Source organism: Amycolatopsis sp. GM8, from assembly GCF_021653975.1.
Classification (GTDB): Bacteria; Actinomycetota; Actinomycetes; order Mycobacteriales; family Pseudonocardiaceae; genus Amycolatopsis_E.
The window spans coordinates 280,939-338,491 of the sequence record NZ_JAJKFK010000006.1; the positions used below are offsets into that span (position 1 = coordinate 280,939).

Annotated in this window: 52 protein-coding genes (2 of these 52 running past the window's edge); 25 read left to right on the top strand and 27 right to left on the bottom strand. The window is 69.6% G+C overall.

Annotation, left to right across the window (positions count from 1 at the left end; all coding sequences use genetic code 11):
* The 9 genes in view from LOZ83_RS27705 to LOZ83_RS27745 are tightly spaced (at most 15 nt apart) and all read right to left on the bottom strand, a layout consistent with a single transcriptional unit that may run on beyond the window.
* A protein-coding gene (locus LOZ83_RS27705) for an alpha/beta fold hydrolase (protein WP_236794632.1) crosses the window boundary here: on the bottom strand, positions 1-202 show its 5' end (the start). The gene continues 602 nt to the left of window position 1, outside the view; only the first 202 of its 804 coding nucleotides appear in the window; its start codon is at positions 200-202; the stop codon falls past the left edge of the window.
* 2 nt (positions 203-204) lie between these two features.
* Positions 205-1,398 carry a cytochrome P450 gene (locus tag LOZ83_RS27710; protein WP_236794633.1) on the bottom strand — a complete coding sequence of 398 codons (1,194 nt, stop codon included), beginning with the start codon at positions 1,396-1,398 and terminating at the stop codon, positions 205-207.
* Between the two features lies 1 nt (position 1,399).
* A complete protein-coding gene (locus LOZ83_RS27715) occupies positions 1,400-1,828 on the bottom strand; it encodes a PaaI family thioesterase (protein WP_236794634.1) in 429 nt (142 codons plus the stop codon).
* Between the two features lie 2 nt (positions 1,829-1,830).
* Positions 1,831-3,432: a fatty acyl-AMP ligase gene (locus tag LOZ83_RS27720; RefSeq protein WP_236794635.1), complete on the bottom strand. Its 1,602-nt coding sequence runs from the start codon at positions 3,430-3,432 to the stop codon at positions 1,831-1,833.
* A 2-nt stretch (positions 3,433-3,434) separates the two neighbouring features.
* Positions 3,435-4,145, bottom strand: a complete 711-nt coding sequence (locus LOZ83_RS27725; protein WP_236794636.1) for a thioesterase II family protein — start codon at positions 4,143-4,145, stop codon at positions 3,435-3,437.
* Entirely contained in the window at positions 4,142-5,377 is a 1,236-nt protein-coding gene (locus LOZ83_RS40560) for a cytochrome P450 (protein WP_236794637.1), read from the bottom strand. The genes LOZ83_RS27725 and LOZ83_RS40560 overlap by 4 nt, the downstream gene beginning before the upstream one ends.
* Entirely contained in the window at positions 5,374-6,222 is an 849-nt protein-coding gene (locus LOZ83_RS27735) for a cyclopropane-fatty-acyl-phospholipid synthase family protein (protein ID WP_236794638.1), read from the bottom strand. Before LOZ83_RS27735 ends, LOZ83_RS40560 begins: the two co-directional genes overlap by 4 nt.
* Positions 6,219-6,482: an acyl carrier protein gene (locus LOZ83_RS27740; RefSeq protein ID WP_236794639.1), complete on the bottom strand. Its 264-nt coding sequence runs from the start codon at positions 6,480-6,482 to the stop codon at positions 6,219-6,221. Before LOZ83_RS27740 ends, LOZ83_RS27735 begins: the two co-directional genes overlap by 4 nt.
* A 15-nt stretch (positions 6,483-6,497) precedes the next feature.
* On the bottom strand, positions 6,498-7,445 hold the full coding sequence (locus tag LOZ83_RS27745; RefSeq protein WP_236794640.1) for a fatty acid desaturase: 948 nt from the start codon (positions 7,443-7,445) through the stop codon (positions 6,498-6,500).
* A 152-nt stretch (positions 7,446-7,597) separates the two neighbouring features.
* Between LOZ83_RS27745 and LOZ83_RS27750 the strand changes: the two genes are divergently transcribed.
* The 8 genes from LOZ83_RS27750 to LOZ83_RS27785 all read left to right on the top strand — a co-directional run bounded on the left by LOZ83_RS27750 (position 7,598) and on the right by LOZ83_RS27785 (position 16,786).
* A complete protein-coding gene (locus tag LOZ83_RS27750) occupies positions 7,598-8,119 on the top strand; it encodes a DUF4442 domain-containing protein (protein WP_236794641.1) in 522 nt (173 codons plus the stop codon).
* Positions 8,119-8,991 (top strand): alpha/beta fold hydrolase, encoded by an 873-nt coding sequence (locus tag LOZ83_RS27755; protein ID WP_236794642.1) that lies wholly within the window; start codon positions 8,119-8,121, stop codon positions 8,989-8,991. Before LOZ83_RS27750 ends, LOZ83_RS27755 begins: the two co-directional genes overlap by 1 nt.
* A gap of 66 nt (positions 8,992-9,057) precedes the next feature.
* On the top strand, positions 9,058-10,017 hold the full coding sequence (locus LOZ83_RS27760) for a LysR family transcriptional regulator (protein ID WP_236794643.1): 960 nt from the start codon (positions 9,058-9,060) through the stop codon (positions 10,015-10,017).
* A gap of 52 nt (positions 10,018-10,069) precedes the next feature.
* The gene (locus LOZ83_RS27765; protein ID WP_236794644.1) at positions 10,070-11,647 is read left to right on the top strand and encodes a PfaD family polyunsaturated fatty acid/polyketide biosynthesis protein; all 1,578 of its coding nucleotides are present in this window, start codon (positions 10,070-10,072) and stop codon (positions 11,645-11,647) included.
* On the top strand, positions 11,644-13,365 hold the full coding sequence (accD, locus tag LOZ83_RS27770) for an acetyl-CoA carboxylase, carboxyltransferase subunit beta (RefSeq protein ID WP_236794645.1): 1,722 nt from the start codon (positions 11,644-11,646) through the stop codon (positions 13,363-13,365). Before LOZ83_RS27765 ends, accD begins: the two co-directional genes overlap by 4 nt.
* The gene (locus LOZ83_RS27775; protein WP_236794646.1) at positions 13,362-13,874 is read left to right on the top strand and encodes a biotin/lipoyl-containing protein; all 513 of its coding nucleotides are present in this window, start codon (positions 13,362-13,364) and stop codon (positions 13,872-13,874) included. Before accD ends, LOZ83_RS27775 begins: the two co-directional genes overlap by 4 nt.
* Complete coding sequence (locus tag LOZ83_RS27780) at positions 13,871-15,211, top strand: acetyl/propionyl/methylcrotonyl-CoA carboxylase subunit alpha (protein ID WP_236794647.1); 1,341 nt, start codon at positions 13,871-13,873, stop codon at positions 15,209-15,211. Before LOZ83_RS27775 ends, LOZ83_RS27780 begins: the two co-directional genes overlap by 4 nt.
* 15 nt (positions 15,212-15,226) lie before the next feature.
* Complete coding sequence (locus LOZ83_RS27785; protein WP_236794648.1) at positions 15,227-16,786, top strand: long-chain fatty acid--CoA ligase; 1,560 nt, start codon at positions 15,227-15,229, stop codon at positions 16,784-16,786.
* A gap of 48 nt (positions 16,787-16,834) precedes the next feature.
* Here LOZ83_RS27785 and LOZ83_RS27790 read toward each other — a convergent pair whose 3' ends face one another.
* Complete coding sequence (locus tag LOZ83_RS27790) at positions 16,835-17,365, bottom strand: PaaI family thioesterase (protein WP_236794649.1); 531 nt, start codon at positions 17,363-17,365, stop codon at positions 16,835-16,837.
* 160 nt (positions 17,366-17,525) lie between these two features.
* Between LOZ83_RS27790 and LOZ83_RS27795 the strand changes: the two genes are divergently transcribed.
* Genes LOZ83_RS27795 through LOZ83_RS27810 form a run of 4 tightly spaced genes read left to right on the top strand, consistent with a single transcriptional unit; the run spans position 17,526 to position 28,719 of the window.
* Positions 17,526-18,746 carry an NAD(P)/FAD-dependent oxidoreductase gene (locus LOZ83_RS27795; protein ID WP_236794650.1) on the top strand — a complete coding sequence of 407 codons (1,221 nt, stop codon included), beginning with the start codon at positions 17,526-17,528 and terminating at the stop codon, positions 18,744-18,746.
* A 5-nt stretch (positions 18,747-18,751) separates the two neighbouring features.
* Positions 18,752-19,354 (top strand): GDSL-type esterase/lipase family protein, encoded by a 603-nt coding sequence (locus LOZ83_RS27800; RefSeq protein ID WP_236794651.1) that lies wholly within the window; start codon positions 18,752-18,754, stop codon positions 19,352-19,354.
* Between the two features lie 51 nt (positions 19,355-19,405).
* Positions 19,406-26,533 carry a type I polyketide synthase gene (locus LOZ83_RS27805; protein WP_236794652.1) on the top strand — a complete coding sequence of 2,376 codons (7,128 nt, stop codon included), beginning with the start codon at positions 19,406-19,408 and terminating at the stop codon, positions 26,531-26,533.
* Complete coding sequence (locus tag LOZ83_RS27810) at positions 26,530-28,719, top strand: beta-ketoacyl synthase (protein ID WP_236794653.1); 2,190 nt, start codon at positions 26,530-26,532, stop codon at positions 28,717-28,719. The genes LOZ83_RS27805 and LOZ83_RS27810 overlap by 4 nt, the downstream gene beginning before the upstream one ends.
* A gap of 244 nt (positions 28,720-28,963) precedes the next feature.
* Here the strand turns inward: LOZ83_RS27810 and LOZ83_RS27815 are convergent, their stop codons facing one another.
* Genes LOZ83_RS27815 through LOZ83_RS27835 form a run of 5 tightly spaced genes read right to left on the bottom strand, consistent with a single transcriptional unit; the run spans position 28,964 to position 34,111 of the window.
* A complete protein-coding gene (locus LOZ83_RS27815; RefSeq protein WP_236794654.1) occupies positions 28,964-29,809 on the bottom strand; it encodes a carbohydrate ABC transporter permease in 846 nt (281 codons plus the stop codon).
* 2 nt (positions 29,810-29,811) lie between these two features.
* Entirely contained in the window at positions 29,812-30,750 is a 939-nt protein-coding gene (locus LOZ83_RS27820; protein ID WP_236794655.1) for a carbohydrate ABC transporter permease, read from the bottom strand.
* A 3-nt stretch (positions 30,751-30,753) separates the two neighbouring features.
* Entirely contained in the window at positions 30,754-31,602 is an 849-nt protein-coding gene (locus LOZ83_RS27825) for a metallophosphoesterase (protein WP_236794656.1), read from the bottom strand.
* Complete coding sequence (locus LOZ83_RS27830; RefSeq protein ID WP_236794657.1) at positions 31,599-32,981, bottom strand: ABC transporter substrate-binding protein; 1,383 nt, start codon at positions 32,979-32,981, stop codon at positions 31,599-31,601. Before LOZ83_RS27830 ends, LOZ83_RS27825 begins: the two co-directional genes overlap by 4 nt.
* Complete coding sequence (locus LOZ83_RS27835) at positions 32,978-34,111, bottom strand: ABC transporter ATP-binding protein (protein WP_236794658.1); 1,134 nt, start codon at positions 34,109-34,111, stop codon at positions 32,978-32,980. Before LOZ83_RS27835 ends, LOZ83_RS27830 begins: the two co-directional genes overlap by 4 nt.
* Positions 34,112-34,411: 300 nt before the next feature.
* Here LOZ83_RS27835 and LOZ83_RS27840 point away from each other — a divergent pair, with 300 nt between their 5' ends.
* Positions 34,412-35,323: a PDR/VanB family oxidoreductase gene (locus LOZ83_RS27840; RefSeq protein WP_236794659.1), complete on the top strand. Its 912-nt coding sequence runs from the start codon at positions 34,412-34,414 to the stop codon at positions 35,321-35,323.
* Between the two features lie 183 nt (positions 35,324-35,506).
* The gene (locus LOZ83_RS27845) at positions 35,507-36,283 is read left to right on the top strand and encodes an MBL fold metallo-hydrolase (protein WP_236794660.1); all 777 of its coding nucleotides are present in this window, start codon (positions 35,507-35,509) and stop codon (positions 36,281-36,283) included.
* Positions 36,284-36,807: 524 nt separating this feature from the next.
* Here LOZ83_RS27845 and LOZ83_RS27850 read toward each other — a convergent pair.
* The 9 genes from LOZ83_RS27850 to LOZ83_RS27890 form a co-directional block, all read right to left on the bottom strand.
* Positions 36,808-37,548, bottom strand: coding sequence for a hypothetical protein (locus LOZ83_RS27850; protein ID WP_236794661.1), 741 nt, complete (start codon positions 37,546-37,548; stop codon positions 36,808-36,810).
* Positions 37,549-38,050: 502 nt separating this feature from the next.
* Positions 38,051-39,265, bottom strand: a complete 1,215-nt coding sequence (locus LOZ83_RS27855) for an NAD(P)-binding domain-containing protein (protein WP_236794662.1) — start codon at positions 39,263-39,265, stop codon at positions 38,051-38,053.
* A gap of 5 nt (positions 39,266-39,270) precedes the next feature.
* Positions 39,271-39,831 carry an OsmC family protein gene (locus LOZ83_RS27860; protein ID WP_236794663.1) on the bottom strand — a complete coding sequence of 187 codons (561 nt, stop codon included), beginning with the start codon at positions 39,829-39,831 and terminating at the stop codon, positions 39,271-39,273.
* Between the two features lie 85 nt (positions 39,832-39,916).
* The gene (locus tag LOZ83_RS27865) at positions 39,917-40,441 is read right to left on the bottom strand and encodes a PASTA domain-containing protein (protein WP_236794664.1); all 525 of its coding nucleotides are present in this window, start codon (positions 40,439-40,441) and stop codon (positions 39,917-39,919) included.
* Positions 40,442-40,712: 271 nt separating this feature from the next.
* Entirely contained in the window at positions 40,713-42,332 is a 1,620-nt protein-coding gene (locus tag LOZ83_RS27870) for an ABC transporter ATP-binding protein (RefSeq protein WP_236794665.1), read from the bottom strand.
* Between the two features lie 4 nt (positions 42,333-42,336).
* A complete protein-coding gene (locus LOZ83_RS27875; RefSeq protein WP_236794666.1) occupies positions 42,337-44,028 on the bottom strand; it encodes an ABC transporter substrate-binding protein in 1,692 nt (563 codons plus the stop codon).
* Between the two features lie 13 nt (positions 44,029-44,041).
* Positions 44,042-45,040 carry an ABC transporter permease gene (locus LOZ83_RS27880; protein WP_236794667.1) on the bottom strand — a complete coding sequence of 333 codons (999 nt, stop codon included), beginning with the start codon at positions 45,038-45,040 and terminating at the stop codon, positions 44,042-44,044.
* Complete coding sequence (locus LOZ83_RS27885; RefSeq protein ID WP_236794668.1) at positions 45,037-45,981, bottom strand: ABC transporter permease; 945 nt, start codon at positions 45,979-45,981, stop codon at positions 45,037-45,039. Before LOZ83_RS27885 ends, LOZ83_RS27880 begins: the two co-directional genes overlap by 4 nt.
* Before the next feature lie 112 nt (positions 45,982-46,093).
* Entirely contained in the window at positions 46,094-46,714 is a 621-nt protein-coding gene (locus tag LOZ83_RS27890) for a hypothetical protein (protein ID WP_236794669.1), read from the bottom strand.
* 48 nt (positions 46,715-46,762) lie between these two features.
* Here LOZ83_RS27890 and LOZ83_RS27895 point away from each other — a divergent pair, with 48 nt between their 5' ends.
* Complete coding sequence (locus LOZ83_RS27895) at positions 46,763-47,122, top strand: DUF488 domain-containing protein (protein WP_236794670.1); 360 nt, start codon at positions 46,763-46,765, stop codon at positions 47,120-47,122.
* A gap of 7 nt (positions 47,123-47,129) precedes the next feature.
* Here the strand turns inward: LOZ83_RS27895 and LOZ83_RS27900 are convergent, their stop codons facing one another.
* The gene (locus tag LOZ83_RS27900) at positions 47,130-47,654 is read right to left on the bottom strand and encodes an HtaA domain-containing protein (protein ID WP_236794671.1); all 525 of its coding nucleotides are present in this window, start codon (positions 47,652-47,654) and stop codon (positions 47,130-47,132) included.
* A 51-nt stretch (positions 47,655-47,705) separates the two neighbouring features.
* Complete coding sequence (locus LOZ83_RS27905; RefSeq protein WP_236794672.1) at positions 47,706-48,581, bottom strand: NAD(P)H-binding protein; 876 nt, start codon at positions 48,579-48,581, stop codon at positions 47,706-47,708.
* A 59-nt stretch (positions 48,582-48,640) separates the two neighbouring features.
* Here LOZ83_RS27905 and LOZ83_RS27910 point away from each other — a divergent pair, with 59 nt between their 5' ends.
* The gene (locus tag LOZ83_RS27910) at positions 48,641-48,937 is read left to right on the top strand and encodes a helix-turn-helix transcriptional regulator (protein ID WP_236794673.1); all 297 of its coding nucleotides are present in this window, start codon (positions 48,641-48,643) and stop codon (positions 48,935-48,937) included.
* Between the two features lie 27 nt (positions 48,938-48,964).
* Here the strand turns inward: LOZ83_RS27910 and LOZ83_RS27915 are convergent, their stop codons facing one another.
* Positions 48,965-49,873 carry an aldo/keto reductase gene (locus LOZ83_RS27915; protein WP_236794842.1) on the bottom strand — a complete coding sequence of 303 codons (909 nt, stop codon included), beginning with the start codon at positions 49,871-49,873 and terminating at the stop codon, positions 48,965-48,967.
* A 121-nt stretch (positions 49,874-49,994) separates the two neighbouring features.
* Here LOZ83_RS27915 and LOZ83_RS27920 point away from each other — a divergent pair, with 121 nt between their 5' ends.
* The 9 genes from LOZ83_RS27920 to LOZ83_RS27960 all read left to right on the top strand — a co-directional run.
* Positions 49,995-50,633 carry a TetR/AcrR family transcriptional regulator gene (locus LOZ83_RS27920; RefSeq protein ID WP_236794674.1) on the top strand — a complete coding sequence of 213 codons (639 nt, stop codon included), beginning with the start codon at positions 49,995-49,997 and terminating at the stop codon, positions 50,631-50,633.
* Between the two features lie 60 nt (positions 50,634-50,693).
* Entirely contained in the window at positions 50,694-51,959 is a 1,266-nt protein-coding gene (locus tag LOZ83_RS27925; RefSeq protein WP_236794675.1) for an aromatic ring-hydroxylating dioxygenase subunit alpha, read from the top strand.
* The gene (locus LOZ83_RS27930; protein WP_236794676.1) at positions 51,956-52,312 is read left to right on the top strand and encodes a hypothetical protein; all 357 of its coding nucleotides are present in this window, start codon (positions 51,956-51,958) and stop codon (positions 52,310-52,312) included. The genes LOZ83_RS27925 and LOZ83_RS27930 overlap by 4 nt, the downstream gene beginning before the upstream one ends.
* Positions 52,313-52,315: 3 nt before the next feature.
* A complete protein-coding gene (locus tag LOZ83_RS27935) occupies positions 52,316-53,440 on the top strand; it encodes an amidohydrolase family protein (protein ID WP_236794677.1) in 1,125 nt (374 codons plus the stop codon).
* A 77-nt stretch (positions 53,441-53,517) separates the two neighbouring features.
* Positions 53,518-54,123: a TetR family transcriptional regulator gene (locus tag LOZ83_RS27940; protein WP_236794678.1), complete on the top strand. Its 606-nt coding sequence runs from the start codon at positions 53,518-53,520 to the stop codon at positions 54,121-54,123.
* A 128-nt stretch (positions 54,124-54,251) separates the two neighbouring features.
* Positions 54,252-55,400: a lipid-transfer protein gene (locus LOZ83_RS27945; RefSeq protein ID WP_236794679.1), complete on the top strand. Its 1,149-nt coding sequence runs from the start codon at positions 54,252-54,254 to the stop codon at positions 55,398-55,400.
* On the top strand, positions 55,397-55,849 hold the full coding sequence (locus LOZ83_RS27950) for a Zn-ribbon domain-containing OB-fold protein (RefSeq protein ID WP_236794680.1): 453 nt from the start codon (positions 55,397-55,399) through the stop codon (positions 55,847-55,849). Before LOZ83_RS27945 ends, LOZ83_RS27950 begins: the two co-directional genes overlap by 4 nt.
* Positions 55,850-55,878: 29 nt before the next feature.
* Complete coding sequence (locus LOZ83_RS27955; RefSeq protein ID WP_236794681.1) at positions 55,879-57,135, top strand: amidohydrolase family protein; 1,257 nt, start codon at positions 55,879-55,881, stop codon at positions 57,133-57,135.
* Positions 57,135-57,553, top strand: the beginning of a protein-coding gene (locus LOZ83_RS27960; RefSeq protein ID WP_236794682.1) for a CaiB/BaiF CoA-transferase family protein. Its footprint extends 790 nt past the window's final position; 419 of the gene's 1,209 nt are visible here — the first part of the coding sequence; it begins with the start codon at positions 57,135-57,137; the stop codon falls past the right edge of the window. The genes LOZ83_RS27955 and LOZ83_RS27960 overlap by 1 nt, the downstream gene beginning before the upstream one ends.

Genomic DNA, 57,553 nt, shown 5'->3' on the forward strand with positions numbered 1-57,553 from the left:
ACCCGGTGCGCGCGGGCGGGCTGTCGCCCTGACCGCGCCAGTCGATCGTGACGCACCGGTAGCGGTCGCTCAGCGCCGCGATCTGCCGGTGGAACATCCAGCCGCTGAACAGCAGGCCGTGCCCGAACACGATGGGCTGCGCGTCACGCGGCCCGGTGTCGCTGTAGGCGATGGTCGCTTCGTTCACGTCGATGATCGGCATGGTCACCTCACCGCCACGGACAGGCTCTCGACGCCGCGCACGTTGATGCGGCCGTTCCACCGGAAGTCTTCGAGTACGGGCTCGCGGAAGCGTTGCGTGAACCGGGCGAACGCGATCCGCGCCTCGAGCCGTGCGAGTGGAGCCCCGACGCAGTGGTGCACTCCGGCGCCGAACGACACGTTCTGGTGCGCGTTCGGCCGGTCGAGGACCAGCTCGCCCGCGTCGTCGCCCCAGTACCGCGGGTCGTGGTTGGCCGCGGCGAGGCAGGCCACGACCCAGCTGCCGGCCGGGATCACTTTCCCTTGCGTGGCCAGGGGTTCGATGGTGATCCGGCGCATCAGGTGCACCGGGGTGTCGTAGCGCAGCAGCTCCTCGACCGCGTTCCTGACGAGCGCGGGCCGGGCCTGCAGCTCGCGCAGCCCGCCGGGATTGCGCAGCAGCGCGAGGATGCCGCCCGCGATCTGGTTCACCGTGGTCTCGTGGCCCGCGACGTAGAGGAAACTGATCTGCGCGACCAGTTCCTCCTCGCTGAGCACGTCGCCGTTGTCCTCGGCGGCGATCAGCGCGGTGAACACGTCGTCACCGGGATGCTCGCGTTTCCAGCCGACCAGTTCGCCGACCATCGCCGTCAGCTCGGCGCTCGCGGCCCGGATCTCCGCCTGGACTTCTTGCGAGGCAAGCGGTTCCAGGCCGCGGGCGAGCGTGCCGGTCAGCTCCCGCAGCCGCTTGTGCTCGACCTCCGGCATGCCCAGCAGCTGCGAGATCACCGTGAACGGCAACGGGAACGCCAGCTCGGCGACTAGGTCCGCGCGCCCGGCTTCGGCGATGCGGTCGAGTGCCCGGTCGACCAGTTCGGTGATCCGCGGTTCGAGGTCCGCGACCGCGCGCCGGGTGAAGGCCTTGCCGACGAGCTTGCGCAACCGGGTGTGGTTCGGCGGGTCCTGGTCCACAAGGGACAGTCCGCGCATCATCCGGTTCTCCTTGCCCAGCTTGGCCGAGTCACTCTTCCAGGCGGGCAGGTTGGTCAGGTAGCGCTCGTCCACCGAATGCCCTGACCGCTGCAGTTTCGCCACGTCGTCGTAGCGGGACAGGATCCAGAAGCCCAGCGGGTGCTCGTGCGCGGGCGCGTGCTCGCGCAGTTCGGCGTACTGCGGATACGGGTCGTCGGAGAAACCTTGGGCGAACGGGTCGAACACGTCAGCTCCCGGGCAGTTTGATGTTGCGCATGGTCACCAGCGCCGTGGCGCACAGGTTCTCTTCCGAGTCGTAGACATCCGCCGCGGCGACACTCGTCGTGCGGCCCGCGCGGACCACCCGGCCGCGGGCGATGATCTTCTCGCCCTTGGCGGGAGCCAGCAGTTTCACCGTGTAGTCGACGGTCATGTTCACCCAGCCGGGCGGCAGCAGCGTACCGGCGGCCGAACCCGCGGCGTAGTCGGCGAGCGAGCCCAGCACACCGGCCTGGAAATAGCCGTCGTGCTGGGTCAGTTCCGCCCGGTAGGGCTGGATGATCTCCGCCTCGCCCGGTTCGAGCCGGCCGAACGAGAAGCCGAGGTGCTTCGCGGCCGGCATGCTCAGCACGACGCCGGTCACGGCCTGCGCGAAGTCCGGGTTGGCTGCTTCCATTTCTAGATACCCCTCTCGAACGCACCGGCCGCGTAAAGGTTCCTGGCCGCCGCTCGCATGATCTTGCCGCTGCTCGTTTTCGGCAACTCGCCGTGCCGCGCCAGCACGAGCCCGCCGAGGGAAAGCTCGTGCTCGGCCAGTACGGCCGCTCGGATCGCGCCGCTCACCTCGGCGATGTCGACGTCGTGCCGCTGCTCGCGGTGGATCTCGGCGATCACGACCAGTTTCACGTCCGTGGTGAACGCGGCGCAAGCGCCGGAACGCAGCGCCGGATGCGCCGACTCCACCGTCTGCTCGATGTCCTGCGGGTAGTGGTTGCGGCCGCGGATGATGATCAGGTCCTTCAGGCGCCCGACGACATACAGTTCGTCATCCTCGAACACGCCCAGATCGCCGGTGCGCAGCCAGGTGCCTTCCACGAAGCTCTCGTGGTCGGGCCGTTTCCAGTAGCCCTGCGTCACGTTCCCGCCCGCCACCCAGATCTCGCCGACCTCACCGGGCCCGCACGGCTGCCGGGTCTCCGGGTCCATGATCCGCACGTCCTCGCCGGGCAGCACCGTGCCCGACCCGGCGAGCAGGCGATCGCCTGGCACCAGCCGCTTTTCGCCCAGCGCTTCGGGATCGACGCCGAGGGTGCGCGGGCCGCGGCCCTTGCGGCTGCCGGTGACGATGAGGGTCGCCTCGGCCAGCCCGTAGCACGGGTACATCGCGTCCGCGCGGAACCCGTGTGGTGCGAACGTTTCGGTGAAGCTGCGCAGCGTTTCGGGCCGGATCGGCTCGGCGCCGTTGAACGCGATCCGCCACGACGACAGGTCGAGTTCGGGCAGCTTGCCGCGGGCGGCGTGCGCGACGCACGCGTCGAACGCGAAGTTCGGGCCACCGCTGGTGTGCGCGCGGTACCGCGAGATGGTCGTGAGCCACAGCAGCGGGCGGCGGATGAACGCGGCCGGGGACATCAGGATCGCGGTCGCGCCGACGTAGAGCGGCTGCAGCACGTTGCCGATCAGGCCCTGGTCGTGGAAGAACGGCGCCCAGCCGACGACGGTGGAATGCTCGTCGTGGCCGAACCCGTAGGAGATCATCTGCTGGTTCGCGACGAGATTTCCGTGCGAGACCATGACACCCTTCGGCGCCGAGGTCGAACCGGAGGTGTACTGCAGAAAGGCCAGCGAGTCCGGAGTCACCGCCTTCGGCTCGAACGGCGCGTCCGGCAGCGTGTCCACATCGATCCGTTGTAGACCGTCTATTGTGGACTTCATCGTCGAAACGGTGAGCGCGGCGGCCGGCTCGCAGTCGGTGATGATGTGCCCGGTGGCCTCCTGGACCCGGTTGCGGCGCGGCGGGTTCACCGGCACCGCGACCACCTGCGCGTACAGGCAGCCGAAGTAGGCGACGATGAAGTCCAGGCACTGCGGGAAAACCAGCAGCGCGCGGTCACCCGGCGCGCAGTCCCGCGCCAGCCGGGCGGCCACCGCGAGCGCCCGCGTGTGCAGCTCACCGTAGGTCAGCCGCGCGGTTTCCTCGCCACTCTCGTCGAGGAAGACATACGCGCACCGTCCCGGATCGGTGGCGGCGCGCTCGCGCAGGGCCTCGGGCAGCAACATGCTCACTCCAGCGCTTCGCTCATGACCGCCACGATGGCCGCGCGGTGGTCATGATGGAAGAAGTGGTCGCCGGGAAAGGTGTGCAAGGCGAAAGCGCCGGCCGTCTCCACCGACCAGGCCTCGGCCTGGTCGCGCTCGACGATGGGGTCGTCGTTGCCGTAGAAGACGGTCAGCGGGCACGGCAGCGGGGGCGCCGGCTGGTACTCGTAGTCCTCGGACACCGTGAGGTCCGCTTTGATGAGGGGGAGCGCGTACCGCTGGAAAGCCGCGTGGCCGATCCCGCCGAGTCCGCGTGCTGCCAGCGCCCGGCCGAACTCCTCGTCCGGAAGATCATGAATCGGCGACTTCCGGGAGGGCAGCCGCGGTGCGCGCCGGCCGGAAACGAACAGGTGCATCGGCGGTGTCTCGAGCGCCCGCGCGAGTTCGAACGCGACCAGCGCGCCCATGCTGTGCCCATACAGCGCGATCGGCGCATCCAATTTGGACACTTGCGGCAGCAGCCCGTCGAGCAGTTCCGCCATGCTGAGCAGCGGTGGTCGCGCGACGACGTCCTCGCGCCCCGGCAACTGCACGCGCACCGGCGCGATCTCCGGCGGGAACAAGGGCAGCCAGCGGGTGAACGACGTCGCCCCGGCGCCCGCGTGCGGCAGGCAGACCAGCCGGACCGCCGCGGTCGACGGTTCCTGCCGCAGCCATGTTGTGCTTGCTGTCATGCCGCGCTCCGCAGCGCGACCGGGAGGCTGCGCAGCCCGCGAACGATGAAGCTGTGGTCCTGCCATTCGTACTCGTCAATCAGCGGCTCGATGCTCTCGGTGCGGCGCAGCAGGCATTCGAGCGCCATCTCCGCCTGCAGTTCGGCCAGCATCCCGCCGAGGCAGCCGTGCATGCCGTACCCGAACGCGAGATGCCCCTTGGGCGCGCGCGTGATGTCGAACTCGTCGGGCCGTTCGAACACGTCGAAATCGCGGTTGGCCGCACCCATGCACAACAGCACCTGCTCGCCCTCCGGGATCCGGGTGCCACCCACCTCGACCTCCTGGGTGGTCAGCCGCTTCGTCAGCTGCAGCGGGCAGTCGTAGCGCAGCGCCTCGTCCACAGTGGACTCCACCAGTCCGGGTTTCGCGCGCAGCAGCGCGAACTGCTCCGGATTGCGCAGCAGCGCGAGCATCATGTTGCCGATGAGGGACTTGGTGGTCTCGTTCCCGGCGACGAAGCACATGATGCAGACGAACACGAGTTCCTCGTCGCTCAGCCGGTCACCGCCGCCGGTCTCCGCGGCGAGCAGCCGGCTGATCAGGTCCTCGCCCGGCTCGTTCCGTCGCTCGTCGACGACTTCTTCCAGTGCTGCCACGAAGTTCTCGACCACTTCGCATACGTGCGTGAAGTCGTCGCCGCGCATCAGGCCGGGCTCCAGCAGGAACCGGATGTCGTGCGTCCAGCCCGCCACCTGCTCGCGCAGGCCCGCCGGCAGCGCCATCCACTCGCACAGCACGGTCACCGGCAGGGGCGCGGCGAGGTCCGCGATAACGTCCATGTCTTTGAATGTTCCAGCGCCTTCGGCACAGGCTTTTTCGGTGAGCCGGTCGGCGATCTCGTGCACGAGCGGCCGGAGCGCCGCGACCGCGGGACCGGTGAACACGCGGTTCACCAGCCCGCGCAGCCGCGCGTGGTCCGGGTTGTCGGTGAACACCAGCGACTTGCGCCCGAGCCGTTCGATGCGTGCGACGTTCTCACCTGACACGCGGTCGGCCTGCTTGGCGACCAGTTGCGGGATGAGGCCCGCGCTGAACGTGCGGTCCCGCAGCACGGCCTGCACGTCGGCGTGCCGGGTGAGCACCCACATGCCCAGTGTCCGGTGCACCGGCTGGTTCTCGCGCAGCTGCCGGTACTGCGGATAGGGATCGCGGCGGAACTCGGCGCTGAACGGGTTGAACCGGACCCTCACCGCGACCACCGCGACGCGTACGGCCGCAGGACCAGGCGGTACAGGCAGATCTTGCCCATCCGGAAACCGAGCGCGGACAACTTCAGGTACCGCTCGTAGCGCCGCACGATCTCGGCGCCGACCAGCGCCTCGGCCTCGGCGCGGCGGGCCCGCAACCGCTGCGCCCACTGCTCACACGTCCACGCGTAGTCCAGCCGCCCGTTCTGTCCGGAATGGACTTCGAGCACGCCTTCCGCGGCGGCGGTGATCTCGGCCAGTGTCGGCAGGTCGGCGTCGGGGAAGATCTCCTGCTGCATGAACTCGCTCGCGTCCTCGCGGGCCATGTTCGCGTAGGCGATCGTCTGCAGCGACAGCGCGCCGTCCGGCTCGAGCCAGTCCCGGCAGCGGGTGAAGAAGTCCCGGTACACCTGGATCTTCTCGGCGGCCGACTGGCCGGGACGGGCGAAATGCTCGAACGCGCCGATGGAGATGATCCCGCCGAATCGGGTGCCGGGCTCGTAGTCGGTCCAGCTCTCGACGCGGACCTCGGCGCCGGGCAAGGTGCGCGAGACGTGGGCCGCCTGCTCGACGCTGAGCGTCAGGCCCACGCCTCGGCACGTTCCGGGCAGCCGCGAGAGGATCGAACCCCAGCCGCACCCGATGTCCAGCACGCTGTCCACTTCGGACGCGCGAACGGCGTCGAGGTGGTAGCGCAGCTTGCGGTCCTGCGCCGCGTCCAGTGAGTCGTCGCGGCCCTGGGTGATCGCGCACGAGTAGGTCAGCGATTCGTCCAGCCACAGCCGGAAGAACTCGTTGCCGACGTCGTAGTGATGCCGGATCGCCGCGGCCGCCTGCGCGGTCGTCATGACTGCGCGACGCGCTGCTGCAGCTGCTCGTGGAGGTAGCCGGCGACCGCGTTCAGGTTCGGGTTCTCGAACAGGGTCTCGGGGGAGAGGTCGACGTCGTAGCGCTCTTCGACCTCCATCAGCAGCGAGACCGCGAGCGCGGAGTCGATGCCCAGCTTGTCGAAGTCCGTGTCGAGCCCGAGGGACTCGGCCGGCACCTCGAGCAGCTCGGCCACGTACCCCTGGCACCACTTGGCGATGGCTTCCTTGCTGGTGTCCATTGTGGATCTTTTCCTTTACGCCGGGACGATACGTTTCGCGGCCCGCCGGTCGTTCGCGGGGACCTCGACGTCCCAGGCGAGACCGGTGACCGAAAGCAGCTTGATGAGCCAGAAACCCGGGTCCAGGCGGTACCACTCCAGCCCGAACGACGGGGAATCCGGGAACGCGTGATGGTTGTTGTGCCAGGACTCGCCGAGTGTGATCAGCGCGAAGACGGCACCGTTGCGGCTGTTTTCGCGCGACTCGTACGGTTTGGTGCCGAACATGTGCAGGAACGAGTTGATCGCCCAGACGATGTGCTCGAGGACGAAGATCCGCGCGAACCCGCCCCAGAGCAGGCCGCTCACCGCGCCGAGCCAGCTCATCGTGACCAGGCCGCCGATGAGCGCGGGCAGCAGCAGGCCGAGCACGACCCAGTAATAGTAGTAGCGGGCGACCTTCACGATCAGCTTGCTCTTCAGCAGGTCCGGGGCGTAGTGCACGATGTTCGGGTACTCGTGCCGCCGCATCCACAGGAAGTGCGAGTGCGCGAGGCCTTTCAACCGGCCTTTGAAATCGCTGCCGGAAAGGTTGGGGGAGTGCGGGTCGCCTTCGCGGTCGCTGCACTCGTGGTGGCGCCGGTGCAGCGCGACCCACGAGATCACCCCGCCCTGGCCCGCCATCGACCCCAGCACGCCGAGCACCGCGACCACTGCCGGTGCAGCCTTGAACGTACGGTGCGTGAACAACCGGTGATATCCGACCGTCACGCCGAGTCCGGTCAGCAGCCAGAAGGACACCAGCAGGACGATTTCGGTGACGCCGAACGGATATACCGCGAGAAACGCGAAAGCGGCGGCGGTGCCGACGATCGGGAGAATGTCGAAGAGCAGGAAATGCCGGCGCTGCAGCTTGTGCAGGTAGGGGCTGCTGATGACCTTCCGGCGTGGTTCCCTGGTGGACTGGGCAATGTCTTCGGACATGCTGGCTCAACCTCGTCACGAGAGACCATCGGACGCAAGGAGCGTAACCAGCGCGATCACGGGACGGGGTGTGGCGACCGGACCACACTTGAGCGATTGGTTCTGGTAATCGCCCCTCGAATCCGGCGCCCATCTCTGGCGCAATGAGGGCCATGACAACTGAGGCGAAGACGCGACCTGGATTCGGCGCGGTGTTCGCGGCCGTCGACCCCGACAACCCGGACTTCGCGCTGCTGCGGCGTATCGTCACCCAGCTGATCCCGTTCGGCACGCACGCCGGGGTGGAGGTCACCGAACTGGGCCCGGACCACGCGGTCGCCGAGATCCCGGACGAACCGCATCTCGCCAACCACCTGCGCACCGTGCACGCCGGCGCGCTGTTCCTCGCCGCCGACATCGCGGGCGCGTGCGCGTTCGTCGGCGCCGTCGCGAGCAACCTGGCGTCGATCGGCTCGTTCGTGCTGCGCGACACCCGCACGTCGTTCCGCAAGCCCGCGCTCGGCCGGATCCGCGCGGTCGGCATGCTGGACCCGCGTGACATCCAGGCGGTGCTGACCGCCGGCCCGGACGAGCGCGTCGACGTCGACGGCCGCGCGCTGCTGTACGACGCCAAGGACGTGCTCGTGGGCAAGGTTCAGCTGGACTACGTGTGCACGATGGCGCCGGAGGCGTGATGAGCGACACGGGCGCCGCGGAACCCGAGTCCAGTACCGTCGAAACACCGGACGGGGCCAGCCTCGCGTTGCGCGTGCTGCCCGTGGCGGACCCGGCCGCGCCGGTGGTGCTCGTCCTGCCCGCGATGGCGATCAAGGCGAAGTTCTACCTGCCGCTGCTGAAAGCGCTGCACGAGGCCGGATTGTCGGCGGCGACGGTGGACCTGCGCGCGCAGGGCGACAGCACGCCCGCGCTGGGAAAGGGCCCGGACTTCGGCTACCGCGCGCTGATCGAGACCGATCTGCCCGCCGTGGTGGACGCGCTCGGCAAACGGTTCCCGCAGGCGCCGCTGCATCTGTTCGGGCACAGCCTCGGCGGGCAGCTCGCGCTGCTGTACTCGGCGGCGGAACCGGACCGCGTCACCAGCGTCACGACGATCGGCACCGGTTCGGTCTACTGGCGCGCGTTCCCGGTCAAGCGCTGGGCGGAAATGCTTGTCACGGCCCAGTATGTCGGTTTGCTGACGCGGCTGCGCGGGCGCTGGCCCGGTGGCGGCGGGATCGGGCCGATGACCGCCGGTGTGATGATCGACTGGGCGCGGTACGCGCGAACCGGACGGTTCCGGCCGCGGGGCAGCACGCGTAAGTACGACGATCTGCTGCGCGAGGTTTCGTTGCCGTTCCTGGCGATTTCCCTGGACCGCGACCGGCTGGGGCCCGAGTCCACCGTGCGATTCCTGTACGGCCGGCTGCGCTCGGCGAGCATTACTCGTTGGCATATCGAAAAATCCTCAGGTCTGACGCACATCGGTCATGCCGCCTGGATCAAGGACAGTGACAAGGTGGCCCCCGTTGTCGCGGCCTGGATCACCGAGGGAAAGTCCCCGCAGTGACCCGACGTCCGACCGCCGTTTCCGTTCTCGCCGCGGTTCATCCTGCGTTCGCCTTGGGGTAGCACGATGACATCACCACGTGCGGAGGTGGTGATGGAGTTCAGGCACGTCCTCGCCTTCCTGGCGATCGCAGACGAACTGCATTTCGGCCGCGCGGCAGCGAAGCTGCATCTCACTCAACCCTCGCTGAGCCAGCAGCTCCAGCGTCTGGAACGCACGCTCGGCGTCGAGCTGGTGGCCAGGACGACACACGAGGTACGGCTGACCCGCGCCGGCAAGGCGTTCGAGGTCGAGGCACGCGCCCTGGTGCGGCAGGTGGAAAAGGCACGCCGGTCCGCGCGCGAAGCGGCGGCAGGGCGTTCCGGGACCATCCGGGTCGGCTACAACTTCCCGGCGGGGCAACATGTTCTGCCCGCCGCGCTGGAGAAGATGCAGGCCGACTTCCCGGACGTGTCGGTGGTGCTCGAGGAAAAACGCACCGGGCCACAGCTGCAGGCGCTCGACGACGGCTCGCTCGACGTGGCACTGGTCTACGGCCGTCCGCTGACGTCGAAGTTCCAGCACCGGCGGCTGTTGCGGCTGTCGATGGTCGCCGTGGTGGGACGGCTGCACAAATGGGCCGGGCGGCCCGGAGTCCCGTTCGCGGAACTGTCCGGCCAGCCTTGTGTTCTGTTCAAACGGGAACTTTCCCCGGCCATGTACGACGCGATCGTGCGCGGTGCCGACCAGGCGGGCATCCGGCTCAGCATCGCGTACGAGATCGACGATCCCGGCGCGATCGAGATCCTTGTTACAGCGAAACCAGTAGTAGGTTTCGCGTCTGTTTCGCGCGCGATGCTGGCGGGTGCCGTCGTGGGCGGGGCGCAGGTGGTTCCGGTACAGCTCTACGACCCGGTTCCGGTGGTCGACCTGTATGCCGCCTGGCGCGACAACCAGAACAATCAGCTCCGGAACTCGTTCCTCGCCTGCCTCGACGCGGTGGCCCCGTTCTCCAGTCCGCCATTACGCAACTCAATCGGGTCATGAGTTCCCGCGACCTTCATTGACCGCGATTCCCGACTGCCCGAAGAATTGAGCCGTGAGCATCGCAATCACGTCACCGGCACTGGCACGCGACGAGGCGTCGATCTACCATCAACTGTCCATTTTAGATAGCCCGGTGTTCGTCGTCCGAGACGGTGGCGGTCTCGCCGTCACCACGGACGCCGGCACGGCAAGGCGTGCGCAGGTGCTCGCCGCGGTTCCCGCACTGCGCCCGGAGTCCCTCGGGGACCCGGAGTTCCGTACCCACCACGACGTGCGCTACGCCTACCAGGCGGGCGCCATGGCGAACGGCATCGCGTCGGTCCGCCTGGTCACCGCGCTCGCGCGGGCCGGGTTCCTGTCCTCGTTCGGCGCCGCCGGGGTGGTCCCGGCGAAGATCGACGAGGCGCTGGCCGGGATCCGGCGCGAGACCCAGGGCAAGCCGTTCTCCTGCAACCTCATCCACAGCCCGAGCGAACCCGCGCTGGAACGGGCCATTGTGGACGCCTGCCTGCGGCACGAGGTCCGCTGTGTCGAGGCCTCGGCGTTCATCGACCTGACGCCGTTCGTGGTCAAGTACCGGCTCGCCGGGCTCGGCCGCGACCGCGACGGGCGCGTGGTGACCCGCAACCGGGTGCTCGCGAAGGTCTCCCGCGCCGAGGTCGCCGAGCGGTTTCTGCGCCCGGCACCGGCGAGCTTCGTGCGCGAGCTGCTCGCCGCGGGCGAGATCACCGCCGAGCAGGCCGAGCTGGCGGCGTCGGTGCCGATGGCCGACGACATCACCGGCGAGGCCGACTCCGGCGGGCACACCGACCGCCGGCCGCTGCCGGTGCTCATCCCGTCGCTGCTCGCCCTGCGTGACCGGGTGTGGCGCGAAGCCGGCTACGCCCGGCCGGTCCGGATCGGTGCCGCGGGCGGTATCGGTACCCCGGCGGCGGCCGCCGCGGCGTTCGCGCTCGGCGCTTCCTACATCGTCACCGGGTCGATCAACCAGGCCTCGCTGGAGGCCGACCAGTCCGAGCCGGCGAAGCGGCTGCTGGCCCAGGCGAGCAGCGCCGACACGGAGATGGCGCCGTCCTCGGACATGTTCGAACTGGGTGTCGACGTGCAGGTGCTCAAGCGCGGCACCATGTTCGCGAGCCGCGCGCGGCGACTGTACGACACCTACCGTTCCCGCGACGGTATCGACGACATCCCCGCCGCCGAGCGCGCGGAGCTGGAGCAGCGGATCTTCCAGCGGTCCTTCGACGAGGTGTGGGCCGACTGCGTGCGCTACTTCACCGAGCGCGACCCGGAGCAGATCGCGCGCGCCGAGGGCAACCCGAAACGGCGGATGGCGCTGATCTTCCGCTGGTATCTCGGCCGCTCCTCGGGCTGGAGCATGGCGGCCGACCCGGCGCGGGTCGCCGACTACCAGATCTGGTGCGGCCCGGCGATGGGCGGCTTCAACGAGTGGGTCGCCGGGACCTACCTCGCCGCGCCCGGGCACCGCCACGTCGCCGATCTCGCCACGCAGATCATGCGCGGCGCCGCGTTCACCACCCGCGTCAACCAGCTGCGCGCCGCCGGGGTCCGGCTGCCCGCGGCGTGCTCCACGTATGTTCCCGCTCCCCTGACGGAAGAGGCCTCATGACCGCTCTGCAGACGGTCGAACCGAAGGAAGCACCGTCGTGGCTACTGTGCGGCGGCTGCAAGAAGATGCTGTACGGCAAGCGGTTCACCCAGGCCGGCCGGGTCTGCCCCGAATGCGGGCACCACGCGCCACTGACCGCCGCCGAGCGGCTGGACAGCCTGCTCGACGACGGCTCGGTCCGGCCGCTCGAACTCGCTGTGTCCGACAGTGACCCGCTGGGGTTCACCGACACCAAGCCGTACGCTGACCGGCTCGTCGACGCGCGCCGGCGGACCGGACTGGTCGAGGGCGTGCTGTGCGCCCGGGGCCGGATCGAGGGCAACCCGGTCGTGGTGGCGGCGATGGACTTCCGGTTCCTCGGCGGCAGCCTCGGCACCGCGGTCGGTGAGGCCATCACCGGCGCCTGCGAGGTCGCGCTCGCCGAGCGCACCCCGCTGCTGCTGGTCACCGCCTCCGGCGGGGCGCGCATGCAGGAGGGCGTGCTCTCGCTGATGCAGATGGCGAAGACCAGCCAGGCGCTGGGCCAGCTCGACGAGGCCGGCATCCTGACCGTGTCACTGGTGACCGACCCGACGTTCGGCGGGGTGGCCGCGTCCTACGCGACGTCCACCGACATCATCATCGCCGAGCCGGGCGCGCGCCTGGGCTTCGCCGGGCCGCGGGTGATCGAGCAGACGATCAAGCAGACCCTGCCCGACGGTTTCCAGACCGCCGAGTTCCTCTCGACACACGGGATCATCGACATGATCCGGCCGCGCGCCGCACTGCGCTCGACGCTCGGCCAGCTGCTGTCGGTCGCGACCCGCCGCCCGGCGAGCGTGCCGCCGGTGCAGCGGGACCCGGGTGGCGCGCTGATCACGGACCCGGAGCAGCTGCCGGAGCGCTCGCCGTGGGAGTGCGTGCGGGCCGCCCGCGCGCTGACCCGTCCGTCCACTCTGGACTACGTGTCGATGCTGCTGGAGGACTTCCACGAGCTGCACGGCGACCGGATGTCCGAGGACTGCCCGGCGCTGGTGGCCGGGATCGGCCGGTTCGAGGGCCAGCCGGTCGTGCTGATCGGCACCCAGAAGGGGCACACGGCGGGCGAGCTCGCCGAGCGCAACTACGGCATGCCCACCCCGGCCGGCTACCGCAAGGCCGCGCGGGTGATGCGGCTCGCGGGCAAGCTCGGGCTGCCGGTGATCACGCTGATCGACACCGCGGGCGCCTACCCCGGCATCGAGGCCGAGGAACGCGGGCAGGCCGTCGCGATCGCGGAGAACCTCAAGCTGATGGCCGGGCTGCCGGTGCCGGTGGTCGCGGTCGTGACCGGTGAGGGCGGCAGCGGCGGCGCGCTCGCGCTGGCGTTCGCCGACCGGGTGCTGATGTGCGCCAACGCGGTCTACTCGGTGATCAGCGCGGAGGGCTGCGCGGCGATCCTGTGGAAGGACCCGGCGGCGGCGCCGAAGGCCGCCGAGGCGCTGCGCGTGGACTCGCGTTCGCTGCTGGCCCAAGGCGTGGTCGACGGCGTCATCCCCGAACCCGAGGGCGGCGCGGGCACCGACCACCTGCGGGCGGCCGACAACCTGCGCGCCGCGCTCGCCGGCAGCCTCGCGAAGCTGGTGCCGCTGGACCAGATGAGCCTGGTCACGGGGCGGCGCAAGCGCTTCCGCAAGTTCGGCGCGAGCGGCGCGGTACTGATGGATTCCACTGTGGACGAAACGGAGAATGCCCGGTGAGCATCAACGGAAGCGCGGTCGCGTCGCTGGACGTGGAGCAGGTCGTGAGCGTGCTGCGGGAGCAGGTGCTCGCGCTGTGCGCCGAGGCGCCGCAGCTGCCCAGCGCGGTGCGGCTGAGCGCGGGCGACGTCTCCATGGAGGTCGAGTGGCCGCTCGCCCCCGCCGCACCGGCTCCGGTCGTGGCGGCCGCGCCGGTCGAAGCGGTCCCGGTGCCGCGGGCCGAACCCGTCGCGGCTCCCGCGGCGGCGGCACCGGTCAAGGCCGGGACGGTCGCGGTCAGCGCGCTCACCGTCGGCACCTTCTACCGGGCGCCGGAACCCACCGCGAAACCGTTCGTCGCGGTGGGCGACACCGTGCGGCCCGGCCAGCAGATCGCGATCATCGAGGCGATGAAGCTGATGATCCCGGTCGAGGCCGACCGCCAGGGCCGGGTCGTCGAGATCTGTGTCGAGGACGGCACGCCCGTCGAGCACGGGCAGGCGCTCATGCTGCTGGAACCGGTCTCGTGATCGGCTGCGTACTGGTCGCCAACCGCGGCGAGATCGCGGTCCGCGTCGTCCGCACGTGTGCGGAGATGGGCATCCGCACGGTCGTCGCGCATTCGAGCACCGACCGTGACTCGGCCGCGGTGCGGCTCGCGGACGAGACCGTCCAAATCGGACCCGGCCCGGCGAAGGACAGCTATCTCAGCATTCCGGCGGTGATCGAGGCCGCGCGGGCGAAGGGCGCGGACGCGATCCACCCCGGATACGGTTTCCTGTCGGAGAACCCGGACTTCGCCGAGGTGTGCGAGGCGGAGGGCCTGACGTTCGTCGGGCCGCCGGCGAAGGTGATGGCACAGCTGGGCGACAAGTCGAGCGCGCGGGCGATCATGTCCGGCGCCGGACTGCCGTTGCTGCCGGGCAGCCGCGACGCGCTGGAGGCGGACGAGGCCGAAACGCTGGCCGGCGAGATCGGCTACCCCGTGATCGTGAAAGCGGTCGCGGGCGGTGGCGGGCGCGGCATGAGCGTGGTGCGCTCGGCCGCCGAGTTCTCCCGCTCGTGGGCGCGCACGCGCGCGGCGGCGCAGGCGGTCTTCGGCGACGGGCGGCTGTACGTCGAGCGGTACCTGGAGTCCGCGCGGCATGTCGAGATCCAGGTTTTCGCCGACCAGCACGGAAATGTCGTGCATCTCGGCGCGCGTGACTGCTCGTTGCAGCGCCGGCACCAGAAGCTGGTGGAGGAGTCGCCGGCGCCTTCGCTGCCGGACGACCTGATCCGTGAGATGGGCGAGGCCGCCGTGCGCGGCGCGCAGGCCGCGGGCTATGTCGGCGCGGGCACCTTCGAGTTCCTCGTCGACCCGCGGGCCGGCCGGTTCTACTTCATGGAGGTCAACTGCCGGCTCCAGGTCGAGCATCCGGTCACCGAGGTCGTGACTGGTCTGGACCTCGTGCGTGAGCAGTTGCGGATCGCATCCGGTGAGCCGCTCGGCTACACGCAGGCGGACGTGGTCACCCGCGGCACGGCTATCGAATGCCGGATCAACGCGGAGGACCCGGCGCGCGATTTCGCGCCCGCGCCGGGCGTGCTCGACGTGTGCCGGCTGCCCGGCGGCCCGTTCACCCGCATCGACACGCATGTGTACCCGGGATACCGGGTGCCGCCGCTGTACGACTCGATGCTGGCGAAGGTGATCGTGTGGGCGCCCGACCGCGACGCCGCGATCGCGCGGATGCGCCGCGCGCTCGCCGAGGTCGAGGTGCGCGGCCCGGGCGTCGCCACCACGGCGGAGTTCCTGAGCGAGGTACTGGACCACCCGCGCTTCCGCGCGGCCGAGCATGACACGACGTTCATCGAATCGCTCTGACCGGGAGGAAAAGCCGTGCGGGAACACAGCGTTCCAGCGCTCGTGAAGCTGGCGGACGACGACAATCTGGTGAACGTCGTCTACGAGAAAGCGGTTTCCCGCGCGGAATCCCCGGTGCTGAGCCGGAAAACCGCCGATGGCTGGCAGGACGTGAGCTACGGCGAGTTCGGTGCGCTCGTGCACGGTCTCGCGAAAGGCTTGCTGGCGGCCGGGATCAACGCCGGGGACCGGGTGCTGATCTTCGGCCGCACCAGCGTCGAATGGTCGGCCGCGGACTTCGCGCTGCTGAGCGTCGGCGCGGTGGTCGTGCCCGTTTATCCCACGGCGTCGGCGGAGCAGGTGCGCCATATCGTCGCGGACTCGGGCCCGGTCGCGTGCTTCGCGGAAACCGCCGAGCAGACCGAACTGGTCGGTGTCCGGTCGTGGCTGCTCGGTTCGCTCGATGAGCTGATCTCGCTCGGCGCCGGCGTGCCGGACGCGCTGGCCGGGAAACGTCGCGGCGAGGTGCGTGCCGACGATCTCGCGACGATCGTCTACACCAGCGGCACCACCGGTTTGCCGAAGGGCTGCATGCTCACCCACCGCAACATCTTCGCGGCCGCGGCGAACGTGGTGGAACTGCTCGACACGCTCTTCCGGGCCCCGGACGCGTCGACGCTGCTTTTCCTTCCGCTGGCGCATGTCTACGGGCGGGTGGTGCAGTTCGGCTGTGTCTGGTCCGGGGTGCACACGGGTCTGGTGACGAGCGCGGCCGACCTGGTCGGCGAGCTGCCCGCGTTCCGGCCGACGTTCCTCGTCGGAGTTCCTTACGTCCTCGAGAAGATCCGGAAGGCCGCGCGGGCGCTCACCGCCGAGCAGGTGCGCGGGATGCTGGGCGGCCGGCTGTCCTATGTGATCGCCGGCGGCGCCTCACTCGAACCGTCCACAGCGGACTATTTCACCGAGCTGGGCGTGCAGATCATCGGCGCCTACGGGCTCACCGAGGCGTCGTCCACGGTGAGCATGAGCGCGCCGGGCGCCATCCGCCGGGGCGCGGTCGGGCGCCCGGTGCCGGGCACGACGATCGCGATCGCCGACGACGGCGAGATTCTGGTGCAGGGCGACCAGGTCTACCCCGGGTACTGGCCGGACGGCGGCCGCGAGGAGTGGCTCGCGACGGGTGACCTCGGCCGGCTCGACGACGACGGGTTCCTGCACATCACCGGGCGGCGCAAGGAAATCCTGGTCACCAGCGGCGGGAAGAACGTGGCACCCGCGCCGCTGGAGGACCGGGTCCGGCTGCATCCGCTGGTCGCCAACTGCATGCTGGTGGGGGAGGCGCGTCCGTATGTCGCGGCGCTGATCACCCTCGACGCCGCGGCGGCGGGGCTCGACGACGAGCGGGTGCGTGCGGAGATCTCCTCGGCCGTCGACGCGGCGAACGAACTGGTGTCCCGCGCCGAGTCGATCCGCCGGTTCGCGATCCTGCCCGAGGACTTCACAGTCGAAAAAGGACATATGACGGCGTCCCTGCGCCTGCGCCGCGCCGAGATCGAACGCGACTACGCCGACACCATCGAGAGTCTGTACTCCTGACCGCCCCCCTCGGCGAGTCCGGCTCGGGTGCCGGACTCGCCGGGGTGGTCAGGCGGCGCCGAGCCAGCAGAGGTAGTCGAGGTCGACCTTCGCGATCAGGTTCTCGCGGTCGTCATACAACAGCGCCTTGCCGGTGAGGTCGAACTGTTCCTCGGCCCGGCTGCGCACGGCCGCCGCCAGCGCCGGCGAACTCACGGTGCCGCGGGCGCGGATGCGGCCGCGGGCGGGCTTGAGGAACGTGGACCGGCAGTCCCGCAACACGAACGTCCGCACGTGCAGGATGCGCGGCGCGACCGCGCCGGAGAACGCCCCGGCGCACGCGACCTCCGCCGCCAGGAACAGCGCGCCGGCGTGCACGGTGCCGAGATGGTTCATCATGTCCGGTTGCTCCGGCACCTCCGCCACCGCGGAGCCGGGACCCAGCTCCGTGATCCGCACCCCCACCTTGTTCACGAACGGTACGAGGGTGTCCACGGTGCGCCGGATCTGCTCGTAGCCGGGAGTCCCGGCACCGGCCAGCTTCAGCAGTTCCGCCTGCGCCGCGGCGATACCCGGCGCGGGCCCATTTCCTGTCGGCATGCGTTCAATTACGGCACGGCAGCGATAATCCATGGTGAACGAGAATTGAATAATCGCTGTTCATCGGCTTTGTAAATGATCCGATCGATGCTGCGCATGGTGATCTCCGCGCGCGTGCCCCTTGCGGTTGACTATTGCCGTCGGAAGAACGAGTGATTCGGTGGGAGGCGCCGTAATGTACGACGCGATCGTGGTGGGCGCGCGCTGCGCGGGTTCGCCGGTCGGCATGCTGCTGGCGAAACAGGGTTACCGGGTGCTCGTGGTCGACCGGTCGACCTTCCCGAGTGACACCATCTCCACGCACTACCTCCAGCAGCGCGGGCTGGCCCGGCTCGCCGCCTGGGGTCTGCTGGACAAGCTGATGGCCACGGGAGTTCCCCGCATCAACCAGATGAACGTGTCCTATTTGGACATCCTGATCGCCGGTTTCGCCGACCCCATCCAGGGAATCGACTTCACCTGCGCGCCGCGCCGCACCGTGCTGGACACCGTGCTGGTCGAGGGCGCGCGCGAGGCGGGCGCCGAGGTGCGCGAGGGCTATACGGTGCGTGACCTGATCATCGAAGACGGTGCCGTGGTCGGCATCCGCGGCGGGTACGCCGGCGCCGAGGTGAAGGAGGAGCGGGCCCGGATCGTGATCGGCGCGGACGGCCGCAACTCGTTCGTCGCGAGCGCGGTCGACGCCGCGATCTACCAGCAGGTGCCCGCCGAATGCTTTATCTACTACACCTATTTCAGCGGGGTCAAGACCGATTTCCACAGCCGCATCGGCGCCCGCGAGCAGATCGGTATCTGGCCGACCCACAATGACCAGACCCTGGTCGCCGTGATGCGCAAGATCGACGCTTTCGAGGATTTCCGGAAAGACGTCGAAGGCAATTTCCACCAGATCGCCCGGAACATCGTGCCGGAATTCGCCGAGGAGCTCGCCACGAAGGGGAAGCGGGAGGACCGTTTCTACCCGATGCGGTACCCGGACAACTACTACCGCCAGTCCCACGGCGACGGCTGGGCACTGGTCGGCGACGCCGGATACCACAAGGACCCGTTGACGGGCCTCGGTATCTCGGACGCGTTCGAATACGCCGAACTGCTCGCCGCCCGCGTGCGCGAGGGCCTCAACGGCGACCGCCCGATGACCGAGGCGCTCGCCGAATACCAGCGAGAGCGCGACGAGAAGTCCCATTCCGGCTTCGAGTTCACCTGCGCCATTTCGACCCTTGAGCTCACCCCGCAGCTGCTCGCGGTATTCCAGGCGCTCGGCGCCAACCCCGAATACGCGAAGGACTTCTACGCGATGATCGGCGGCGGGATGACCGGCGAGGAGTTCTTCGCCCCCGAGCGGATGGCGAAACTGCTCGGCACCGGCGCCCAGGTGTGACACCGATGCCGCACCGGAAGCTGACCGTGCTCGGCGACAGCTGCGCGGAGGGCCGCGGTGGCGTCGTGCGCGCCGACGGCACCTTCACCGGTTTCGTCGTGCATATGGCCCAGGCGCTCGGCGTCGCCGACGGAGTGCTCAACCTCGGCTCGTTCGGCGCCACCACCCGCGACGCCGTGGACCACCAGCTGTCCGTGGCGCTCGACAACCCCGCGCCGCTGATGGGTGTGATCGTCGGCGGCAACGATCTCGTCACCGACTACGACCGTGACCGGTTCGAGCGCAACCTGCGGCACGTCTACACGAGTCTCGTCCAGCCCGGGCGGCTGGTGTTCACCACCAGCTGGCCGGGCATCCCGGACCGGCTGCCCGGCCTCGACGGCCCCACCCGCGCCCTGCTGCGGGCGCGGTTCGCCGAGGCGAACGAGTTCCTGGAGAAGCTCGTCTTCGAGCTCGACCTGGTCTGCCTCGACCTGGCGAACGCGCCACTGGCCACCGATCCGGTCATGTGGTGCGCCGACGGCATGCACCCGAGCCCCGCCGGGCACCAGGCCATCGGCATCGCCATGGCCGACCTGATCGACGAAGCCCTGACCTACCGAACGTAAATCCTGATCAACGGCGATCAGCGAACCTCAGCCTGAGACAGGGGTTGGCACGTGAACGACCACCACCAGACCACCACCCGGCGGCTCGCCGACAACCCGGTCGCGATCGTCGGGATGTCGAGCCTGTTCCCGATGGCGCGCAACCTCGGCGAGTTCTGGCAGAACATCGTCGGCGCGGCCGACTGCACCTCCGAGGTGCCCGGGACGCACTGGAACATCGACGACTACTACGACGCGGACCCCGCCGTGCCGGACAAGACCTACTGCCGGCGCGGCGGTTTCGTGCCCGAGGTCCCGTTCAGCGTCACCGAGTTCGGCCTGCCGCCGAACCAGCTCGAGGTCACCACCGTCGTCCAGCTGCTGAGCCTGCTGGTGGCGCGGGACGTGCTCGCCGACGCGGGCGCGCCCGGCGCGGACTGGTACCGGCCCGAGCGCACCGGTGTGGTGCTCGGCGTCGCGGGCCCGACGACGCTGTCGCACCCGCTCGCGGCGCGGCTGTCCACCCCGGTGCTCAAGGAGGTCGTCCGCAGCTGCGGGCTCACCCAGGCCGACGCCGAGCAGATCGCCGAGAAGTACGCGGCCGCGTTCGCCCCGTGGGAGGAGAACTCGTTCCCCGGCCTGCTGGGCAACGTGATCGCCGGCCGGGTCGCGAACCGGCTCGACCTCGGCGGGATGAACTGCACGATCGACGCCGCCTGCGCGAGCTCGCTGTCCGCGGTGCACGTCGCGATCGGCGAGCTGGTGTCCGGCCGGTCCGACCTGATGATCACCGGTGGCTGTGACACCGAGAACTCGATCTTCGGCTACATGTGCTTCAGCAAGGTCGGCGCCCTGTCGAAGTCCGGGCAGATCAAGCCGCTCGACGACAGCGCCGACGGCACGCTCGTCGGCGAGGGCGTCGGCATGCTCGCGCTCAAGCGGCTCGCGGACGCCCAGCGCGACGGCGACCGGGTCTACGCGGTGATCCGCGGCATCGGCTCGTCGAGCGACGGCCGGTTCAAGAGCATCTACGCCCCGCGCGCCGAGGGCCAGCAGGCCGCGCTGCACCGCGCGTACGAGGACGCGGACTGCTCGCCCTCGTCGATCGGCCTGTTCGAGGCGCACGCGACCGGCACCCGGGTCGGCGACGCGACCGAACTGGAAGCACTCACCTCGGTGCTGCGCGAGTCGACCGAGGAGAACGGCTACGCCGCGATCGGCAGCGTGAAATCGCAGATCGGGCACACGAAGGGCGCCGCGGGCGCGGCGAGCCTGATCAAGCTCGCGATGTCGCTGTACCACAAGGTGCTGCCGCCGACGATCAACGTCACCAAGCCGAACCGCGCCCTGGGCGAGGACTCCCCGTTCTACATCAACACGAGGACCCGCCCGTGGATCCTGGACCCGCACCGGCCGCGGCGCCGGGCGGCGGCCTCGGCGATGGGTTTCGGTGGCACGAACTTCCACGCCGTGCTGGAGGAAACCAGTTCGGACCGCGCGGAACTGCGCACCATGCACCGCACCGCTCAGGTGCACCTGTGGCACGCGGCCGACGCGCGGGAGCTGGCCGGGCTGGTGCGGTCGAGCGCGCCCGCCGATGACGCCGAGATCCCGGCGGACCACGCCCGGGTCGGGTTCGTCGCGCGCGACGAGCAGGAGGCCGCGGCGCTGCGCGAGCTGGCCGCGGGCGAGGTCGAGTCCCATGTGGACGAACCGGAATGGTCGCACCCCAAGGGAATCTTCTACCGGCGGCACGCGCTGGCCGACCTGAAGGTCGGTGCGCTGTTCGCCGGGCAGGGCAGCCAGTACGTCGACATGGGTCTGGCGACCGTGCTGAACAACCCGACCGTCGCGGGCGCCTTCGACGAGGCGAACGCGGTGTTCGCCGACTCGCCGCGCCCGCTCGCGCCCGTCGTGTTCCCGCCGCCGGTGTTCGACCCGGAGGAGCGCAACGAGCAGGAGAACGTGTTGCGGCGCACCGAATACGCCCAGCCGGCGATCGGTGCGCTGGCGGCGGGGCAGTACCGGTTCCTCGCCGAGCGCGGGCTGGAGTGCGGCGGGTTCCTCGGCCACAGCTTCGGTGAACTGACCGCACTGTGGGCGGCGGGCTCGCTCGACGACGCCGACTTCTTCGCGCTGGCCAAGGCCCGCGGCGAGGCGATGGCGCTGTCCGGCGACGGCGACCCCGGCACGATGGCGGCGGTGCAGGCGAGCCGCGAGGACGTGGCCGAGATCCTGCGCGACCACCCCGAAGTCAGCATCTGCAACCACAACGCACCGACCCAGATCGTGGTCGGCGGCGGTTCCCCGGCCGTCGCCGCGCTGGTCTCGGCGTGCCGCGAGCGCGGGCTGACCGTGCGGGAGCTGCCGGTCGCGGCCGCGTTCCACACCAAGTACGTGGCGCACGCGGTCGAACCGTTCCGCGAGGCCGTGAAAGCCGTCAGCATCCGGGCGCCGAAGACCAAGGTGTACGCGAACTCCGAGGGCGCCGAGTACGGCTCGCGGGTCGCGACCAACCGGCGGGTGCTGGCCGAGCAGCTGCTCAAGCCGGTCGAGTTCGTGGCCGGCCTGCAGGCGATGCACGCCGACGGCTGCCGGGTGTTCGTCGAGTTCGGGCCGAAGGGTGTGCTGACCCAGCTGGTGCAGCGGACGCTGGGCGAGGACGTGGTCGCCATCGCGACCGACGCCGGCCCGACGGGCGACGGAGATGTCGCGCTGAAGAAGGCCGCGCTGCGGCTGGCCGTGCTCGGTGTGCCGCTGCGCGCGGTGCACCGGCACGACGCGCCGGCGGTCGTCGAGGCGGAGCCGCAGGGCATGGTGGTGCGCCTGACGGGCCGCGACTACGTGCCCGACTCGCGGCGGCAGGCCTACCAGACCGGGCTGAGCGAGAAGGTCGAGTTGGAAGCCGTGGCGGCGGCCCGGGCGGCGGGTGCCGCTTCGGTGCCCGCGGCTCCGGCGGCCCCTGCGGTGGTTCCGGCTCCGGTGGCGGCTCCAGTCGCTCCGCTGGTTCCGGTGGCCGCTCCGGCTCCTGTCGCCGCGGTCGCTCCCGTGGCGGCGCCGGTTGTCCACAGTGGACCCGGCGTGGACGCAGTCGCGCAGCAGCATTTGGAGTTGCACAGCCACTACGCCGAAGGTCAGCTGCGCGTCGCCGAGGACCTCGTCTCGGTCCTGCGCGAGGCCCAGCGCACGGGCGGGGTGGACGACCGGCTGTACGCGACCGTCGACGCTGTCAAGGAGCACAGCCTCGCACTCGGCCAGACGCACACGCGGGTCAACGAAATCCTGGCCTCGCTGACCACCCTGGAGTTCGGCGGCGCTCCGGTGCCCACCACGACCAATGGGACCGGAGATCACGGCGCTGGGGACAACGGTGCTGCGGGCAACGGCCACCACCCGGTGGCCTACGCCGAGCCCGCCGACCTGCCCGCGTTGCCGGACCCCGTCATCCCGCAGCAGCTCGACGCCAGCCCGGAACCGCCGTCGATGAACGGCACCCCCGCCCCGGCGGGCGTGGACGTGCAGTCGGTTCTGGTGGAGGTGGTCTCGGAGAAGACCGGTTATCCGCCGGAGATGCTGGACCTGTCCATGGATCTCGAAGCGGATCTGGGTGTCGATTCCATCAAGCGTGTCCAGATCTTGGGTGCCCTGAAGGATCGCGTTCCCAGCGTCCCGGCTGTGGGCCCTGAGCAGGTCGCGGAATTGCGGACCTTGAACGACATCGTAGCCTTCGTCGGCACCCCTGCCCCTGCCTCCGCCCCGGCGGGCGTGGACGTGCAGTCAGTCCTGGTGGAGGTCGTCTCCGAGAAGACCGGATATCCGCCGGAGATGCTCGACCTGTCCATGGACCTCGAAGCCGACCTAGGCGTCGATTCCATCAAGCGTGTCCAGATTCTGGGCGCTCTCAAGGATCGCGTTCCTGGCGTCCCGGCCGTGGGACCGGAGCAGGTCGCGGAACTGCGCACCCTCAACGACATCGTCGCCTTCGTCGGCGCTCCCGCCCCGGCGGGGGTCGATGTGCAGTCGGTTCTGGTGGAGGTGGTCTCGGAGAAGACCGGTTACCCGCCGGAGATGCTGGACCTGTCCATGGACCTCGAAGCGGACCTCGGGGTCGACTCGATCAAGCGAGTGCAGATCCTGGGCGCGCTCAAGGATCGGGTTCCTGGCGTTCCGGCTGTGGGACCGGAGCAGGTCGCGGAGTTGCGCACCCTGAACGACATCGTCAGCTTCGTCGGAGCGCCCGCGCCGGCCCCGGCAGGAGCGGATGTCCGATCGGTCCTGGTGGAGGTCGTCTCCGAAAAGACGGGCTACCCGCCGGAGATGCTGGACCTGTCCATGGACCTCGAAGCGGACCTGGGCGTTGACTCGATCAAGCGGGTCCAGATTCTGGGCGCGCTGAAGGATCGCGTCGAGGGTGTCCCCGCGGTCGGCCCCGAGCAGGTCGCGGAATTGCGGACGCTGAACGACATCGTCGCCTTCGTCGGAGCGCCTGCTGAGACCGCACCTTCGGGCGCGGATGTCCGATCCGTCCTGGTCGACATCGTCTCCGAAAAGACCGGCTACCCGCCGGAAATGCTCGACCTCTCCATGGACCTCGAAGCCGACCTGGGCGTCGACTCGATCAAGCGAGTCCAGATCCTGGGTGCGCTGAAGGATCGCGTCGAGGGTGTCCCCGCAGTCGGCCCCGAGCAGGTCGCGGAATTGCGGACGCTCAACGACATCGTCGCCTTCGTCGGAGCGCCCGCCGAGACCGTGGAACCGTCCACAAGCGACACCCTGGCACCGGCCGCCGAGCAGCAGCCCGTGCTGCTGCGGATCGAGCAGGTGCGGCTCCCCGCGGTCGACCGGCTCGACGAGCCCTACGCGACCGGCAAGACAGCTCTGGTCATCGACCACGGCGAACCGGCCGCCGAGGTGCTCGCCACGGCACTCGAACAGCGCGGCTGGACCGTGCACCGCGCCGACGCCGGCGGCCAGGAGGACGCCGCACTGTCCACATGGGACGGTGATCGGATCGAGCACACGGTCGGCAAGGCACTCGAACCCGCCACCCGGCTCGACCTCTGCCTGACCGTGCTGCCCGCCGACGGGCAGTGGCAGGCCGGGGCCCGCCGCCTCGCCGACACCATCCTCACCGCCAAGCTGGTGCATGACCGCCTCACCGCCACCACCGGCAGTCGCGCCGCGTTCGTCACCGTCACCCGGATCGACGGCGCGCTCGGCCACCGCGGTGACCGGCCCGCCGCCGCGTCCCTCATCGGCGGCGTCGCCGGCCTGACCAAAACCCTCGCCCAGGAGGCGCCCGCGCTGTTCTGCCGGGCCCTCGACCTCGCCCCCGAGCTCACGGACGAGGCACTGACCGAGGCCGTCCTCGACGAGCTCGCCGACGCCGCCACCGACGCCCGCGAGGTCGCGATCGACGCCGACCGCACCCGCTGGACGATCCGCCCCCGCCCGATCGGCGAACCCGCGGACCCTGCCGCGGAACCGGCGATCACCACGGACGACGTGCTCGTCGTGACCGGCGGCGCCCGCGGCGTGACCGCCCACTGCGTCAAGGAACTGGCCACCCGCCGGCCGTGCGAGTTCCTGCTACTCGGCCGCACCGAGCTCACCGACGAGCCGGCCTGGGCGACGGGAGTCGCCGACGGCGCGCTCAAGCCCGCCGCCATCGCCGCGCTGCGCGGCGAGAAACCGAAGCAGATCGACCGCGTCACCCGCGATCTGCTGGCGCAACGCGAGATCCGGGCCACGGTCGAGGAGATCGCGGCCACCGGCGCCCGCGTGCACTACGTCGCGGTCGACGTCACCGACGCCGAAGCGACCAAGGCAGCGCTTGCCCCGTACCACCAGCGCGTCACCGGCATCGTGCACGGCGCCGGCGCACTCGCCGACGCGCTGCTGCCCGCCAAGACCCCGGCGGACATCCGCACCGTGCTCGCGACCAAAGTGGACGGTCTGCACAACGTCGTCGCCGCGCTCGCCGAGGCCGAACTGCGGCACGTGATCCTGTTCGGCTCGGTCGCCGGTGTGCTCGGCAACCCCGGGCAGGCTGACTACGCGGTCGCGAACGAGGCCCTCAACCGGGTCGGGATCAGCTGGAAGCGCCAGCGCCCCGCGAGCCAGGTGACCACGATCAACTGGGGTGCCTGGGACGGCGGCATGGTCACCCCCGAACTGCGGGAGGTGTTCCTCTCCCGGGGTGTCGCACTGCTCGGGATGGACGCCGGCGCGCGCCTGTTCGCCGAGCAGCTCACCCCGGCCCGCGCCGACGACGTGTCAGTGCTCGCCGGGCCGCCGAATCCCCTTGCCCCGCCCGCGATTCCGGCCCGGACGCCCGCGTTCAAGGCGCATCGCGACCTCGCCGGGCTCGCCGCCGACCCGGTGATCTTCGACCACCAGGTCGGCCGGTTCCCGGTGTTCCCTGCGGCCGCCGGGCTCGGCTGGGCGATCAACGTGCTGGAGCGGGCCAACCCAGGGCTGCGCGTGGTCGAGGTCTCGGGCTTCGAGGTCCTCAAGGGCATCGTGTACGACGGCGGCCACGAGCGTGACTACTGGCTCGACGTGGAGGCCGGTGTCCTCGACGGCGACCGGCTCACCGTGAAGGCGTGGATCCGCAGCGCCGAACCCGGGAAAACCCTGCCACCGTCCCATTTCGCCGGCACGTTCGTGCTCGCGGCCGGCCCCGCGGCCGCGCCCACGGGCACCGCGTATGCCCTCGGTGCGGGCGAAGAGGACGGGCTCGAGGTGTACCGCAGCGCGACGCTGTTCCACGGCCCGCTGCTGCAGGGGATCCGGCGGATCCTCCGGCGGGAGGAACGGCACTTCGTCGCGGAATGCCGGCTGCCGGACACGCCGCTCGGACACGGCGAGTTCGCCGGCGGGCTGCACAGCCCGGTGTTGTCGGACGTGGTGATCCAGGCCGGATCGCTGCTGGGCGTGTGGTTCATGGCCTCGGGCTGCCTGCCGCTGACGGTCGGCCGCATCGAGTACTTCGCGCCGCTGCCCGGTGACCGCCCGTTCGTCGCGGAGGTCGGCGACCTGCGCGCGAACTCCGACCGGACGCAAGTCACGGTGACCGTCACCGCGAGCGACCCGGACGGCCGGGTGCTGCAGCGCTACACCGACCTGTCGGTGATCGCGACCCCTGAGATGACCGCGAAGTTCGCCGAGGCCGTGCGGCTGCGGGAGGAGAACCGATGACCGCCCAACTGGACGCGCTCGATTTCACGGGCGAGCCCTTCGACGCCCTCGCCTGGACGGTGGAGGAGCTGGCCGAGCCGGCGCCGCCGCTGCCCGTGCTCGCCCCGATCCCGCTGCCGGAGCCGGTGCGGCCCAGCCCGCGGCCGTCACCGCGGCCCCGGGCCGAGCCGGCACCGGCCCGCGAGGACGCCGTTTCCCAGCTGCTGCAGGACTTCCGGCAGGACCTGATCGCGGCGCACACCTCCGCGATGGAAGTGCAGACCGGGTTGCAGCGCCACCGGCTCGCCGCGCTCGGCCGTCCCGCACCGGTGCGCCCGGCGGCCCCGGTGGTCACGGCGGCCGCGGAAAGCGCTTACCGCGTCACGGTCGGGTACTCGCTCGACACCGGTCTTTCGGTGGCGGCGGAGCCGTGGCGCGCCGGTGCGGCCCGTCCCCCCGCGCCGGAACCCGCGTCCACGATGAGCGCGTTCAAGGCGCTCGCCCGGACGCCCGTCGTGTCGCTGGACGAGTCCGCGCTCGCGGAACTGGCACACGGCGCGATCGCCCCCGTGTTCGGCCCCGCCTACGACCAGGAGGGCGTCAACCCGGCGATCCGCCTGGCGGCGTGCGACCACGGTGCGCTCACGGCGGTCTCCGACCTGGCCCGCCACGGCGGGCCGTGGAATCGCGGGCAGCTGCACGCGGCGTACCGGGTGCACGACGAGGGGCTCACCGCCGCCGTCGAGGTCACCTGGCAGGCGGCGCAGGTGTTCGCGATCCAGGTCGGCCTGCACCTGTGCCTCGCCGGCGCCCGGTTCGAAGCCGTGCCGGACGCGTGCGAGGTGGAGTTGGTCCAGACCATGGCCGCAGGCGTCGGTGAGCTGACGCTGGACGTGGTGGAGATCGACCTGATCCCGCGGCCGTGGCTGCGGGTCAACGCGGAGCTGCGCCGCGACGGCGCGGTGGTCGCCCGGGTCCGGGACCTGACGTTGCGGATCGTGGAGGAGCCGGGCGCGCCGATCGGACCGGAGCGTGGCGGCGTGATCCCGCGCTTCTTCGGCCGCCGCAACGTGTTCGGGCAGCGCGCGCTGCTCGGCGAGTTCCACATGACGCACAGCGCGCGCGGTGGTCTGGACATCGCGCTGGGCCCGGAGTTCGCGCGGACCGCGGGACGTCGTGCGACCCGCATGCCCAACCACGGGCTGCAGTTGTGCGACCGGGTGATGGCGGTGGACGGCGAGCGGGGGAACCTGACCGGCGCCACCGGCCACACCGAGTACGACTCGCCCGCGGATTCCTGGTACTACGCGGAATCGGCGAACGCGTCCATGCCGAACGTGGTGTACATGGAGACGTCACTGCAGTCGGCGTTGCTGCTGGGTTACTTCCTGGGTGCGACGCTGACCGCGCCGGAGGAGGACTACTGCCTGCGGAACCTGGACGGCAGTGCGACCGTGCTGCGCGAGGTCGACCTGCGGGACAAGACGATCCAGCAGACCAGCCGGCTGTTGAACACGACGGTGCTCGTGGGCGCGGTGCTGCAGTCGTTCTCGTACGAGCTGTCCGTGGACGGCGAGCCGTTCTACGCGGGGGAGTCGCTGTTCGGCTTCTTCAACGAGACGGCGCTGGCCAATCAGAACGGTTTGGACAACGGTGGTTACGTCCCGCCGTGGCTGGATTCTGAGCGCCCTGAGACCCGCACGGTCGACATCGCGGCGCGGCGTTCTTCGGCGGGCGGTCTGAAGGCCTCGCAGGGTCACATGGCCGTGCTGGACGCCATGACGGTCGTCGACGGCGGCGGGAAGTTCGGTGCGGGCTACCTGCACGCGGTGCGCCCGATCCGGGCCGACGACTGGTACTTCTCCTATCACTTCCACCTGGACCCGGTGATGCCCGGTTCGCTCGGCGTCGAGGCCGTCCTCCAGACGATGCAGGAGTGGGCGGTCGACACCGGCTTGGCGGATGGCCTGCGGGACCCGGAGTTCGTGGTGCCGGCGAACCTGGCGCTGTCGTGGCGTTACCGGGGCCAGATCCTGGCCGAGGACCGGGAGATGACACTCGAGGTGCACATCAAGTCCGTGGAGCGCCGCCCCGGCCGGGTGCGCGTGGTCGGCGAGGCGAGTGTGTGGAAGCCCGGGATGCGGATCTACGAGCTGACCGATGTGGCTGTGGAGTTGCGGGAGCCCGGGTCTGCTCCCTGGGGTTAGGGGGCCTTGGCTCCGGAACGACAAAGCTGCCCCTCCCGCACATTCGGGAGGGGCAGCTTTGATATCTCGCGCGGGTGGTGGGTTAGCTTAGCCCAGGCCATCGAACCTGATATCCCACCAACGCCCATACCCTCCCCCGCCCCGATCCCAAGCCGCGCTTCCCGCGAACACTCAAAGATCGGGGCGGGGGAGGGCAACCCGCAAACCGAGGGCGCTCAGCGCCCTCCCCACAACACCCCAGAACTCACTTCAACCCGGAACGAACAAAAGCACTGACGATATGCCGCCGCAGCACCAGATACAGCACAAAGATCGGCAGACAAGCCAGACCGGCGACCGCCATCAGCGGACCCCAGTAGGTCCCCTGCGTGCCCTCGCTGATCATGAAGCTACGCAACCCGAGCTGCAGCATCGCGTTCGTCCGCTGCAGCACCAGGGCCGGCCAGAAGTACTCGTTCCAGGACGTCACGAGCAGCAGGATGGTCAGCGCCGCCAAGGGGGCACGCAGGTTCGGCACCACCACGGTCCACAGCGTCGCCCACGAGGAACGGCCATCCATTGTGGACGCTTCGATCAGTTCCTTCGGGAACGAGTCGAGGTGCTGGCGCAACAGAATCACACCGAGCGCCGAGCACAGGTTCGGCACGATCACCCCGGCGAGCGTGTTGAGCAGGCCGAGCTGCAACAACAGCACGTAGTTCGGCAGCATGGTGACCTGGAAGGGGACCAGCCAGGTCCCGACGAACAGCAGGTAACACAGGCGCTGCAACCGGAACCGCCAAGCGGCGAAGGCGTACGCGGCGAGCAGGCCGGTCAGCAGCTGGCCCAGGGCCGTGAGCAGCGAGACCAGCGTCGTGTTGAACAACAGGCTGCCGACGTCGACCAGGTGCGCGGCCTCGGTGTAGTTGCCGAGCGAAAGCGGCCACGGCAGCGGCGACAGGGAAAGCACGTCTTCCGGCCGGCGCAGCGACGTCGCGTACAGCCAGTAGATCGGGAACAGGCACAGCACGCCGAGCACGGTCAGCACGGCGTGCCCCGACACGGTGCGCCACCGTGAGCGTTCCGCCACCACAGCATCCACAGTGGACATCCTCAGTTGTCGTGAAAGGCCAGTTTTTCCGACAGCCAGACCAGCACCAGCGCCACGAGACCGAATACCACGAACAGCAGGATCCCGGCCGACGTGCCGAGCCCGGCATCGAAGCTGTGGAAGCTGTAGTCCCACAGCAGGTAGTAGACGTTCGTGGTGGCACCGGACGGACCGCCCTGGGTGATCGTGTCGATCAGCGGGAACGTCCACTGCGCCGACAACAGTACGGTCATCAGCACCAGGAACACGAGCGTCGGCGAGAGCAGCGGCAGGGTGATCCACCGGGTGATCTGCCCGCGCGACGCGCCGTCGATCAGCGCCGCCTCCGTGTAGTCCCGGTTGATGTTCGCCAGGCCGGCGGCGACGACGAGCACCGCGAACCCGAGCAGGTGCCAGCCGGTGATCACGATGATCGCCGGCTGCGCCCAGGTCGCGTCGTGCAGCCAGTTCGTGCTCGTGCCCAGGATCTTGTTCAGCAGACCGGCGCCGGGATCGAGCAGCCATTCCCAGACCGTCGCGCTCGCCACCGGCGCGACCAGCAGCGGCGCGAACACCATCGCCTGGTACACCGCGCGGGCGCGGCCCTGGATGCGTTGCGTCAGCAGCCCGACCAGCACGGGAATCACGACGGTGAACGGCAGCAGGCCACCGATCACCTCCAGGGTGCGCCAGACCGACGCGCCCACCGCGGGCAGGGTGAACAGCCGGGCATAGTTGTCCAGACCAACCGGGGTCGCGGGCGAGGTCGGCAGCAGGTTCCAGGAATAGAACGAAAGCTGCGCGGTCTGCACGAGCGGCCGGTACGTCCAGATCACCAGCAGCGCCAGCGCGGGCGCCACGTACAGATACGGCGGTGCGGCGCGCAGCAGGCGCCGCGGCACCGACGGCCGTGCCACCCGAGGGGGTGCCACGACCGCCGGCGCCGGAACTTCCACGAACATCGGCTACCTGTCCCGCGAGAGCGCTTCGGTGATCCGCTGGACCGTCGTGTCGCGGTCCCGCTCGTACACCGTGGGGGTGTCACTCAGTTCGATCGCCGTCGCGACGAGCGTGCCGTCGATCAGGTCGATCCGGGTGAAGCCCGCACCGGCGTGGGCGCGCAACAGGCCCTTCGGCGGCAGCGTGTCCACTCGGTAGGCCATCGCGGGCGACACCCACACCGGGATCCCGGCCAGCTGTCCGCATCCGGTGTGGTGCGCGTGTCCACTGAGGATCATCCGGACGTCGGTGCCCTTCAGCACCGCCGCCAGCTCGTCGATCTCCGTCAACCGCAACAGGTGCGGCGCCGGGGCGGGCGAGGGCAGCGGCGGATGGTGCACGACGAGCAGGGTGCCGCGCGGCGCCGGGTTCGCCAGCTCCGTGCTCAGCCAGGCCAGCTGCGCCCGGTCGAGGATGCCCTCGTGCCGGCCGGGGGACGTGCTGTCGAGCGCGATCACCCGCAGGCCGCCGATCCAGTGCACCGAGTCGAGCGGCCCGTAGTCCGAAGTGGACAGGAGCTCCGCCGCGAACGCGGACCGCTCGTCGTGGTTGCCCATCACGTACACGACCTCGGCGTCCAGCAGGCGCGCCGCCGGATCCACGACCGACCGCAGCCTGCGGTACGCCTCGGGCTTCCCCGAGTCGGCGAGATCGCCGCTGAGCAGCAGCCCGTGCACCGGGACACCGGCGGTGAGCACGGTCTCGATCGCCCGCCGCAGCAGCGCGAATGTGTCGACAAGACCGTGCATCAGCTCACCGTCGGCACCGATGTGCGTGTCCGACAGCTGGATCAGCGTCAGTTCGGGAACCGTCACTTGCCGCCACCGGGCAGCAATGCCGTCACCTGTTGCTGGGCGCCGGTGAGCGTCGAGGCCGGGTCGGCGCCCTGGAACACCGACTTCTCGACGCCGTCCATCATCGTGTCGCGGATCTGCTGGTAGCTGTTGCCGGGGAAGGCGATCCACGGCTCGACGGTGTTCAGCTGGTCCACGTTCGGCTTGATCATCGGGTTCTGCGCGGCCCAGGTCTTCAGGTGCGCCGGGTCGTTGAGCAGATCCAGCCGCAGCGGCAGGTAGCCGATCTTGCTGGTGATCATGTCGTAGGCCTCGGGGCTGGTGAGGAACTGGATCAGCTCCCAGGCGGCCCGCTGCTTCGCCGGGTCGGCGGAGAACACGAACAGCGCGGCACCGGAGTTCGTCGGCACCGCCGCGTGCCCGTCGAACGTCGGCAGCGTCGTCGCCCGCAGGTCCCACTTGGCGCCCTGCGCGCCCTTCTGGAAGGTGCCCTGCTGCGAGCTGCTCTCCAGCATCATCCCGAGGTCACCGCGGGTGAAGCCCTGCACCGCCTGCACCTGCGAAAGCTTCGGCATCGCGTTCGCGGTCACCATGTCCTGCATCGTCTTGACCGTCTGCACCGACGGCTGGTCGGCGAACTGCAGCGTCTTGCGGTCGGCCGAGAGCACCCGGCCGTCGTTGGAGCGCACGAGGCTCTGGAAGCACCAGTCGCTCGCGGACCGGGTCAGGCAGTCGACGTAGGCGCCGTCCTTGCCGGTGGCCTGCTTGATCTTCGCGCCGTCCTGCTGGACCTCGGCCCAGGTCTTCGGCGGGTTCGCCGGGTCGAGACCGGCCTGCTGGAACAGCGTCGCGTTGTAGTAGAGAACCGGCGTGGACAGCACGAACGGCACGCCGTAGGTCTTGCCGTTGTAGTCGCCGAGCGTGCGGATCGGCGCCGCGTACGGGAACTGGCCGCCGAAGTTGTCCTGCACCGCCTGCTTGGTGACCAGGTCGTCCAGCGGCTTCGCGCCGAGCTGCCCGGCGGCGAAGTCGAGCGTGTCGAACCCGAGCTGCGCCACGTCGGGCGGGTTGCCGGCGGCGGTCTCGGTCTGCACGCTCGACGCCGCGTTCTTGGCCGGGTTCGGGTCGGTGCCCTGCGGCTTCTGCGCGGTCACCTTGATGTTCGGGTGGGCCTGCTGGAACTTCGCGATCAGCGCGTTGAACGTGTCGGTCCAGGCGCCGGCGAGGCCGAAGTTGTAGCTCTCGAACACAATCGACACCTGCTGGCCGGCGGCGAGCTCCGGTGCCTGCGCGACAGCGGACGAGTCCGAGGTCGACGGGGCGCCGACACCACACGCCGTGACACCGAGCAGGGTGGCCGCGGCGAGTACGCCGCCGGCGTGGAAACGGGTGATTCTCATGCAAGTACTCCTTGTTCCGTTGCGTCGTTGCGAGGGGAGGGGGACGGGGCCGGGTCGTCCTGCCACAGCAGGCGCCGGCCGGTGGTGGGGTGGAACAGGTGCAGGTGGTCGGGTTCGACGGCGAGCCGGACCGGGTCGCCCGGCGCGAGCCCGAGCGGCCGCGGGCCGCGCACCGCGACGCGCGCGGTGCCGACGTCGCAGTGCGCGACCTCCTCGGCACCGAGGTTCTCCACCAGCCGCACGATTCCTTCGATGCCGGGACGGGAGTCGTGCGGGCGCAGGTGCTCGGGCCGGATGCCGAGCACGACCTCGGTCTCGGGCACGACGCCGATCCGGCCGAGCGGGAGGTTGATGTCGGGCGCCGCCGCGAACAGCATCCGGCCGCGGCTGGACACCTTGGCGCGGATCAGGTTCATCGGCGGCGAGCCGAGGAACCCGGCGACGAACGTGGACGCGGGCTCGTCGTAGACCTCGGTCGGCGTGCCGACCTGCTCCAGCTTCCCGCCGGAGAGGATGGCGATGCGGGTGGCCATGGTCATCGCCTCAACCTGGTCGTGGGTGACGTAGACGAACGTGCCGCGCAGGCGCCGGTGCAGTTCCACGAGCTCGTAACGGGTGGACGCGCGCAGCTTGGCGTCCAGATTGGACAGTGGCTCGTCCATCAGGAACGCGCCGGGATCGCGCACCAGCGCCCGGCCCAGCGCGACCCGCTGGCGCTGCCCGCCGGACAGCTCACGCGGGCGCCGCCGCAGCAGCTCGGTCAGCTCGAGCGCTTCGGCGACGTCGGTGACCTTGCGGTCGATCTCCTTGCGGGGGCGGCGCCGCGCGCGCAGCGGGAAGCCGATGTTGCGCTCGACCGACAGGTGCGGGTAGAGCGCGTAGCTCTGGAACACCATCGCCAGGTCGCGGTCGCGCGGCGGGACGTGCGTGATGTCGCGGCCGTCGAGCTCCAGCTGTCCCTCGTCCAGCTGCGCCAGTCCCGCGATGGCGCGCAGCAGGGTCGACTTGCCGCATCCGCTGGGGCCGAGCAGGACCAGGAACTCGCCGTCGGCGATGTCGAGGGTCACCCCGTCGACCGCGGTGACGGCGCCAAACCGTTTGGTCGCCGCCCGGATTCGGATTTGGCCCACCGAATATCCCTTTCGAGTCGGTCGTGTTCGCGGGAGAATCCCAGCACGCCGGAATGTATAGGGGGTGAACGGTGGCCCCGATAGCGGGTCACCAGCACCGACGAACCCGTTGTCCTGCAGGAACAATAGAAATCGCGGGCACTTCGATCGGCAGCGCCAATCGGGACCCGATCGGAGCTGACTATCAACCGATAGCCATCATTTATCGCACCGGCGAACATTATTGTGATATTCAATCGGCCGAATCGAAACCGCGCCGTGCCCTGACGAATTGCCCGCCGATTCGCCCACGCTGGGCGTGTGCGAGAAGTACGCGTGACCGCGAAGACCGGTGAGGCCGAAGGCGTGGTGTCGTTCGTGCTGAGCGGCGACGAGCTGCCGGACTGGACGCCGGGTGCCCATATCGACCTGGAGATCCGGCCCGGCCTGACCAGGCAGTACTCGCTGTGCGGCGATCCCGCCGACCGTGGCCGGTGGCGGATCGCCGTGCTGCGTGAGGAACCCGGCCGGGGCGGCTCACGGCACCTGCACGACGTGATCATGCCCGGTGACACGCTGCGGGCGGGCGAGCCGCGCAACAACTTCCCGTTGGAGCCCGCGCCCGGCTACACGTTCGTGGCCGGCGGGATCGGCGTCACGCCGCTGCTGCCGATGATCCGCGAGGCCGAGCGGGCCGGCGCGGACTGGACGCTCCACTACGGCGGCAGGCGGCGCGACCGGATGGCGTTCACCACGGAGCTCGCCCGCCACGGCGAGCGGGTCCGGCTGCTGCCGGAGGACGAGCACGGCCTGCTGCCGCTGGCCGGGATCGTCGCCGGTTCCGGTTACCCGGTCTACTGCTGTGGCCCCGAACCGCTGCTCGCCGCGGTGGAACGGGTCTGCCCAGCGGAACGGCTGCGGCTGGAACGGTTCCACCCGCGGGAAATCGAGGTCACCGAGCCGGAGCGGGAGTTCGAAGTGGTCACCTCGATGTCCGGGCACACGATCCGGGTGGCGCCGGGGGAGTCCATTTTGGATGTCCTGGACGCGGCCGGGGTGCCGATGCCGTCCTCGTGCCGCGAGGGCACCTGCGGCACCTGCGAGACCCCGGTGCTCGAGGGCGAGGTCGACCACCGCGACTCGGTGCTGTCCGAATCGGAGCGGGCGGCGGGGAAAAGCATGATGGTGTGCGTCTCGCGGGCCCGCTCGGCACGGCTGGTATTGGACGTTTGACGCGATAGGCACGGCGAATCGATCGTTTGGTCTTGACCGCGCGCGGCTCCGTCCAGCGTTTTCGCCAGTCATAGTGCCAGAAAGCCAGCGCGGGCAACCGGTCTCCGGAGCACGCGCCAGAAAGAAACAACGGCAGATCGGAAGGCACGTATGCAGCTCACTGTTCTCGGCTGTCGGTCAGGAATGCCCGCCGACGGTCAGGCGAGCTCCGGTTATCTCGTCGAGACCTCTTCGGCGCGGGTGCTCCTGGACTGCGGGCCCGGCATCGCCACCGCGCTGTCCGCCGTTTCGGACGTCACCCTACTGGACGCGGTCGTCATCAGCCACCTGCACGCGGACCACTGCTACGACCTGCTCCCGGTCGCGAAGTCCTTGCTGAGCGCGACAATGCGCTTCCCGGGCGGGCCGGAACCGCGGGTGGAAGTGGTGCGTCCGGTGCCGGTGCTGGTACCGGCGGGCGCGCGGGAGTTGTTCGCCCGCTGGGCGGCGCTGTTCCCGGTGACCACGATGCCCGTGATGGCCAAGGCTTTCGAGCGCGCCTTCGACGTGCGCGAGTACACCTCGGGTGACGTGTTCGAGATCGGTGACGCCACCATCGGCCTGCGCGAGCTCCAGCATGTCGAGCCGAACTGCGGGATCCGGGTCGACGCCGGGGGAGTGTCGCTGGCCTACACCGGGGACACCGGCATGACCGACGAGGCGGTGAAGCTCGCCGCCGACGTCGATCTGCTGCTCGCCGAAGCGACGCTCAGCCACCCGGACCGCACCGAGCACGGGCACCTGTGCGGCGGTGACGCGGGCCGGATCGCCGCCCGGGCCGGCGTGAAGGAACTGGCGCTGACGCACTTCACGTGCACGGAACGCCATTGGCTGCAGCACCTTCGCGACGACGCCGCGTCGGAGTACACCGGTCCGATTCGGATCGTCCGTGCGGGAGAACGGATCCGGCTCGGCGACTGATCCACTGTGGACGCTAGGTTTCGCCGGCGATCAGGGCAAGCCCGTCCGCGACGTCGGCCGCCTCGCGGTGGATCGCGAGCAGCTCCGCGCGGAGCTTCGCGTTCTGGGGCCGGCGGCGTTCGTGTTCGATCCGGCCGGTGCCGCTCGGCCGGGCCTCCTCGTACGCGATCAGTTCGATGTGCCAATGGGTGAGCCGGCGCCCGAGGGTGTTTCACGCAGGTTGGCCGGTGAAACGGTGCCTCGCGCAGCGAGCCTTCGTCGCCGGTGAGCGGGACGCCCGTGATCCGGTGGATCAGTTCGGTCCTGATCTGATGCGCCGCTCGCGCCGGCTCGTCGCCCGCCGGCTTGAGGCGGGGTGCCGGTGTCGCCTGGGGCCGCAGCAAAGTCCGTACTGTGCGCCCGCACCGTTTCGGCGCGGTAGGGATCGGGATCGAGCCGGCGGAGGGCGAGCACGGTGGCGGCGGGGAGCGCGAGCTCGAATTTCGTCCGGCCCGCGGGCACGATGCCGTGGGCGAGCAGGTCCGTCATCGCCTCGGGAACCGGGGCGAACTCGTGGACACGGCCGCCGTCAGTACCCGCAGCAGCTCCCAGCCGGTTTCCCCGGTCGCGCGTAGTTCCCGGGTGAGCGCTTCTGTCACCGGCAGTGGTGAGACCGGCTGGCGCAGGGTCGTAAGCGCGGCCGGCGTTCGCGGCGAGTTCGGCGACCCGGGCGCGCAACTCCGGGCTGCCCGCGGTGGCGTCGATGAGCTGCCGCGCCGCGCCCGGATCGGCGGCGAGTCCATGGGCCGCCAGCAGGTGAGCCGACTCGGTTCGCCGAGATCCCCGAGGGGAAGTCCGGTGCCCAGCCTGGGGTCGCGGGTCAGCACGAGGCAGGAGGTGCCGGACGGGATCTCGCCGGGTTCGTCCTCGACATCGTCGAGAACCCACAGCGAGCCAGGCCGTGCCGTGGGTTCCTCCCTCGCGGGCGCCGACCGCCACACGATTCCGCCGGGGAAGGCCGCGCCGAAGCGGCGCACGTACTGCGCGGCGAGCGCGGTCTTGCCGACGTCAATCGGGCCGTGCATGACGACGATCGGCGCGGTTGCCCGGCTGGTGAGCGGGCCGACGTCGGGATGCGGCGCCGAGTGCAGCCACCACAGCTCACGCCATCGCCCGGTGAAGTCGTTCAGCGGGTGCACGGCGGCGCCCGGCTGCGGTGTGGGCTCCGGGACCTCACCCATGACGCCCGGGATGGCCGCGACCCGGTCGGCCACCGCTTTCACCATGTCGGCCAGCGTTGCCCTGGTGGGCAGCAGGACATCGCGCAGCTGCCGGGGTTCGATGTGGTCGACGGTGCGCTAGTGGTTGACCGCGAGCACGCGGCGCAGGGGACCGCCCTCGGTCTGCCCGGTCAGGTGCCGGTCGCGAACTCGTACTGGCACGCCGAGCGGGTCGGGTAGTCGGCGGAGTAGCAGGCCAACAGGACCCGGCTGTTGCGCAGGTTTCCCAGCACTGACACGGAGATCGACGTGAACGGGTCGACCGCGCCGGAACACCCGCAGCCCGGCCTCGGACAAGGCGGCAGCGATGCCGGCGGCCGCCGCTTGGTCCGTCGTCGTGACGGCGAACCTGACCTTGCCGAACTCCGGGACCCACCGCGGCCCTGAACACCACGGCCACCAGCAGAACCGCCCAGCGGTGGCCCGCCCACCAGTCCGAACCCCCTCGTACTTTCCCCACCGAAGTGATTTTACTGTGGACCGCGGTGGGGTGCGGGGGAGTGCGGTGTCAGGCCAGGTGACCCGCCAGGTGCGCGGTGAGGTCGCGGGCGTCCGCGGCGGCGCCGTCGATCAGGCTGGAGCGGCGGCGGCGCAGGAACGGCATCCCGATGAGGTACAGCCCGGGCCAGGTGGTGACCCCGCCGTCGTGCGTGATCCGGCCTTTGCGGTCGAGCACGGGAACGTCCAGCCACGACAGGTCCGGGCGGAACCCGGTCGCCCAGACGACGCTGCGGATCTCGCCGAGATCCACCGTGAGCGGCGGCTTTTCCGGCAGCGTGGTCGCCGGGAAGCGGGCCACCGGCCCACAGTCGGTGAACCCGGTGTCGGCCGCCCACGCGTCGAACGTGTCGAGCAGCCGCCCCAGTTTGAGATCGGCCAGGGCGCAGACATTGGGCAGGGAACCGGAAAACTGCGCGCGCCCGTCGCGCACCCCGGCGAGTTTGCCCGCGAGCCGCACCCCGAGGCGGCTCAGCGTGGCGAGGTCCAGCGTCGCGGCGGAACCGGTGAGCTGCATCGACGGCAGGTTCCGGGCGCGCACCAGATCGGGGACCTCGTCGTAGCGTTCGTCGAACACGCCGGAAGCGTCCATCCACCACAGGATGTCGCGGCCCCGGTAGGTGCGCGGCATCCGGACGTGCTCGCCGACGGCGAGTGTCACCGGCCGCCCGGACCGGTGCACCTCGTGCGCGATCTGGATCCCGCTCGACGACGCGCCCACGACGAGCACCCCGCCGTCCGGCAGCTGCCCGGGCGCGCGATAGTCCAAAGCGGACAGTGCGAAAAGCCCGTCCGGCAAGGCTTCGGCGACCGGCGGCAGCCGTGGCAGGTTGTGCGCGCCGGAGGCGATCACGACCGTCCGCGCCTCCCACACGTCCTGGTCGGTCCGCACCAGGAAGCCGTTTTCTTGTGGAGACACGGATTCCACGGTCGTGTTCGCCCGGACCGGCGCTCCGGTCGTCTTCGCGTACTCGCCGATCAGCCGGACCAGTTCGGGCGCGGTCTGGTACCCGCCGGGATCGTCACCGGCGTAGGAGAAACCGGGCAGCCGGGTCATCCAGTTCGGGGTGAGCAGCCGGAACGAGTCCCACCGCTGGGTGCGCCACGAGTTCGCCACCTCGCCGCGCTCGAGGACCACGTGGTCGATCGAGCGCTCGGCGAGGCAGCGGCTGATCGCGAGCCCGCAGTGGCCCGCACCGATGACGACCGTCGTCGTCCTCGGCACGGCGCTCAGGCCACTTCGACGGTGACGCTGGTCGGGTTGGTGAGGATGTCGTAGACCGCGGACCGCTTCTGCGACTGCGCGACCAGGGCCTGGATGTCCTCGCGGCTGGCGTCGGCCTCGATGTCGTAGGACACCCGCACGTCGCTGAAACCGTTGCGCACGTCGGGGTCGGCACCGAGGATGCCGTGGATGTCGAAGTCCGCCTCGATGGTGGCCTTCACCGAGTGCAGCTGGATCTGCCGCTGCTGGGCGACGGCCGCGACACCCGCGGTGAGGCAGCTGCCGAGCGCGACGAGCACGAACTCCACCGGGGTGATCCCGTTGTCCTCGGCCGCGAACACCTCCGGGTGGTCGGCCTCGAACGAGAACGTCGACTTGTGCTGCTGCTCGTCGCCGAGGCCGTAGAACGTTTCCACGGTGGATTGGCTGTGGGTGCCTTTCACCCAGGAGTTCACCGTGCGCCAGGTGAACTTCGCGATGTCCGGGGACTCGCCGAGCGCCGCGCGGGCGCCGAGCAGCGCCTCCACGTTGACGCCGTTGTCCACGGGTAGGTCGGTCGTGGTCATGGGTCCTCCTCGGTGTGCGTACGAGAGGCCCAGTGTGGTGCAGCGCACGCCCACCCACGACTCGTCTCACATCGTGAATCCCCGGTCAGGGCGCCCCGAAGCGCACCCGCACCGTGCCGCCGTTCGGGATCGGCGTGCCGGCCGGCGGGGTCTGCTCGCGGACCACGGCGGGCGCGGCGCTCGGCGTCGCCGGGTCGATCTGGAGCCTCAGCGTGGTCTTTCCCAGCGCCATCAAGGCATCCGCTTCGGTCAAGCCGGCCAGCGCGGGCACCGGTTCGGTGCCGACCGTGGCGCTGAGCAGGTCCTGGCGAGCCTGGTCGGAGGACTTCGTGGAGAAGTAGTACGCGATCGCCGAGCCGACGCTCGCGGTGAGCCCGCCGACCAGGGTGCTGCGCAGGTTCGAGTCGTTGATCGCGAACGTGAACGCGGTGAACAGCACCAGCCCCAGCACGAGGCTGACCGCGATCCAGCTGCGCACCACGCTGCCGCCCGGGTCGGCCTGTTTTCCCTTGCTCCTCGCCAGGATCACGATCAGCCCCGCGACCAGCACGGCGACCGCGACGATCAGCACGAGCAGCAGGGTCTGGTTCCAGGACAACGTGCCGGTCATGCGCCCCCCCATGTGATGGTGCCGCATTTGTACCGCAGGAGCGCCGGGCTGGGAAGCGATCCGGACAGACTGCCGCTTCGCGGGCACCCGGCCTAAACTGGACTCATCGCACCAGACTCATCGGCGGCCTTGGCGCTGGGCTTCGTCTGGCTGTTCACGAACATGTACGAGCACGAAGCACCGGTACCCGGCGTTGCGTTCGGCCCGGCCTTCGCTCGCCGCGAAGGCGCCGCCAAGCTGCCGCGCCGCTCGCAGCGGCACCAATGACGTCTCAACTCGACAGTGCCCGCGACGCCTCCCGGCGTTCGCGCTGGCGCACGGGGTCCGCGACGGGCGCGGCGGCGACCAGGCGGCGGGTGTAGTCCTGGGCCGGGGCGCCGAGCACCGCCGCCACCGGGCCTTCCTCCACGACCTTGCCCCGGTGCAGCACGGCCACCCGGTCGGCCACCCGCTCGATCACGGCCAGGTCGTGGCTGATGAACAGGCACGCGAACGCCAGCTCCCGCTGCAGCCCGGCGAGCAGTTCCAGCACCGAAGCCTGCACCGACACGTCGAGCGCGCTGGTCGGCTCGTCCGCGATCAGCAGCCGCGGCCGCAGCGCGAGCGCCCGGGCGATGCCGACCCGCTGCCGCTGCCCGCCCGACAACTCGTGCGGGTAGCGGCCGGACCAGCCGGGATCGAGCCGCACGGCGGTCAGCAGCTCCGCCACCCGGGCCCCGTGGTCGCCGCGTTCTCCGTGCACCACAAGGGGTTCCGCGATGCTCGCACCGATCGTCGCGCGCGGGTTGAGTGCCGACGCCGGGTTCTGGAACACGATCCCGATCTGCCGCCGGACCTCACGCCACTGCCGCCGGTTCGCCCGCGTGAGATCGACGCCGCCCACCTGGACCGAGCCGGCGGACGGCGACACCAGCCCGGTGAGCACCGACGAGATCGTGCTCTTACCCGAACCCGATTCGCCGACCAGGCCGAGCACCTCGTCGGCGCCGATGGTCAGCGACACGCCGTCGACCGCACGCACCGGCGGCGCACCACCGCCCACTCGGTAGGTCACCGCCAGATCCGTCACGGTCACCAGCGGCGCCGCGGCCTCGGTCTCCCGCACCGTGGCGGGCCCGGATCCCAGTGACAGCACCGAATCCAGCAGTTCCCGGGTGTACTCCGCTTGCGGCGCCTGGAAAAGCCCGGTCACGGTGTTCTGCTCGACGACCCGCCCGTCCCGCAGTACCACCACCCGGTCCGCGATATCGGCCACCACGCCCATGTCGTGCGTGACGAGCAGGATCGCCGTGCCCAGCCGGTCGCGCAGCGAGCGCAGCAGCCGCAGGATTCCGGCCTGCACGGTCATGTCGAGCGCGGTGGTCGGCTCGTCGGCGATCAGCAGCGCCGGCTCGTGCACCAGTGCGGCGGCGATCACCACGCGCTGCAGCTGGCCGCCGGACAGCTCGTGCGGGTACGACCGCAGCACGCGCGCCGCGTCCAGTTCCACCAATTCGAGCAGTTCCCGCGCCCGCTGCCGGGCTTCGCGCCGCGACACCTTCCGGTGTGCGCGCACCGCGTCGACGAGCTGGGTGCCGATGCGGAACACCGGGTTCAGCGCGCTCATCGGCTCCTGGAACACCATGCCGATCTCGCCGCCGCGCACCGCACGCAGCGTACGACTGTCCACTGTGTACAGATCGTGGCCGGACAGCAGCGCCGACCCCTCGACGGTCGCCGTGTCCGGCAACAGGCCGAGCAGCGACAGCGCGGTCACCGACTTGCCGGAACCGGACTCCCCGACGAGGGTGACGACCTCGCCGGGGTGTACGTCGAAGGCGACGTCGCGGACCGTCTCGACGTCGCCGAAGCGGATCGAAACGTCGCGAAGGGCGAGCAGGGCGTCGGTCACGGGACTACTTCGCCAGCCCCAGCTGCAGGTAGTTCGGGTACGCCGGGAACTCGCCGATCACGAAGTCGCCCACCTTCGAGCCGTGCAAGAAGGAGTTGCGGGTGTAGATCAGCGGGACCACCGGCGCGTCCTGCAGGATCCGCCGGTCGGCCTGCGCCCACAGCTTGCCCGCGGCCGCCGGGTCCACGGTGCCCTGCGCCTGTGTGATCAGCGCGTCCACCTCGGGCACCGAGTAGCGGGACAGGTTGTAGCCGCCGTTGCCGATCTCCGAGGTGCCGAACAGTGGCTGGATGTTGGAGTTGGCGCTGGGGAAGTCCGGCTGCCACGAACTGAGCGTGAGATCGTAGGCGTTGTCGTCGTTGCCGGTGGCGATGGCCGTCCACGCGTCGTCGTCCAGCGGCCGGAGTTTGGTCTGGATGCCCGCGCGCTGCAGCGCCGCCTGCAGGGCCTGCGCGAGGTCCGCCCTGTTGTTGGCCGTGGACACCGGGAAGTCCAGGTTCTCGATCCCGTTCGGGAAACCGGCCTCGGCGAGCAACTGCTTGGCCTTGGCCACGTCACCGTTCGGCGGCGCGGGGTAGAGGTCGAACTCCTCGCGCCCGGTGATGCCCTGGGTGATCAGGGTCGAGGCGACCGGGCCGGCGAGATCCGCGTTGCCCGCGGTCGCGATCTGGAACGCGGTCTTGTCGATCGCGTACTGGAAGGCCTGACGCACCTTGAGATTCGCCAGCGGTCCGCGCCGCACGTTGAGCGCGAGATAGGCCAGCGCACCGGATTTCGAGGTGACGAGCTGGTTCTTCGCCGCCGGGCTGGTGCGGATCTGGGCCAGCTGCGCGGGATTGACGAACGACGCGCCGAAGCCGAACGCGTCGTTGCCGCTGCTGGCGAGCAGCCGCTGCGCGATCACGCCGCTGTCCTGGCCGAGCTGGTAGACGATCTCGTCGGGCAGGCCCGTGCGCGCCAGGTCGGTCTTCGCGTCCCAGTTCGGGTTGCGCGTCAGCCGGATTTCGACGCCCTTCGTGAGGGACGCGACCTGGTACGGGCCCGACGCGATCGGGCTGCTGTCGTAGTTCGCGTCGGTGCCCTTGCCCTTCGGCACCGGCGCGAACGCCGGCATGCTCACGATCCACGGCCAGTCGCCGTAGGGCCGCGCCAGGTGGAACACGATGGTCTGCGGGTCCGGGGTCTCGATCGAGGCGAGGTCACCGCCCTTGAACGGGCCGGTGTACGAAGAACCGCCGTCCAGCAACGTCTTGTGGTAGCCGAGGCCGCCGGAGAACGCCGCGTCGAACGAGCGCTCGATGCCGTATTTGATCTCCGCGCTGGTGATCGGCGTGCCGTCGGACATCTTCAGCCCGGGCTTGAGCGTGTACGTCCACGTCTTGCCGTCCGCGCTCGCGCGGCCGGTGTCGGTGGCGAGGTCCGGGACCACCGTCGCCGGGGCGTCGGCCGAGGTCGTCCACGCGGTGAGGCGCCGGTGGATCAGGCCTGACGTGGTGATCGCGAGGCTCGAGCTCTTCGCCGGGTCGAGCCGCTGCGAGGTGACGTCGTAGAGCACGTAAAGCGTGCCGCCGGAGGAGACGGTGACCGTCCCGGCGCCGCCCGATTGCTCGTTCGCGTTGCAGGCGGCGAGCAGCGCGCCCGCTCCCGAGACACCGGCCGTGAGGCCCACTGCTTTCAGGAAGTCCCTGCGGTCCATGGTTTTCCCTTTCTCAACTGACCCGGGCACGCGGGTCCAATACCCCGTAGAGCACGTCCACGACGAAGTTCGCGAGGACGACGAAAAAGGCGGCGAACAGGCTGACGCCCATCAGCAGCGGCAGGTCCACCTGGTGCACGGCGTCCACCAGCAGCCCGCCGAGACCGGGCAGCGCGAACACCCGCTCGGTGATCACCGCGCCGCCGAGCAGCGTGCCGAGGTCGATGGCGAACACCGTCACCACCGGCAGCAGCACATTGCGCAGCGCGTACTTGCCGATCACCGTGCGCTCGGGCAGGCCGGCCGCGCGCGCGGTGCGGATGAAGTCCTCGCCGAGGACCTCCAGCATCTGCCCGCGAGACAGCCGCGCGTACACCGCGGCGTTGATGAACGCGAGCACGAGCCACGGCAACACCAGATGCCACGCCCAGTCGACCGGGCTCTGCGCGAGCGGCACGTACCCGCTGACCGGCACCACGTCGAGGGTGAACCCGAACAGCAGAATTCCCAGCAGCCCCACCAGATACGCCGGCGCGGACACCCCGGCCAGCGTCACCGTCATCGCCGCCCGGTCGGTGAACCGGCCGCGCCGCAGCGCCGAGGCCACGCCCGCCGCGATCCCGGCCACCAGCCAGATGACCGCCGCGCCGACCGCCAGCGACACCGTGACGGGCAGCCGGTCGCCGATCAGCGCCAGCACGCTTTCGTTCTGCTGGAACGAATAGCCGAAGCACGGCGCCGGGCAGACGATCGCCGTCGCGCCGGTGCCGAACGTGCGGCCGGTGAAGATCGCGCCGAGGAAGTCGAAGTACTGCTGGATCCACGGCTTGTCGAAGCCCATGAACTCGCGTGCCACCGCCAGGTTCTCCGGCGTGCACGGCTTTCCGCACGACATCAGCGCGGGATCGGTGGGCAGCAGGTAGAACACGGCGAACGTGCCGAAGCTGACCACCAGCAGCACGGCGATCATCCCGGCCAGCCGGACGCCGACGAAGCGCAGCGTGCGGTTCACCGGCGCACCGCCGTCTTCGGGTCGAGCGCGTCGCGCAGCCCGTCGCCGAGCATGTTGAACGCCAGCGTCGCGAGGAACAGCGCGGCGCCGGGGAAGATCAGGAACATCGGATCGGTCTGCACCCAGTTGATCGCGTCGCTGATGGAGCGGCCCCAGCTCGGCGTGGGCGGCGGGATGCCCACGCCGAGGAACGACAGCGCCGCCTCCAGCCCGATGTTGGCCGGGATGGTGACGGTGGTCAGCACGATGATCGGCGCCCACAGGTTCGGCAGCAGCTCGCGCCGGAACACGTGCACACCGCCCGCGCCCAGTGCCCGCGCCGCGCGCACGAAGTCGCGGCCGCGCAGGCTCAGCGTCTGAGCGCGGACCACGCGGGCGATCCGCGGCCAGCCGAACAGGCCGATCACCGCGATCAGCAGCAGGGGCCGCGGGATCGCGGCCGGCGCGACAGCGCCGACCGCGATCATGAAGATGAGCTGCGGGAACCCGAGCAGCACGTCGGTCACCCGGCTCACCACGGTGTCCCACCAGCCGCCGGTGTAGCCCGCGCTCGCGCCGAGCAGCACCCCGGCGACGATGGCGACGACGGTCGCCGCGAGCCCGATCAGGAACGACGTGCGCGCGCCGTAGACGACGATGGCGAACAGATCCCGCCCGGTGAGCGGTTCGACGCCGAACCAGTGGCGCCCGCTGATTCCGCCGAGCGTGCCCGCGCCGGTGCCGTTGGCCGGGTCGAGCAGTTCGGTGTGGTAGGTGTACGGGTCCTGGCCCTCGGCGAGTGCCAGCAACGGTGCGGCCAGGGCGGCGATGATCACCAGCACGATGACGAGAGCACTCGCCTGTGCCCAACGGTCACGCCGCAACGCACGCCACAAACCGCGTGAAGCGGCGGGAGCGGCCGGCGGTACCGGCGCGCCGCCCGGCGACAGGAGGTCGGACAACGGGTTCCTCGGTTCAGTGGACTGGACCACGGAACCTTAGACAAGCCGGCGGAAATTCACCATCGTGCAACAGGATTTCCCGGATAGTGGGAAACCTCCGGCGGGCGTGCGGTCAGCGCGCGGAGTCGTCGATCTGCGGCCGGTAGCCGGCGCGGAAGGCGGCGACGGTGGACGGTGGCGTGAGTACCCGGGCAGTGCCGGTGCGCGGCCGCGCGTGGCGCGAGCCGTAACCGTCGGTGGTCCAGTCCACGAGGTGGTCCGCCACGGCCACCGCGGGCACGCCGTCGCGGAGGACGAACGTGCCGTCGGGAAGGCCGCCCCAGCCCAGGTCGTGCACGCGCTGCGCGCGGTGGTCGAGCCGTTCGGCGTGCAGCACCCGGTTCATCGTCCGCGCCGACGGGGTCTCCGTTCCGGTGCCGGCCGCCCAGGCGTTGCGGTAAGCGAGATAGTCCTGATGGCGGCACTCGCCGCAGGGCCGGTGTCCCGCCGCGAAGGCCACGGCCTCGTCGTAGAAGTACAAGTGCGTGTAGCGGTGGGGTAGCCACTGCTCGCGCCAGCGGCCGCGGAACTCGAGGCGGCAGGTGATCCACAGATCGCTCGCGTACGGCCGGACGATCTCGCGCCCGCGGTGCAGTGCGCCGCCCCGGTTGCCGGTCCACGCGCCGCGCAGCGGCAGCGCCACGATCTCACCGGTCGGCGTCACCCGGTTGCGCTGGGGAGCCACGCCCGTCATGTCCCGTCCAGATTAGCCGTGCACCCCATGAGGGACGACACTGTGCGTATGGCCTCCGACGGAGTGCGGGTGCGGCGCGTCTACGAGCCGGCCGGGCCGGCGGACGGGACCCGGGTTCTCGTCGACCGGCTGTGGCCGCGCGGGCTGGCGAAGGACCACGCGCAGATCGACGAATGGTGCAAGGTGGTGGCGCCGTCGACGGAGCTGCGCTCGTGGTACGCACATGATCCGGCGCGGTTCGAGGACTTCGCTGCCCGGTACCGGGCAGAGCTGGCCGAGCCGGAGCGGGCGGCGGCCGTCGAGCGGCTGCGCGAAATCGCGCGCGGCGGCGTGCTGACCTTGTTGACCGCCACCAGGGACCCGTCGATCAGCCAGGCGGCCGTGCTCGCCGAGGTGCTGAAGCACTGACGGTGTGTCAGCGACCTTCTCGTACGGGAACGGTCACCGTCAGCGGTTCGAACGGCTCGCCCGCCTGGTAGACGTCGCCGAACAGCTCCACACCCTCGGCCGTGAGGCGCACGTCGGCGCCCTCCCAGCGCTCGGTCCCGTCCTCGGTCTCCGGCCCGGTGAGGGTGAAGGTCACCAGCCGCAGCCGCTTGTCCTCCTCGGATTCCGGGTCGACCACGGTCAGCTCGGCCTCGCCGCCGCGCACCGCGATGCGCGGCTCGGCGATCCGGACGAACAGCATGCCGAAATGGCCGCTGAACCGGACATCGCCGCCGAACGCGAAGGCCTGCTCCGCGTCGGCCTCGGCCGGGGTTTCCTCGGAGAGCGGGAAGATCAGCTCGTTGCGCTCGTTCACCGCGGCGCCTTCGCCGAGGTAGGCCTGCCCGTCAGGCATCCGGGCGACGTAGCCGACGAAGCTGGTCTTGACGCCCCAGCGGAGACCGTACGGCGGGATGGGCATGTCTTCGGCCTGCGTGGCGGACTCTTGGGTCATTCCGGAATCCTTCTGCACCATGATCGTGCTTGTCCAGGGTCGGGCGGGCGGCTAAGCCCAGAAGGACTTTGCCGGATCCCCGCGTAAGTGGTCGCGATGCTCGGCGATGAACGCTTCGATCGAGCGCGGCGGGTTCCCGGTGAGGTCGGTGACCGCGGTCGTGACGTCGGCGAGCGCGCCTGCGGTGACGAGCCGTGCGAACTCGACGAAGTGCTTCACGTACGACTCCGGCATCCCCCGGCCGACGAGGATCGGTTCGAGCTCGTCGAGGGCAGGCTGAACCAGCCCGATCTCGCGGTCCAGACCAGCCGACAGCGCCGCCGCCAGCTCCGCCGCACTCAACGCCGCGGGCCCGGTGACGTCGTACGCCCCACCCCGAAACGCCGACCGGGTGAGCACCGCGAACGCGCAGTCCGCGACGTCCCGGGCGTCGACATGCGCGAGTTTTCCACCGAAGGCCTCGAAAAGCTCGCCGTCGGGCGTGCACATCGTGACCCCGCGAACGAGGTTCTGCATGATGTTGTTCGGCCGCAACACGGTCCCGGTGAGCCCCGAGTCCGCGAGATAGGCCTCGATCTTCGCGTGCGTGCCGATCGGCATCGGTCCACCCGCCCGCACCCCGATGGTGGACACCTTGACCACATGCTCCACCCCGGCCGCGACCGCGGCGTCGATCGCGGCGAGCTGCTGAGCGATCACCGGCTCCTCATCCGGGTAAGGCCCGGCGGTGTTCAGAAAGAGCTGGTCGGCACCCGCGAACGCGGCCGGCAGCGTCGCGGGATCGTCGAGATCGCCGACCACCACCTCCGCACCCGGGATCGTCACGCCCGCCCGGCGCACCAGCGCGCGGAACGGCACCCCCTCGGCCGCGAGACGGCGCGCCAAGGCTCCACCGATCATCCCGGTCGCACCCGTCATCAAGATCATCAGCAATCCCCGCTTTCATCGATAAACGTCGAACATCGATGAAAGGTACACTGTTCGCTGTGCGCCGCCTCGATCACCCGAACCTCGACGAAGTCGCCCTGGCCAAAGCCCTGTCAGCCCTGGGCGACCCGGTCCGCCTCGCCATCGTGCGGATGCTCCGCGACGGCCAGGAACATCAGGGCTCGAAGTTCGATGTGCAGGTCTCGCAGTCGACGTTGAGCCATCACTTCACGACCCTCCGCAACGCCGGTGTGGTGTTCATCAGGCCGGAAGGCACCCGCTGCTGGCACTCGCTCCGCCCGGAGTTCGACCAGCGATTCCCCGGCCTGCTCGCCGCCGTCCTCGACCTGGCCTGAGGTGAAGCCACCGCGCCTATCGATCCGTCACTCCGACTTGCCCGGATAGCGGGCGCCCGCGGCCACGTGCAGCGGGAAGCTGTCGTCCAGTGCGGCGAGGTCGTCGTCGTTCAGTTCGATGGCGTCGGCGGCGATGTTCGCTTCGAGATTCTTCAACTTCTTCGTCCCCGGTATGGGCACGACGTCTTCGCCGCGGGCGAGGACCCAGGCCAGGGCCAGTTGCGCGACCGAGCAACCCTTGTGTGCGGCCAGTTCCCGGAGGTGGTCGACGAGTTCCAGGTTCTTGGCGAAATTGCCGGCCTGGAAGCGCGGATTGGTCCGCCGCATATCTGCGGGCGCGAGGTTGTCCGGACCATTCAGCGCCCCCGTGAGGAACCCGCGCCCGAGGGGCGAGAACGCGATGAAGCCGATGCCCAGTTCGCGCATCGCGGCCAGGACCCCGTTGCTCTCGTGATCGCGAGTCCACAATGACCATTCGTTTTGGACGGCGGTGAGCGGATGGACCGCGTGGGCGCGGGTGATTTGCTCCGCGGAGGCCTCGGAGAGACCGATGTGCCGGACCTTTCCCGCCGCGACGAGATCGGCCATGGCGCCCACGGTCTCCTCCACCGGGGTCGCCGGATCGACGCGGTGCTGGAGATACAGATCGATGTACTCCGTCCCGAGCCGCTTCAACGAGGCCTCGCAGGCCGCGTTGACGTAGCTCGGTTCACCGGCCAGCCGCCTACCCCCGCCACCTGCCACGAAGCCGAACTTGGTGGCGATCACCACTTGATCGCGCCGTCCTGCGACCGCCCGACCCACGAGTTGCTCGTTGTGGCCCTGTCCGTAGATGTCGGCGGTGTCGAGGAGCGAAATCCCCGAGTCGAGCGCCCGGTTTATGGTGGCTATCGATTCCGCCTCGTCGGCCGGGCCGTAGGTCTGGCTCATCGCCATACAACCGAGCCCCTGCGCCGATACGGTGAGGCCATTTCCCAAGTCGCGTTGTCGCACGGCATTCAGTGTCCTGTTTCTGGGCCGAGTGGGCAAGCGCCATGCCCGGCGTAGGCTGCGCCGCATGGCAGGTGCGCGTAAGCCGAGTGGGAATGGTGGCCGGCCGCGGCGGCTCGAACCCGAGGTGGAGCGGTCGCTTCTGCTCCAATCCGGTCAGCGGCTGATGCGCCTTGCCGGCTACGCGGGTGTCAGTGTGAGCGATGTGCTGACCGACAGCGGGCTGTCGACGACGGCGTTCTACCGCCATTTCGCGTCCAAGGACGAGTTGCTGGTTTCGATTTATCGCGAGAACGGGATCGAGCTCGCCCGGATTCTCACGCGGCGTGTCGAGTCGGCGTCGAACCCGGTGGAGGGGTTGGAGGCATGGGTCGACGAGATGCTCCGGCTCGTGTTCGACCCTCGCACGGCGAGCCACGTCGCGATCTTTTCGGACAAGGCCACGGCGGTGATCGACGCCGCGGTCGCCGGGGAGATCCTGGAGCTGCAGCTGACGCCCCTGGTTGCGGCGCTCGAGGCGGGCCGGGCCGACGGATCGATGCCGGGGGCGATCCCCGCCCTGCACGCGCGGCTGATCTCCGCCATGGTCAGAGAGTTGACCCGGTCACATGTCGCGTCGGAGCCCCAGCTGCGCGGCCGGCGGAGCACGATGAAGGCGTTGACAGGCCTTGTCCTTGACGGAATTCGGGTTCGGCGGTTAACGTGACCTGGAGTTTCAGAACGGCGGTTCTGTAACTCGGCAGCGGAGCCGGAGAGAAGGGGACGCATGAGCGACATCGACGTACGCCCGCCACGGAAGACGGAGACGAACGGCTCGGTCGAGTACGTCCCCGTCACGAAGGAAGACGTCGCCTTTGTCGGAACAGGTCCCGTTCCGACAAAGCCCTACGTCGACGAACAATGGTACGAGGACGAGAAAGAGGCGATCTTCCGGCGGGTCTGGCTGCATGTCGGGCGAATCGACGAGGTGGCCAACCCGGGTGACTTCATCGTCCGTGAGATCGAGGCCGTCGGCGTCTCCCTGCTGATCGTCCGGGGAAACGATGGGAACCTGCGGGCCTTTCACAACGTCTGCATGCACCGGGGTACCGAACTCGTGTGCGCGACCGAAGGCACCGCGCGTAGTTTCAGCTGCCCCTATCACAAGTGGACGTACGCCAATACCGGTGAATTGCGCGGTGTCCCGGACAATGGGAACTTCTTCGATCTGGACAAGACGAAGTTCCCCTTGATGGAGGTCGCGCTCGACGTCTGCGCGGGGTTCGTTTTCGTGAACCTCGACCGTCACCCGAAGCAGACACTGCGGGAGTATCTCGGCACCTGGGCGGACAGTCTCGAAGGCCTCAACATCGACGTCAGTGATGTGTTCAGCGAATACGTCTACGACGTCGACGCCAACTGGAAGGTGGCCTACGACAATTTCCAGGAGATCTACCACGGTAGATTCGTCCACCCGCGCTCGATCGGCCGTTCCACGATGGCTCCGGAGAATCCGTTCGGGTATCCCACGAAGTACACGTTCCGCGAGGAAAACCTGCACCGCAGCAAAACACTGTGGAACAACCCGCATTTCACCCCGGACGGGCCGATCGAGGCCCTCGCGTCGGAACTGACCCGCGCGGGCATGGCCAAGGGACCGGTGTCGGGTGCGAAACGGCCGTCGACCGAGCACTACTACATTTTTCCGAATATCACCGTGCTCAGCAGCCCGCTGTACACCTTCACGCAGACCATCTGGCCGCTCGGCCCGGCGCGGTGCCGCAGTGTGATCCGGATGTACTGGACGGGCGCGGACAAGAACGCGTCGACGCGATTCGCCCGCGAATATCGCATGGCGGCGCTGCTCGATATCCACAGCGAGGACCGGGACATCATCGAGGCCGCGCAGAAAGGCCTGTCGAGCCGGGCGCTGGACACCGTGCTGTTCCAGGTGCACGAAGTCACCTGCCGGCATTTCGCGGCCGCCGTGGACCGGTATGTGACCGACTACCGCGCGGAGGTCGCCGCCAAGCGGTCGGGGGAGGCATTGTGAGCGGCGAGAATCGTCTACCGGAAGGATTCGGGGAACTCGAGCGGTTCGCCGGTCAGTGGGCCATCGAGACGAGCGACGAGCGCAAGAAGGCCAGAATCCGCAGTACCCCCGAGGAGCGGCAGGCCTTCTATGAGGCCGCGACACCGCTGGCGGCGCGGGGGCTGGCCTATCTCGACACGATCCCGCTCGACACGTGGGACGAGCCGGCTCAGGAGCTGATGCGGATCCTGCTGTCCCTGGCGCACATCTCCCTTGCCGTCGAGAAGCAAGGGGATGAAGAGGCGCACCACGCGATCAACCACGCGCACTTCACCATAACTCGTTCAACCGAGACCGCGGCGACGACAGGATAAGAGATGTCCTCCGAAAAGATCTGGGCCAACTCGGCTGATTCGCATTTCGTCGAGCCCGAGACGTTGTTCGACGACGCCCTGCCACCGTCCCTGGCCGCGCGGATGCCGAAGAGTGAGAAGTTCGAGGGATACGAGATCCTCACCATCGACGGCAAGCAGTTCCGCCGGAACATGCCGAAACCCAACCCCGGCACCCAGGACATGCGCGAGATGATCGACGCGCGGGCGCCCGGTGCGAACGACCCGCAGTTGCGGCTGAAGGATCTCGACAACGAGGGGATCTGGACCGAGCTGACGTTCCCCTCGATCGGCATCTGGACGAGTTCGATCGAGGATCCTGTACTGGTCAAAGCGGGCGTCCAGGCACTGAATGACTGGGCCCACGAATACATCGCGGGCGCGTCGCCACGTCTGCTCCCGACGGCGTCGGTGCCGATGTTGTCGATCGAGGACGCCGTCGCGGAGGTCGAACGGACGGCGGCTCTGGGCTTCCGGGCCGCCTTCCTGCCCACCGGTACCCCGGCGTCGGTGAAGCAGTATCACTACGACGACTGGGAACCGCTCTGGGCGGCGCTCGAAGCCGCCCGCATGGTCGCGGCCTTCCACATCGGAACCGAGCCCCGGTCGGCCGACGTCCCCGCGGGCGTCGTCTTCCGCGGGCCCGGGGGAGCCATCCTCAACCACTCGGTGAACACGTTCGGCGGCCAGACCTGCGTGATGCAACTCGTGGCCTCCGGCGCGCTGGACCGGCACCCGAACCTGAAGGTGCTGGTCTCCGAAGGTGGTGCGACCTGGGGCCCGGCCGTCGGTGACCGGATGAACGAGGCCTTCCGCCAGCACGCCATGTACGTGCGGCGCCCGCTTTCGAAATCGCCGAAGGAATTCATCTACGACCAGGTGTACGCGTCGTTCCAGCACGACGAGTCGGCCGTGGCGGCGATGCAGTACATGGGCTGGCAGAACGTCGTCTGGGGTAGCGATTATCCGCACCTGGAAGGCACCTTCGGGCACACCCAGGAGACCCTGCACGGGTTGTTCGACGGAGTGCCCGAGCAGGTGCGGCGGCGGATCACGATCGACGCGTTCAACGAGATGTTCCCCGGGATCGAGGAGCCGCCGGAGGGCTGAAACGACCGGCCCGGGCCGTCGATGACGCCACGAGTACAGTAAGTGGCAGTCAGGTGTCATTGGCGGCGGGAGGTCGTGTGTCCGCGAGTTCGGACGCCCGGGGCGTGGACGGCCGCGGCGAACACAAGCAGCGGACCCGTGAGGCGCTCATCGACGCGGCCCTGACGCTGTTCGCGGCCAAGGGCTACGAGGCCACCTCCGTCGACGAGATCGCCGACTGGGCGGGTGTCTCACCGCGAACCTTCTTCCGCTACTTCGACAGCAAGGATCGTGTCCTCTTCTTCGGTGGCGACGCGTACAACGCCGCGGTGGTCCGCCAGTTGCCCGATCAGCCGGCGGAGCTGGGCGATCTCGCCGCGGTCGCCGCCACCCAGCGGGCGCTGAGCTCGATGGTCGCGCCGCTGAAGAACCGGATCCGGCTGTACTTCCGTGCCGTGCAGGACTCACCGCAGTTGCTCGGTCAGCACAGTGCCGCGCTCGCCCGGCACGAGGCCAGCCTGGCCGACGCGCTCGCCACGCGCCGCTCGCTGAGGGCGCCGGATGCCCGGTGCCGGATGACGGCGGAGCTCGTTTCCATTGCCATCCGGCACGCGTACGCGGGCTGGCTGTCGTCCAAGCGGGATCTGGCCGAGCACATCGACGAGGGTTTCGCTTTGCTGCGGGAGATCGCCTGCCAGGACTGACCCGGCCAGGTAGGGGCAGGGCAGTGTCAAGAGCCGTTTTCTGCGTAGTGCCTCGCATGTTCCTGGCTAAACAGGCAGCCGCGCGCTAGCCTCAAATGGCAGATGACTGCCAACGGTGGAGAGGTCAGATGAATCGTTCGCTGCGCGGCGCGCCCGTGGTGGGGATCGGGCGAACCCCTTACGTACGTGCCTCCGGGCGGACGCCGTTGGCGATGGCGGCCGAGGCTGTCCGGAATGCCCTCGCGGACGCCGGCCTGTCGGCGGCCGATGTCGACGGCATCACCGCGTACGGCACGGATTCGTTGCGGCCCAGTCAGGTTGCCTATGCCGTGGGGGTGGAGGACCTCGGCTGGTGCCTGAGCGTCGCCGGTGGCGGCAACATCGTCACGACGACGGTGACGAACGCGGTCGGCGCGATCACCTCCGGCCAGGCCGAGGTCGTGGTCGTCTACCGGGTGCTCGGCGCGGATACGCGCTACGGCAAGGCATCGGGGCGTATCGAGGTCGGCGGCGAGGGACAGTTCGCCGGGCCGCACGGATATCTGGTGCCACCGCAGTGGTTCGCGATGTTCTGCCAGCGGCACCAGTACGAATACGGCTCCACCGCGGAGGATCTGGGCGCGATCGCGATCCAGAGCCGGCAGCACGCCGCGCGGAATCCGCATGCCGTCGCGCGTGAGCCCATCACGATGGACGACTACCTCGCGGGCCGGTGGATCGCCGAGCCGTTCCGGGTCTTCGACTGCTGCTACGAGGTCGACGGTGCCGCCGCGATCGTGCTGACCACGCCGGAACGCGCGAAGGACCTGCGGCACAAGCCGGTCCACGTGCTCGGCGCCGCGGACAGCAACCGCTTCGGCGGGTCGGTCGACCAGTGGGACGACATGACCTGCATGTACTCCCGGGACACCGCGCCGCGCCTGTGGTCGCGTACCGGGTTGTCCGCCGCCGAGATGGACATCGCGCTGATGTACGACTGTTTCACCTTCACGGTCATGGCGACCTTCGAAGACTTCGGGTTCTGCGAGAAGGGCGAGGTCGGCGACTTCTTCCGGGAAGGCCGCGCGACGTATGACGGCGATGTGGTGGTGAACCCGCACGGCGGTTTGCTGTCCGAGGGATACATTCACGGGCTCAATCACCATTACGAGGCCGTGCTGCAGCTTCGCGGCGAGGCGGGGGAGCGCCAGGTGGCGGACGCGGAAACCGCCTTGGTCACCTCGGGCGCGGGGCCGTACGGCGGGGCGCTGGTGTACGGGACGGAGGCAACGCTGTGACCCAGACCGTGGACAAGAGGACCGTGCCGGAGGCGTTCCGCTATCCACCGCAGCCGGTACCGGACGCGGACACGAAGCCCTTTTGGGAGGCCGCGGCCAAGGACGAACTGACGGTCTGCCGATGCCAGTCCTGTGGCCTCTGGATGCAACCGCCGCTCGAACGGTGCCGCGCCTGCGATGGGACGACGGCGTTCGAGCGCGTCGCGGGTACCGGTGTCATCTACACCTTCATCGTGCAACGGCAGGCGGCGGTCGCGGGCTACCTCGACAAGACGCCGTATGTGGTGGCATTGGTGGATTTGGACGAACAAACCGGCCTCAGGCTGCCGGGGCGTGTTGTGGGCATTGCCCCGGAAGAGGTTTCCTGTGGGATGCGGGTCGAGGCACGGTTCACCGAACTGGCGGGCGGAGACTTCCGCGTTCCGGTGTTCAGCCCGGCCGCGTCCTGACCGAACAGGCCAATCGGAGGGAAAACGCAGTGGACATCGCAGATCTCATTCTCGTCAGCGTCGACGATCACGTGATCGAGCCCGCGGACATGTTCGATGACCGCCTTCCGGCGAAGTTCCAGGACAAGGCGCCGAAACTGGTGCGGCGGGACGACGGCACGATGGCCTGGCGTTACGAAGGCCGGGACATGCCGAACCTGGCCATCAACGCCGTCGCCGGCCGCCCGCCGGACGAGTACGGCAAGGAACCCACCACGATCGAAGAGTTGCGGCCCGGCTGCTACGACATCCATGCGCGAGTCATGGACATGAACGCGAACGGGATGCTCGGCTCGATGTGTTTCCCGTCGTTCCCGCGCTTCTGCGGGCAATTGTTCATGGAGACCGGAACCGATCGCGATCAGGCGGCGGCCATGGTGCGCGCCTACAACGACTGGCACCTCGATGGCTGGGCGGGAGCGTACCCGGAGCGGTTCATTCCGCTCGCGCTGCCGATGTTGTGGGATCCGGAGGCGACCGCGGAAGAGGTACGCCGGGTCGCTCGAAAAGGCTGCCACGCGGTGACTTTCACGTCCAACCCGCACGCGCTCGGCCTGCCGAGCCTCTACACCGATCACTGGGACCCGTTCTTCCAGGCGTGCGCCGACGAAGGCACGGTCGTGTGCATGCACCTCGGCTCGTCGTCCACCGTTCCGACGACGTCGCCCGACGCGCCGATCGAATGCATCTACTCGCTGTCGCCGATCAACCTGATCGAGGCCGCCGCCGACGTGGTGTGGAGCCCGCTCTTCCGCAAGTTCCCCAGCGTCAAGGTCGCGCTGTCCGAAGGCGGCGTCGGCTGGGTTCCCTATTTCACCGAACGGATCGACTACATCTACCGGCACACCAAGCACTGGTCCGGAATGGACCTCGGCGGCGGCCGCACGCCGTCGGAGGTGTTCAACGAGCATGTGCTGCTGTGCTTCATCGATGACGCGGTAGGCGTCGAGAACCGCCACCACCTCAACCTGGACAACATCATGTGGGAATGCGACTACCCGCATTCCGATTCGACCTGGCCGCATTCGCCGGAAGCGGCCATGAAGTACCTCGATGGCCTGCCCGACAACGAGATCGACCAGATCACCCACCTCAACGCGATGCGGCAGTTCTCCTACGACCCGTTCGCGCGCATGGAGCGCGGCGCCGCGACGGTCGGCGCGTTGCGGGCGCAGGCCGTCGATTGGGACGTCAGCATCCGCTCGACCAAGCATCTGCGCCCGGCCGCTTCGGAGGTGTCGGCGTAGTGCAGGACGTACTGCGCGGGGTGAAGATCGTCGAGGTCGCACAGTGGTGGTTCGCACCGTCGGCCGCCACGCTCCTCGCCGAGTGGGGCGCCGAGGTCGTCAAGATCGAGCACCCGTTGACCGGCGACCCCCTGCGCGGCCTCGTCACCTCGGGCTTGGCGGCCGACGCGACCGACATCAACTTCATGTTCGAGCAGGCGAACCACGGGAAGCGCAGTATCGGCCTCGATATCGCGAATCCCGAAGGTCGCGCCGTGCTGGACCAGCTAATCAGCGAAGCGGATGTGTTCATCACGAGCTTCCTCCCGGGTGTGCGGGGCAAGCTGCGGCTCGAGGTCGAGGACATCCGGGCGGTGAACCCGCGCATCATCTACGCGCGGGCCCACGCCGCCGGAAACCGTGGCCCCGAGCGAGAACG

Bases quoted from the DNA above. Each gene is read 5' to 3' on its own strand.
- LOZ83_RS27715 (WP_236794634.1), bottom strand. From the start codon at position 1,828: ATGGAAGCAGCCAACCCGGACTTCGCGCAGGCCGTGACCGGCGTCGTG.
- LOZ83_RS27720 (WP_236794635.1), bottom strand. From the start codon at position 3,432: ATGTTGCTGCCCGAGGCCCTGCGCGAGCGCGCCGCCACCGATCCGGGA.
- LOZ83_RS27725 (WP_236794636.1), bottom strand. From the start codon at position 4,145: ATGACAGCAAGCACAACATGGCTGCGGCAGGAACCGTCGACCGCGGCG.
- LOZ83_RS27735 (WP_236794638.1), bottom strand. From the start codon at position 6,222: ATGACGACCGCGCAGGCGGCCGCGGCGATCCGGCATCACTACGACGTC.
- LOZ83_RS27740 (WP_236794639.1), bottom strand. From the start codon at position 6,482: ATGGACACCAGCAAGGAAGCCATCGCCAAGTGGTGCCAGGGGTACGTG.
- LOZ83_RS27745 (WP_236794640.1), bottom strand. From the start codon at position 7,445: ATGTCCGAAGACATTGCCCAGTCCACCAGGGAACCACGCCGGAAGGTC.
- LOZ83_RS27750 (WP_236794641.1), top strand. From the start codon at position 7,598: ATGACAACTGAGGCGAAGACGCGACCTGGATTCGGCGCGGTGTTCGCG.
- LOZ83_RS27755 (WP_236794642.1), top strand. From the start codon at position 8,119: ATGAGCGACACGGGCGCCGCGGAACCCGAGTCCAGTACCGTCGAAACA.
- LOZ83_RS27760 (WP_236794643.1), top strand. From the start codon at position 9,058: ATGACATCACCACGTGCGGAGGTGGTGATGGAGTTCAGGCACGTCCTC.
- accD (WP_236794645.1), top strand. From the start codon at position 11,644: ATGACCGCTCTGCAGACGGTCGAACCGAAGGAAGCACCGTCGTGGCTA.
- LOZ83_RS27790 (WP_236794649.1), bottom strand. From the start codon at position 17,365: ATGCCGACAGGAAATGGGCCCGCGCCGGGTATCGCCGCGGCGCAGGCG.
- LOZ83_RS27800 (WP_236794651.1), top strand. From the start codon at position 18,752: ATGCCGCACCGGAAGCTGACCGTGCTCGGCGACAGCTGCGCGGAGGGC.
- LOZ83_RS27810 (WP_236794653.1), top strand. From the start codon at position 26,530: ATGACCGCCCAACTGGACGCGCTCGATTTCACGGGCGAGCCCTTCGAC.
- LOZ83_RS27815 (WP_236794654.1), bottom strand. From the start codon at position 29,809: ATGTCCACTGTGGATGCTGTGGTGGCGGAACGCTCACGGTGGCGCACC.
- LOZ83_RS27820 (WP_236794655.1), bottom strand. From the start codon at position 30,750: ATGTTCGTGGAAGTTCCGGCGCCGGCGGTCGTGGCACCCCCTCGGGTG.
- LOZ83_RS27830 (WP_236794657.1), bottom strand. From the start codon at position 32,981: ATGAGAATCACCCGTTTCCACGCCGGCGGCGTACTCGCCGCGGCCACC.
- LOZ83_RS27845 (WP_236794660.1), top strand. From the start codon at position 35,507: ATGCCCGCCGACGGTCAGGCGAGCTCCGGTTATCTCGTCGAGACCTCT.
- LOZ83_RS27850 (WP_236794661.1), bottom strand. From the start codon at position 37,548: ATGGTGAAAGCGGTGGCCGACCGGGTCGCGGCCATCCCGGGCGTCATG.
- LOZ83_RS27860 (WP_236794663.1), bottom strand. From the start codon at position 39,831: ATGACCACGACCGACCTACCCGTGGACAACGGCGTCAACGTGGAGGCG.
- LOZ83_RS27865 (WP_236794664.1), bottom strand. From the start codon at position 40,441: ATGACCGGCACGTTGTCCTGGAACCAGACCCTGCTGCTCGTGCTGATC.
- LOZ83_RS27875 (WP_236794666.1), bottom strand. From the start codon at position 44,028: ATGGACCGCAGGGACTTCCTGAAAGCAGTGGGCCTCACGGCCGGTGTC.
- LOZ83_RS27890 (WP_236794669.1), bottom strand. From the start codon at position 46,714: ATGACGGGCGTGGCTCCCCAGCGCAACCGGGTGACGCCGACCGGTGAG.
- LOZ83_RS27895 (WP_236794670.1), top strand. From the start codon at position 46,763: ATGGCCTCCGACGGAGTGCGGGTGCGGCGCGTCTACGAGCCGGCCGGG.
- LOZ83_RS27900 (WP_236794671.1), bottom strand. From the start codon at position 47,654: ATGACCCAAGAGTCCGCCACGCAGGCCGAAGACATGCCCATCCCGCCG.
- LOZ83_RS27905 (WP_236794672.1), bottom strand. From the start codon at position 48,581: ATGATCTTGATGACGGGTGCGACCGGGATGATCGGTGGAGCCTTGGCG.
- LOZ83_RS27915 (WP_236794842.1), bottom strand. From the start codon at position 49,873: ATGGCGATGAGCCAGACCTACGGCCCGGCCGACGAGGCGGAATCGATA.
- LOZ83_RS27920 (WP_236794674.1), top strand. From the start codon at position 49,995: ATGGCAGGTGCGCGTAAGCCGAGTGGGAATGGTGGCCGGCCGCGGCGG.
- LOZ83_RS27925 (WP_236794675.1), top strand. From the start codon at position 50,694: ATGAGCGACATCGACGTACGCCCGCCACGGAAGACGGAGACGAACGGC.
- LOZ83_RS27935 (WP_236794677.1), top strand. From the start codon at position 52,316: ATGTCCTCCGAAAAGATCTGGGCCAACTCGGCTGATTCGCATTTCGTC.
- LOZ83_RS27945 (WP_236794679.1), top strand. From the start codon at position 54,252: ATGAATCGTTCGCTGCGCGGCGCGCCCGTGGTGGGGATCGGGCGAACC.